The sequence below is a fragment of the Candidatus Palauibacter sp. genome, assembly GCF_965213655.1.
Taxonomy (GTDB): domain Bacteria; phylum Gemmatimonadota; class Gemmatimonadetes; order Palauibacterales; family Palauibacteraceae; genus Palauibacter.
On sequence record NZ_CBDBZT010000003.1, the window covers coordinates 1 to 57,444 of the forward strand.

Consider the following 57,444-nt stretch of genomic DNA (forward strand, 5'->3'; position numbering starts at 1 on the left):
GCGCACGTCGCCTACCCGGGACTCGGCAGCGAGCGGGCGGCCACGGTCGCGCCGAGCATCACCACGGGACTCCTCCGCGGACGGTTGGGTTTCAACGGAGTGGTGACGACGGACGCCATGATCATGGGTGGCGTGGGGCCCGACGATGCGAGCGCTGCGGTCGAGGCTGTCGCCGCGGGGTGCGACCTGATCTGCTACCCGAGCGATGCCCGTGCGACGATCGACGCGCTGGGTCGCGCCACCGGGGACGCGTTCTTCGCGGCCAGACTCGAGGATGCGGCGACCCGTTCAGCCCGCGGCTGCCCGCCTGCCGTGCGTTCCCTGCGGCCCGAGTTCGAACCGGTCGGCTTCGCCCGCGATACGATCGTGGGAGACCCGGGACTGCTGCGGGGTTGGACCCCGGAGGCGCCGACCCGGATCGTCGGGGTATCCGACGACCCCGATGTCGGACCCCCCGCCGGCCGGGCAGGGCCGCTGGGCACGATCGTCGCCGATGAGCTGCGCGCCGCCGGGTGGCGGATCGCGGACAGCGCCGACTCCCCACAGTGCATCGTCGTGCTCGCCGCGACGCCTCGCGGCTGGAAGGGCCGCGGCGCGCCCGCGGCCGACGTTCTCCGTCAGACACGCGCCCTCGTCCGCTCGGCCCGGCGCGGCCTCCTTGTACTGCTTGGCCACCGCCGCTGGCTCGATGTGCTCGGCGTGCCCGGTATCTGCGCGTGGTCCACCGAGACCGTGATGGAACGAGCCGCCGCCGATTGGCTGCGGTCCGCTGCAGCCACGGCTGCCGCGGGCACGCGCCCAGGGACGGGAAGCTCTTGAGTCCGGCCGACTGGTGGGTCGTCGCGACCTACCTCGCGCTCACCTTCGGCGTCGGGCTGTGGCTCTCGCGCCGGGCGCGGGGAAGCATCGTCGACTTTTTCGTCGGGGGACGGGCGCTGCCGTGGTGGCTCGCGGGGACGTCGATGGCCGCGACCACCTTTTCCGTGGACACGCCGCTCTACGTCTCGGCCCTCATCGCACGCCGGGGCATCGCCGGCAACTGGGAATGGTGGTCCTTCGGCCTTTCCCATCTCCTCCTCATCTACCTCTTCGCACGCCTGTGGCGCCGCGCCGGGATCGTCACGGATGTGGAATTGACGGAACTTCGCTACGGCGGCCGCCCCGCCGCGGTCCTGCGCGCCACGCGCGCCTTCCTGTTCGCGGTGCCGATCAACTGCATCTCGATCGGCTTCGTGATGCTGGCCATGCGCAAGGTCGTCGAGGCTCTCGGGCTCATCCCGGACCTGTCCGGCTGGATGCCGGGAGACGAGCGCCTGTGGGCCGTGGTGGCCCTCTCCATCTTCGTGCTCGCCTACGCGGGCATCGCCGGGCTGTGGGGCGTTGTCGCGACGGACTTCTTCCAGTTCTTCCTCGCGCTGTTCGGGGCGATCCTCGTCGCCGCCTTCGCCCTGGCGGACATCGGCGGGATCGCGGAACTCAAGGCCCAGCTCGCGGCGGCCGGGCGGAGTGATGTACTGAGGATGGTCCCCCGGCCCGGGTCCGAAGCCCTGCCGTTCGGGACCTTCCTGGCCTACCTCGGCATCCAGTGGTGGGCGTTCCGCCGCTCCGATGGCGGTGGCGAGTTCGTGCAGCGGCTCCTCGCTTGCCGCTCGGAAGCGGACGCCGAGCGCGCCGCCTGGTGGTTCGTGTGGCTCCACTACGTGGTCCGAGCCTGGCCCTGGGTGCTCGTTGGACTCGTAGCGGTCGTCGTCTTCCCCGATCTGGCCGATCCCGATCTGGGATATCCGATGCTCATGCTGCGCTACCTTCCCGCCGGCCTTCTGGGACTCGTGGTGGCCTCCTTCTTCGCTGCCTTCATGTCGACCGTCTCGACACAGATCAACTGGGGCGCGAGCTATCTTGTGAACGATCTGTACGCCCGCTTCGTCGACCCGGACGCCTCGTCCGCGAAACTCGTGTCGCTGGGCCGCCTCGCCTCGGCCGGCATCGTCGCCATCGCGACGGCGGCGGCGTTCTTCGCCAATGACATCGGGGCGCTCTTTCGCTTCATGATCGCCATTGGCACGGGGCCCGGGGCGGTGCTCATCCTGCGCTGGTTCTGGTGGCGGGTGAACGCCTGGGCGGAACTTGCCTCCATGCTCGCCGGTTTTGCCATCGCGCTCTGCTCCTACCTCCCGGCCTTCGGCGAGATGGAGTTCGGGACGCGGCTCGCGCTGACCGCCTTCGGCTCGGCGGCGGTGTGGCTGCCCGTGATGTGGCTCACGCGGGCGGAGGACGAGGAGACTCTGCTCGCGTTCTACCGACGGGTGCGGCCCGCCGGGCCGGGCTGGGGTGTGATTCGCGAGCGCGCGGGCGTCTCTCCCGACTTCCCCCTCCGCGAGGCGCTCCTGCGGACTGCGGGGGCGACGCTCCTCCTGTTCGGGGCGATGTTCGCCCTCGGCGCGGCGCTGCTGCTCGAGCCCCGTACCGCCGCGCTCTCCGCCGGTGTGGCGGCTCTGGGCGGAGCCGGCCTCTGGATTCTGCGCACCCGGCGGGCGATCTAGCAGGCCGGAACGAGCTCTGGCTCCGGGAGCGGTTCTCCAGCTTGACCACTACATATGGTGTAGTTATGATCTGGAGGCCACCACATATAGCGGTGCGTGTGGAAAAACCACCGGTTTTCGTGTGGAAAAGCTGTGGAGTCGTGGAAAACTCGCGACCCGATCCGCAACGATCGCACGAAACCGCAAAATCGATGGGCGCGGGGTAACGTCGATCCCCGCGCCCGTCGGGCTTCCCGGCCTAGGCCGGCATTCGACTCGCGCGGTCGTCGGGTCCCGGCCGAAGCCGGTTTTTTCCGTGGATTGATCTGACGTGTGGGACGGTTGAGAACAGGAAATGCGAGGACGGCGATGAATCCACCGGAGGTGGCGGTGCGGGAGGGCGCGGCGGCGAGCGCCCCGGTGCGGGGTGAAATGCGGATGGGATCCAATGCCAGGCCGGCCGACCTCGCCGAGCCCGGACTCACCGAGAACGCGCGAACGGTGCTGGCGCGCCGGTATCTGAAGAAGAATGACCGCGGCGAGCCCATCGAAGGGCCGCGCGACCTCTTCTGGCGCGTGGCCGATGTCATCGCGTCGCAGGATGGCCGCTACGGCGCGACGGACGAAGAAGTTCTCGAGCGCACGGAGCGCTTCTATCACCTCATGGCCGACGGCGTTTTCGAGCCGAACAGCCCCACGCTTATGAACGCCGGGCGTCCGCTCGGGCAGCTTTCCGCGTGCTTCGTGCTTCCCGTTCCGGACAGCCTCGACGGCATCTACGAGACGCTGCGGGACATGGCCCTCATCCATCAGAGCGGCGGCGGCACCGGGTTCGGTTTCAGTCGCCTTCGTCCCTCCGGCGACGTCGTCAAGTCGACGATGGGCGTGGCGAGCGGCCCGGTCAGCTTCATGGAGGTCTACGACGCCTCGACCGAGGCCGTGAAGCAGGGCGGCACGCGCCGGGGCGCGAACATGGGCATCCTGCGCGTCGACCATCCGGACATCCGTCACTTCATCAAGTGCAAGGCGGACAAGACCCGAATCACCAACTTCAACATTTCGGTCGGCGTCACCGACGCCTTCATGGCGGCGGTCCGGTCGGGTTCCGACTATGACCTCATCAGCCCGCGGAACGGCGAGGTCGTAGACCAACTGAACGCGGAGGAGGTGTTCACGAGCGTCATCGCCAGCGCGTGGCGGAACGGTGAGCCCGGGGTCTTCTTCATCGACGAGGCGAATCGCTACAACCCGGTCCCGCACCTCGGCGACTACGAGGCCACGAATCCGTGCGGAGAGCAGCCGCTGCTCGCCTACGACGTGTGCAATCTCGGCTCGATCAACGTCGGCCATTTCGTCGACGACCAGGGCGGGATCGACTGGGACGGGCTCGGCGAGGCCGTCCACGAGTCGACCCATTTCCTGGATAACGTCATAGACGCCAACCGATATCCGCTCCCGAAGATCGAGGACCTGTCGCAGCGGATCCGCCGAGTCGGCCTCGGGATCATGGGTTGGGCCGACATGCTCGTGAAGATCGGTGAACCCTATGGCTCCGAGCGGGCCGTCGAACTCGCGCGCGAAGTGATGGAATTCGTCGACGAGCAATGCAAGGTCGAGTCCGAACGGCTGGCCGCCGAGCGCGGCGTGTTCCCCGAGTGGGAGCGGTCCATCTGGGGACCGGACGAAACATGCGCGCGCGACGCCGAGGGCCAGCGGATTCGCCCCGAGCGTCGGCTTCGAAACTGCAATCTGACAACGGTCGCCCCCACAGGGACCATCTCGATCATTGCGGGGTGTTCAAGTGGGATCGAGCCGTTGTTCGCGGTCGCATTCATGAGGAATCAGGCAGGCGTGCTGATGCCGGATGTGAATCCGGACTTCGTGCGCCGTGCGAAGGAAGGGGGTTGGTACTCCGAGGAGCTGATGCAGCGCATCGCCGACGAGGGCCACATCCACTTCGATGAAGTGCCGGGGGACGTTCAGGGGATCTTCGTCACGGCGCACGATGTTCCGCCAGAGCAGCACATCCGCATGCAGGCGGCATTTCAGGCACACTGCGACTCCGCCATCTCGAAGACGTGCAATTTCGCGACATCCGCCACGGAGGAGGATGTGCGCAAGATCTACGAGATGGCGTACGAGTTGCGGTGCAAGGGGGTCACGGTCTACCGCGATGGGTCGCGCGACGAGCAGGTGCTGTCGACCGGCAGGACGGCGAAGGATGTCCAGCGTCAGACCAGCGAGAGCGGGTCGGCAGTGGCGGCGGACGGTGTGCGACTCGAGGCCGTAGAGGTGGACCCCGAACTCGCCGGAGATCTGGCGGGTACGCTGACCCGGCTCGCCGCCGCGGAGGCGCAGAACAGCGAGCTGCAGTCGCACAACCGGAAGCTGGAGAATGCCGTCGAGCAGAAGCAGCGGCGGATCACCGAACTCGAGGGCTCCAGGATGCGCCGCGTGGAGAGGCGGCAACGGCCCGTGGTCCTGCGGGGCCACACGCGGCAGATCGAGTCGCCGCTGGGTACGATGTACGTGACGATCAACGAGGACGACCAGGGTCGCCCTTTCGAGGTCTTTGTCGCCCTCGGCAAGACGGGAGGGGCGGCGATGGCGGACGCGGAAGCGATCGGGCGGCTGTGTTCACTCGCCCTCCGCTCCGGGATCTCTCTCCGTGACGTGCACAAGCAGTTGCGCGGGATCTCCTCCGACCGGGCCGTCGGACTCGGAGCGAGCAAGGTGCTTTCCGGCCCCGACGCGATCGCCCAGGTCATCGAACGCTACCTCGAAGAGAAGGAAGGGATTCAGCAGACGCTTCCCATCGAGGATGTCGAGACCGCTCGGCGGAAGAACACGAACGGGGGTGCCCGCTCGGCGCAGCGCCCCGTGATCGAGCGCTACCAGGAGTCGGCGGCGCGGCTCTTCCTCGGCGCGTGCACGGAGTGCGGCAGCAGCCTCGCCTTTGAGGAAGGCTGCGCGAAGTGCTACGCTTGCGGCTACAGCGAATGCGGCTGACGCCAACGGGTCATCCACAGCAGTAGATCGGGGGTGGACCGAGGTTGGATCGGCGCGCGGCCGCCCGCGGACCCAACCGCCAGGGGAAGCCCTTGAACACTCCCTCTTCTTCACGCCGGTCGACGAGATCCGTCGATATCGGAGGCGTCCGGGTGGGCAGCGCCCACCCCATCGTCGTCCAGTCGATGACGAACACCGATACGGCAGACGTGGCGGCCACGGCGGATCAGGTCCGGGCGCTGTACGAGGCGGGCTCGGAAATTGTTCGCATCACGGTGAACACGCCGCGTGCCGCCGGGGCGGTGCCGCGCATCGCGGAGCGTCTTTCCGATCAGGGCGTCGAAGTCCCGCTCGTCGGCGACTTCCATTTCAACGGGCACATCCTGCTGTCGGGCCATCCCGACTGCGCCGCCGCCCTCTCCAAGTTCCGTATCAACCCCGGTAACGTCGGGCGAAAACGGCGGGATGAGCAGTTCGCGACCATCGTCCGTTGCGCGATAGAGCACGACAAGCCGGTCCGCATCGGGGTCAACTGGGGCTCGCTGGACCAGGTGCTCCTCACCCGGCTCATGGATGAGAACGCACGCCGCGAGGAGCCGCTGGAAGCGCACAGGGTGACCCTCGACGCGATCGTGGAGAGCGCCCTCGCCTCCGCCGAAGCCGCGGAGAACCTGGGTCTCGGGCCCGACCGGATCGTGCTCAGCGCGAAGGTCTCGCGCGTTCCGGATCTCGTGACGGTGTACCGCGAACTCGCGTCCCGCTGCGATTACCCGCTACACCTCGGACTCACGGAAGCGGGCATGGGACGCAAGGGTACGGTCGCGTCCTCGGCCGCCCTCGCCATCCTGCTTTCCGAGGGGATCGGCGATACGATCCGCGTCTCGCTGACCCCGGAACCCGGCGCCGACCGAACCGAGGAGGTGCGGATCGCGCAGCAGCTTCTCCAGTCGCTCGAGTTGAGGAGCTTCAAGCCTCAGGTGACGGCGTGTCCCGGCTGTGGAAGGACGACGAGCACCTACTTCCAGCAACTGGCCCTCGACGTAGAGGGCCATATCGCGGACCGTCTTGCGGCTTGGCGCGAGCACTATCCGGGTGTGGAGGATCTGTCAGTGGCCGTCATGGGGTGCGTCGTGAACGGGCCCGGCGAGTCGAAGCACGCGGATATCGGGATCTCGCTGCCCGGAGTGGCGGAGGCGCCGACCGCGCCCGTCTACGTCGATGGCAAGCACCACTCGACGCTGCGCGGCGATGGAATTGTGGAGGAGTTTCTGCGGATTCTCGACGGATACGTCGAACGCCGCTTTTCCTGAAACTGCGGGGAGAACTGCCGGTTAGCGGCGGGCCTTCTGGCGACGCCGACGCCGACGCCGACGCCGTTCCGCCGCCTTCATCTTGCGGCGGCGCGCCTCGCTCGGCTTCTCGTAGAACCGGTGCTTCTTGATATCCCGGAAGATCCCGGCTCGCTGGACCTTGCGGCGGAACTTCCGCAGCGCGCGGTCGAGTTCTTCGTTATCGCGTAGCGTGTACTGCAAGTTTATGCCTCCTGGCAGGGCAACTCTGGCGGCCCGTAGGCGCAACGGGGCGAAGTTTAGCGGCCCCCTCGGCGGCGCGTCAAATGTTTCACCGTGCGCCGCCAATCCCCGATCCTCTCCCGAACCGCGTCCGGGGGCTGCGTCCGCCGCGGGACGGGCCGCGAAGTTTGCATCGCGGGCATGTTCACGCCTATAGTAGGATCTGGAAGCCCGAGGACCGTGCGGCTGGGATGAAGGGGAATCGAGGAGATTGTCCAACCTTCCGGCGGCACGGTCTTTTGCGTCTCTGGCTGCAACGTAAGGCGTAAGGAGGCTGGACATGGCAGTTGCCATCTCATCGGACGGCACCCTCGAACTCGAAGGCCACGCCTATCTGATCCCCGCAGAATTCTCCGCCCGCGAAGTCTACAGTTACCGCCGCCTCATGGAGCCGATCCCGGACATCCCCGGTGGTACGAGCCTCAACCCCGAACAGCGCCGCCGCCAGCGCGCTTACTTTCTCCGCCGTGCCGCCGCCTGTATCATCCCCGGCTTGCAGGTGAAATCCCTCGAGGGGCTCCCGCTCGGCCAGTTGCAGCACATGCACGAGTGGATCGTAGCCCACCGACCCGATCTCTCGGAGGCTGGCCGGCTGCCCGGATAGGAACCGTGGCCTCCCACGCCACTTGGGCCACGGATGAGCGCAGGTTTCCGCAGAGCGAAAATCGTCAGCACGATCGGACCCGCCTCGTGGGATCGCGACGTGCTGCACGACCTGATTGAGGCCGGCACCGACGCAGCCCGCATCAACTTCACACATACCCCGACGGATCGTGCCGCCCGGCTGGTGCGGACGATCTCCGACGTGGCCCGCGATGTCGGCCGGCCCGTTGCGATCATCGGTGACCTGGGGGGGCCGAAGATCCGGGTCGGAGAGCTGCCGGGCGATCAGCTCGACATCGAGCCTGAAGGCACGTACTGGTTCTTCCCCGAAGGCGAAGACCCTCCCGCGGACAGCACGCCGCGCGGGCGGATTCCGACCACATATCCGGAGTTGGCCGAGGAGGTTGAGCCCGGAACCCGGATCCTTCTGGACGATGGGCACTTCGAGTTCGCGGTCCGGGAAGTCTCCGATGACCCCCCGTGGGTCTCGGCCGTGGCCGTCAGCTCCGGCGTCCTCAAGTCGCAGAAGGGGATCAACCTGCCGGGCGTCCGGGTCGGGGCGCCGGCGCTGACCGAGAAGGACATCGCCGACATCGAGTTCTCCGCTGAACACGTCATGGACTACCTGGCGCTGAGCTTCGTGCGGCAGCCGTCCGACCTCGAGACGACCCGCCAGAAAATGGACCGGGGGTGCCTGCTCATCGCGAAGATCGAAAAGTCGCAGGCGCTGGAGAACCTGACGGAGATCTTGCCGCTGAGCGACGCCGTCATGGTCGCCCGGGGAGACCTCGGGGTGGAGCTGCCGTACGAGGAAGTCCCGATGATCCAGAAGCGGATCATCGGCATCGCGCAGGAAAGGGCGCGGCCCGTGATCACGGCGACGCAGATGCTGGAGTCGATGATCGAGAGCCCGCAGCCCACGCGGGCGGAGGTGTCGGATGTCGCAAATGCCCTCCTCGACGGCACGGACGCGGTGATGCTCTCCGCGGAGACGGCCGCGGGCGGGTACCCGGTACAGGCCGTCCGCACGATGGACCGGATCATCCGCCGCATCGAGCACGAACGGCTCGGACGGACCGGGCGCGCCGGCAAGCAGGTGGAAGGCTTCTCGAAGATCCAGCAGACAACATCGGGAGCGATTGCGGCGTCGTCGCTGATCGCGGTCGAGCGCGTGGGCTCGCCGTTCATCGTGACCTTCACGCAGAGCGGCTATACGGCCCGCATCGTATCGGCGCAGCGGCCCTCGGTCCCCATCCTCGCCATCACGGACCAGTGGAGGACGTACAACCAGCTGGCGCTCGTGTGGGGCGTGCAGCCGATCCTCTTCCACGGCGGCATCAGCTATTCGAGCATGCTCGACAAGGCCCGGGACGTGGCCCTCGAACTCGGCATGGGCGAATCGGGGCAGCGTTTCGTGGTGACGGCCGGCGTCCCGTTCCACGTTCCCGGCACGACGAACATGATGCGCGTCGAAGAGTTGTGATCCGCCTCTTTTGCCGCTGACGCCCGACCCGTGAGAATCCGTTTTCTCGGTACCGGCACTTCCTTCGGGGTTCCGGTGATCGGTTGCGGCTGCGCGACCTGCCGCTCGCCGGACCCCAGGGACCGACGTACGCGCCATGGACTGCTCATCGAAAGCGGCGACATCCGTCTCCTTGTGGACACCCCGCCGGAGCTTCGGCTTCAGTTGCTGCAGGCCGGCGTTGAGCGGCTGGATGCCGTCTTTCTTTCGCACGAGCACGCGGACCATACGCACGGGATCGACGATCTGCGGATCTTCTCGCTGAGGCAGCGCCGGCCCATCCCGCTCTACCTGGCCCGCGAGTTCGAGGCCGGGATCCGGAGCCGCTTCTCGTATATCTGGGGTGACGCCCGTCCCCAGCCCGGATCCGCCGTGCCCCGGCTTGATCTGACGCTGTTCGAGGACCGCGATGTCATCGCGCCCGGCGGGCTCGAGATGCAGGTGGTGGCGCTTCCGCACGGCGTGTACCGCAGCTACGGGTTCCGCCTCGGCGGTCTCGGGGTTCTGATCGACGCGAAGTCCGTGCCCGACGATGCGATGGCCGTGTTCGCCGACGCCGATGTCCTCGTCATGAACGCGCTCTGGTTCGGCGACCCCCACCCGGGACACTTCTCGATGGAGGAGGCCGCGGCGACGGCGCGCCGACTCGGGGCCGGGCGGACGTACCTGACGCACATTGCGCACAGGACGAGGCACATGGAGATCGAGCGGCGCCTCCCCGCCGGCGTGGCGCCCGCCTACGACGGACTGGTGGTGGAGCTGTGACGGCGCCCCGGAGCACGGAGCGCATCCGGAATTTCTGCATCATCGCGCACATCGACCACGGGAAGTCGACGCTGGCCGACCGGTTGCTCGAGCGTACCGGAGCCGTGGACGCGCGCCGGATGCGGAAGCAGGTCCTCGACTCGATGGAACTCGAACAGGAACGCGGGATCACGATCAAACTCAACGCGATCCGCATGGCCTACGGGTACCGGGACGGCGGCGAGTATCAGCTCAACCTGATCGATACGCCGGGGCACGTCGACTTCGCCTACGAAGTGAGCCGCAGTCTCACCGCGTGCGAGGGAGCGCTGCTCGTCGTCGACGCGACGCAGGGGATCGAGGCGCAGACGCTGGCGAACCTGTTCCTCGCGCTCGAGGCGGATCTCGAGGTCGTCCCCGTCATCAACAAGATCGATCTTCCCGCCGCGGACCCGGAACGAGTCACGGCCGAGGTCTCCGAACTCCTGGGCGTCGACCCCGCTTCCACGCTGTGCGTCTCGGCGAAGGAGGGGGAGGGGATCGACGCGGTTCTCGACGCCATCGTCGAGCGCATCCCGGCCCCGCGCGGAGACCCCGAAGCACCGCTTCGGGCGTTGATCTTCGACTCGCAGTACGACCGCTATCGCGGAGCGATGCCCATGCTGCGGGTCGTGGATGGCGAGTTGCGCGAGGGCATGCGCATCGGTTTCGGACGCCACGAGGCGGTTTACGAGGTCGACGAGGTCGGCTTCATGCGGCTCGGTTTCGAGCGCACCGGCGCTCTCCGCTGCGGGGAGGTCGGATATCTCACCGCCCAGATCAAGAACGTGGACCATACGCGCGTCGGCGATACGGTGCTGGACGCCGGAAATCGCGCTGCGGAGGTTCTCCCCGGCTACCGGGAAGCGAAGCCGATGGTCTTCGCCGGCCTCTATCCGACGGACTCCGACCAGTTCGAGGAACTCCGCGAAGCGCTCGAGAAGCTCCAGCTGAACGACGCGAGTCTTCACTACGAGCCGGAGACCTCGGGCGCGCTCGGCTTCGGCTTCCGGTGCGGCTTCCTGGGGCTCCTCCACCTGGAGATCGTGCAGGAGAGGCTGGACCGGGAGTTCGGCGTCGACCTCATCACGACGCTGCCCAGCGTGGAGTACCAGGTGACGCTCACGAACGACGACGAGATCCAGCTCGAAAACCCGTCGAAGATGCCCGATCGCGTCCACATCAGCGAAGTGCGGGAGCCCTTCGTCCGGGTTCGCGTCGTGTCGCCGGCCGAGTACATCGGCGCGATCCAGAAGATCTGCCACGATCGGCGCGGGAAGTACGTCGACCTTCAGTATCTGGATCCCACCCGGGTCGAGATCTCGTATTCGATGCCGCTGGGCGAGATCGTGCTCGACTTCTACGACAAACTGAAGTCCGTCTCTCGCGGATACGCTTCGCTCGACTACGAGGTGACGGGCCACGAGCGCTCGGACCTGGTGAAGCTGGACATCCTCCTCAACGGGGCGTCGGTGGATGCGCTGAGCGTCATCGTGCATCGGAGCCGGGCCTACGACTTCGGGCAGAAGATGGCCCGCAAGCTCAAGGAACTCATCCCCCGGCAGCTCTTCGACGTGGCGATCCAGGCGGCGATCGGGCGGGATGTGATCGCGAGGACGACGGTGAAGGCGCTGCGCAAGAACGTGACCGCCAAGTGCTACGGCGGCGACATCACGCGCAAACGGAAGCTCCTCGAGAAGCAGCGGGAGGGGAAGCGGCGCATGAAACAGGTCGGGAGCGTCGAGATCCCCCAGGAGGCCTTTCTCGCCGTCCTGCAGGTCGAGAGCGACTAGTGTGGCGCGGAACTGGAGCGGTTCGGCCTGCCGGTCTATGATTCTCCTGCGGGTGGTCGGTGGCGGGCCGTCGTCCCGTCGGGAAGAAGCGGATCGGGGGTCGTGAGCGGGATGGATCACATCATTGGCGTCGACCTCGGGGGCACGGCGATCAAGGTCGGAGCCGTGCCGGTGGACGGCGGTACCGTGCTGGGAATGCGCAGCCTGCCGACCGACGCGCATATCGGCGCCAAATTCGTCGTGGATCGGATCGTGTCGATGATCCTCGACGTGAAACGCGATGCGACCCGCGAGGGAGGATTCGGGGAGGACGCGATCTTGGGCGTCGGGATGGGAGCGCCCGGCCCTCTGGACCGCGAGACGGGAACCGTGGTCGAGACGCCGAACCTGGGGTGGCGAAACTTCCCGCTGCGTGACCTGATCGTGAAGGGGACGGGATTCGAGGCGGAACTCGACAACGATGCGAACGCCGCCACGCTCGGAGAATGGTGGCGAGGTGCGGGCCGCGGGGTCGACCACCTGGTGGGCGTCACCTTGGGGACGGGCATCGGGGGCGGCCTCATGCTGGACGGCGAACTCTACCACGGCGCCTCGGACGTGGCGGCGGAGATCGGACACATGACGATCGATTCCACCGGACGGAAGTGCGGGTGCGGGAACTACGGATGCCTGGAGGCCTACGCCTCCGGTCCGGCGATTGCGTCTCGCGCGGTGGATGGACTCAAGGCGGGTGCGGAGAGCATGTTGCCGGCCCTCGTGGAGGGCGACCTGCGCGCGATTACGGCTGAGACGGTGTCCGACGCCATCGTGGCCGGCGACGAGTACGCCGGGGACGTGATGCGGGAGACGGCGCGCTATCTCGGGACCGGTCTGGCGAACCTCATCAACGTTCTCAACCCGGAGATGATCGTCGTGTCCGGCGGCGTGACGCGCGCGGGCAGGCACCTTTTCGATCCCTTGCGCCGCGAGGTGAGGAAGCGGGCGTTCCGGCCGGCCGCCGAGGCGTGCCGGATCGTGCGCACCGAACTCGGCGGCATGGCGGGCGTCATCGGCGCGGCCGCCGTGTTCCGCGTCGCGCGCCTCGGACCTCTCTGAGTTACCGATGCCGCGTCTCGGGGTCGTGGGGACGATGGTGTGGGATACGATCCGCGCACGAGATGTCGGCCGGGAGGGGCCGGTCGAGGAATGGGGCGGCATCGCCTACGCGCTGGCCGCGGCCGACGCCGCTGTGGCGGAGGCCGGGGAGGGCTGGACGCTGTTCCCGATTCTCAAGGTCGGGCAGGACATGCGCGGGGCCGCGGACCTCTTCCTCGGCGGCCTTGAGCGGATCGATTCCCTCGATGGCGTGTGGACCGTGGCGGAGCCGAACAACCGGGTCGAACTCATCTACGTCGACGACGCGCGCCGCAGCGAGAAACTCAGGGGGGGAGTGCCGGGCTGGACCCGGGACGAGTTGTTGCCCCTCGCACGCTCCTGCGACGCGATCTACGTGAATTTCATAGCGGGCTGGGAGGTGGAGCTGGCCGCGGCCGCGGCACTCCGGACGGCGGCGGGGGGGCCGGTATATGCGGATCTGCACTCGCTGCTGCTCGGCGTGGGGGCGGACGGCGTGCGTTCCCCGCGTCCACTCGAAAACTGGCGCGCCTGGCTCTCCTGCTTCGACGTCGTGCAGCTGAACGAAGACGAACTCGACACGCTGACGGCGGGCTGGGAAGATCCTTGGGCGCTCGCCGCGGATGTCGTGGGTCCGGTCACTCGCGGCCTCCTCGTCACGCTTGGGGAGCGCGGCGCTGCCTGGGTTGCGACCCGCAGCTTCTGGAAGGCGCCGACAGCCTCGCCCCCCCCGCCCGATGCCCTGGCGCCCGCGGAAGCGCTCGTGAGCGGGAAGGTGGAGCCCGAAGTCCCCGTGTCGGGAGGCGACCCGACGGGCTGCGGTGATGTGTGGGGGGCGACCTGCTTCGTGACGATGCTGAGCGGCGGCGATCTCGAGTCCTCCGTGAGGGCGGCCACGCAGGCGGCGCAACGCAACGCCCGCTTCCGCGGCGCGTCCGGGCTGGCCGAATTCCTGCGCTCCGAGACCGGCCTCCTCACGGGCCGGGCAGCGAGTCGGCCGCGGAGTCCCGCATGAGCCGTGTCGTCCGCGTGCCCGCGACTCTGGATGAGGCTTCCTTCGAGACACTGGTCCGGCGCGCACGCTCCGGTGGCAACGCGAATGCGCGGCTCCTGCTGGATGCGCGGGCCATTCGGTGGGTTTCGCCGTACGGGCTCATCGGCCTTCTCGCCGTCGGCCAGGAGGCGCGACTGCGTACGGGGCTGGCGCCGCTGATCGAACCTCCGCGAGACGCCGAGGTCCGCTCCTATATCAACCGCATGCGATTCTGGCCCGCGGCCGCGGAGGTGTTCGACTTGAAGCGGCTGCCGAAGCCCGCTCTCGAGATTTCCGACGCCCTGATCGAAATCACCTCGATCCGCTCCCACGAGGACGTCCACTCGGTGGTGGAGGGCGTGCGCGACCGTGCCCAGCGCATCCTGCACGACCGGCTCGGCTACCCCAAGCCTGCTGTGATCCATTTCTCCGTCATGTTGTCGGAGGTGTGCCAGAACATCCTCGAGCACGCCGACTCGATCGGCTGGGTGTGTGCGCAGAGGTACCGGTGGCAGCGGCGTCTGGGCCGCGACGTCGTGGTGCTCGCCGTCATGGATGTGGGGGTGGGCTTCGAGGGCTCGCTGGGAGCCGAACAAGCCCGGCGGTACGGAGAGCGCTGGTCGGCGGCTGCGGCGCTGGAGGCGGCCTTTCTGCACGGCGAATCGCGCTTCGCGGATCCCGGCCGCGGCCAGGGCTTGCAGGCGATCCGAAGTCAGGTCATCAAGTGGAACGGCGCCGTCCGCATCCGGAGCGGCGATGCGAGCATCGCCAGGGTGCCGGACTGGGATGAAGGCGAGCCGCTGAGCAGGAACCTGCCGCGTTTTCCCGGTGCTCAGGTGCTGATCGTCCTCCCCGAGCGGGTCGAGGGGGAAGGGACATGATTTCGTGAGGCCGACCATCGCTCACACGACGCTGTTCAGCTACCTCGTCACGCGTCCTACCGGCCGGACGGTGCGCGCGACCGTCGAACGCCAGATTGCCGAAGCAGGCACCACGGTCCTGGCGGTACTCGACCTGCGTCATGTGCCGCTGATCGACTTTTCCTGCGCGGACGAGATCGTCGCGAAGCTCGTCCTGCTCACGTCCGACGCTTCCACGCGCCTTTCGTTCATCCTCTTCCGCGGGATTGCGGACCACCACTTCGAACCGATCGACTCGGTCCTCCGGCGCCGCGGGCTCGCGGCCGCCGCCGAGAGCGCCGATGGGAAGCCGCTGCTGATGGGCGCCCTCGATCCCGGCGCCACAGCGGTGTGGCGCGAGATCTGGAGTCTCGGCCGCACGGGCGCCTCTCCGCTCGCCGCCCGGCTCGAGCTTCCTCGCGACTGCGTACGCGGGCTACTTGATGACCTTGTCGCCCGGGCGCTCGTGATTCGCGACGGCGAGCGCTATGTGTCGCTCCGCCACGCCCTGCTCGATGCGGCACCGCCATCTCCCGCTCGCACGGACCGTGAGGACCCGTGAGCCTTCGGCGCCGAGGGGGAGTCATCCTGGTGGCCGGCTTCGTGATCGTGGGGGTTCTCACGACGTTTGCGTGGTTCCATCTGCAGCGATCCATGCAGCCGAGGTCAGGCCGGCACATCCTCGCCGGCCTGACAGCGCCCGCCGTGGTGACGTTCGATGAGTGGGCGATTCCCTCGATCTCCGCCGAGACCGAACTCGACGCGCTGCGCATCCAGGGTTTCGTGCACGCGTCCGAGCGGCTGTGGCAGATGGAACTCTTCCAACGGGTCGCGCGGGGGCGTCTGGCGGAACTCTTCGGCCCGGCGGTCCTCGAGGCGGACCGTCTCATGCGCACGCTGGATGTGTGGTCGGCGGCCGGTCGCGAACTCGAAGGGGTGACAGCGGCGGATCGAGCCCTGCTGGAGGCCTACGCGGAGGGTGTCAACGCACGGATCGCGAGCTGGCGCGGGGCGTGGCCCCCGGAATTCGTCATCCTCGGAATCGAGCCCCAGCCCTGGAGTCCTCAGGCGGCCCTCTCGATCGGCAGGATCATGTCGCTGGATCTCTCCGAGTGGCGGGAAGAACTGGACCGAATAAACGCGCTCGCGACGCTCGACGCGGATCACCGGCGGGCGCTGGGGGCCGGATACCCCGCCTGGGGGCCCACCATCCTCCAGGACACGCTCCCCTCCGGCACTCCCCCGCCGCGTCTCGCCTTCACCGAGACCTTGAGTCCTGCGGATGCGAGCGCCGCGGCTTCGTCCCCCGACCCTCTGATCTATCTCTCCCGCTTCGGTTTCCACGCCTCGAACTCATGGGCGCTGGCGGGATCGCGCACCGCGGATGGTGTTCCACTGCTCGCAAACGACATGCACCTCGCCCTCCGGGCACCGTCCACCTGGTACCTCAACTCGATCACGGCCGAAGATTCGGACCTGGCTGTCGCGGGCCTCTCGATCCCGGGAACTCCAGGCGTCATCGTCGGACTCAACCGGAACGTCGCATGGTCGTTCACGAACGCGGAGGTGGACGACGCGGACTTCGTCGTCGAGGGCATCAACCTCGACGGGTCGATGTATCGCCACTCCGATGACTGGCGACCCTTCGAGACGCGGACAGAAGAGATCCGTGTGCGCGGGCGTGACGAGCCGGAGAAGTGGGTCGTACGTTCGACGACCCGCGGCCCCGTGATTACCGATGTCGCACCGGCCGGGGGACTCACACTGTCACTGCTCTGGACCGGACTCGAGCCCGGGGGGCCAGTTGCCGCGCTCCTCGCGATGAACCGGGCCTCCGACGCGGACGCGTTCGTGGAGGCGGTCGCGCACTTTCGTTCGCCCCACCAGAACGTGATCTACGCGGCGTCGAGCGGAGAAATCGGCTACCGCATGGCGGGGTCCGTGCCCCTGCGCCCGGCGGGGGTGGGCGCCTCCCCGATCTCCTTCGAGCGCCTGCCCGCGGGCTGGCCGGGCCTCTGGCCACCGGAGGCGATGCCGGTGCTACGAAACCCGGGAGAGGGATACCTGGTCAGCGCGAACAACCTCCAGGCGTGGTCCCTGTTCGGACAGGTGGGTGCGTACTACCCCGCGCCGTTCCGGGCCCGGCGCCTCGATGACCTCGTGTCTGGCGCGTCGGGCTGGACGGTGGAGGACATGCGCGAGACGCAGCTGGACAGCCACAGCCTCTGGGCCGAGCGCTACCGGCCACGCGCCGTCCGGGCCGCCCGCCGCGCGGGACTCGATTCACTCGCGCTCCTGCTCGAACGCTGGGACCTGCGCACCGAGACCGAAGCTCGGGGCGCCGTTCCTTTCTTTACCTGGCTCTACCGTCTGCGCGAACTCATCGCAGCCGACGAGTTCGAGGACGGAGACGGGTGGTTTCCCGATCTCGCCTTCATGGAGATCGTCGAAACCGGAGACAGCGCCTGGATCGACGATGCGCGCACGCCGGAAGTCGAACGCCTCGAGACGCTTGAGGAGGAGGCGGCCCGTACGGCAGCGATCGTGTCTGGAAGGTCGTGGGGAGAGGTGCATCGCGAGAGGTCGGCCCACCCGCTCGGTACCGTGGCGTTGCTCGACCGCCTGTTTGGTTTCCACGTCGGACCCTATCCATCGCGTGGCGGGCCCCACACCGTTCGCCCCGACGCCCCGTCGCTGAGATCCCGTCTCGACTCAACGGCGTGGAGGTACCCGGTCGTGAGCGAATACGGCCCCAGCGCGAGATTCGTCGCCCGCGCTGTGCCCGCGGACATGGCGGGCTACTTCCTGCTGCCCACGGGGCAGGCCGGGAATCCACTCGATCCACATTATCGAGACATGGGAGCGGTATGGACCGAAAGTCCGCTCATCGAACTCCGCCCGGGCCGTCCGTCCGTAGCGGTGGAAAGCGAGCTCCTCTTTCTTCCCGGCTCTCGTTGACCGCCGGACGGCGGAAACCTACCTTTCTCACACCCTTTGGAACGTCGACTTCGAGGTGTCGGCAGGGCACGGAAGCGCTCCCCGACCCACGTTAGGATCCAAACGATTTGAGCACCGCCACCGTTGAGAGCACGCTCGATGAGATCGAGAGAGTCTTCGACGACATCCGTCCCGCGGTGCGCGCGGATGGCGGGGACATTCAGCTCGTTTCGTTCGACGCGGAGAGTGGGCGCGTGGAGGTCCGGCTCGTCGGCGCCTGCTACGACTGTCCCATGTCGACCGCTACGCTTCGTGCCGGGATCGAACAGCACCTCTGCCATGCCCTCCCAATAGTCCATTCCGTCGAGGCCGTCGCGTAGTCGAGCGCCAACCCGTGTCCGACACACCCACCCGCGGCCCTCGGCCGCTTCCGATCATGGACCCCCCGCCTGGGCGCTCGGGGCCGCCACCGAAGGGGGGCCACCGCGAAGAGGCGAGTAGGCATCCCTCGCAGGCGCCCCCCATGCCGGGCGTCGGGCGCGTCGTCGCGGTGAGCTCGGGGAAGGGCGGCGTCGGAAAATCCACGATTTCGACGAATCTTGCCGCAACCTGGACCCGCCAGGGCCACCGCGTCGGCCTGCTCGACGCAGACATCTACGGCCCGGACATCCCGACGATGTTCGGCATCCAGGAGAAGCCCCGGATCGACCGCGAAGAGGTCGTGCCCCTGGAGGCCCACGGCGTGAAGCTCATGAGCATCGGCTTCCTCATCGAAGAGGACGCTCCGGCGATCTGGCGCGGGCCCATCATCATGGGGGTCATCCGCCAGTTCCTCCAGCAGGTCGCATGGGGGGAACTCGACTACCTCGTGATCGATCTGCCGCCGGGGACGGGCGACGCGCAGCTTTCGTTGTGTCAACTCGTGCGCGTGGATGGCGCGGTGATGGTGACCACGCCGCAGGATGTGGCGGTCGGCGGCGTGCTGCGCGGTATCCGGATGTTCGAGAAACTCGAGGTACCGGTCCTCGGCATCGTCGAGAACATGCGTGGCTTCGCATGTCCCGGGTGTGGGGAGACGCACGACATCTTCGGCGCCGGCGGCGGCGAGCGACTCGCGGGCTCGATCGACGTGCCCTTCCTGGGCGCGGTCCCGCTCGGCGTGGCGGTCCGCGAGGAGAGCGATCGAGGGGTCCCGACGTCGATCGGGAGACCGGATGCACCCGAGGCACGAGCGTTCGAACGCATCACGTCCGCGACCGTCACCGGACTGGAGGCCGTGGAGGCCGCACGAGAGGAGATTGCGGGCGGCTAGCCGTGCTCCACGATCACGGAGCCGAGACCGGCGACCAGCGTGACTTCCAAGCGCACCCGCGCCGTCTCCCAGTTCGGGCTCAACCAGTGGTCTCCCACCTTCTCGAAGTTGGCCGCGCTCAGTGAGGCAAGCCCGCTGCGGCGGACGCGGACGCCGACATGCCCCGGAACCCGCATCACGAGTTCGCCCAGCCCCATCCTGATTTCGGCCTCGGCGCTCGACCGCCACGCTCCCGAAAAGTCCAGAACCACGTCGCCTACGAAGCCGTAAAACTCGAGACGCCGCAGGCGGGCGTTGCCGAGGTTCTCGGCCATGAAGCTGGTGGCGCCGGACTTGATCGACAGCAATTCCATCGCCACGCGGTTCTCGCTGGCGAAGCCGACCTCCACATCGCTGGCGCCGGTGATGAGTTCCAGTGCCGTCACCTGGGCGCCGCCGAGTTGGAGGCGCGCCCTGCCCGCCCCGATCCCCAGCCGCAGGTCCGTAGGCACGGAGGGGTTCAGGGTCAGGTCCAGCACCCCGGCGGCACCCTCGGCGCGGGGGAGATCCTCGAGTTCCAGCTCACCGAACCGCGTCGCCTCGTCCGCGTCGCGCCGCTCCTCGGAAGACGACGAGGTCGTGAGCAGAAGGTGCCCGGTCCGGCCGACACGACGCCATTCACGACGGGGCACATAGTCTTCAGCGTCGTAACGGAGCTGCAGGTCGTACAGCAGGGGCGCCTCCGACGGCGATACCGCGAGGCGCCCGCCCGCATACATGAGGTGGATCTCCAGCGTTTCCACGTCGCCGAGCTGCCGCGCCGTCCGGAAATCCCGCCACTCCTGTGCCGAGGCCGGCCCCAGCGCGCCGCCGAGCAACAGCGAACCGAGCACAGCCGGCAGTGTCCGCGCCGCGGCGCGGGTTACCGGGGCATCAGGCATCGTCGACGGGGGAGGAGGGAGGGTCGGATCCGGCTTCGGACGGCGCGGCGCCGTCCGGGACGCTGTCTCGGGACCAGTCGATCACGACACTCCGTCCGCCCGCCCGGGTGAGCAGGACCCCGCCGAACCCGGCCGTGACAACCACCCATGTGCCAACGACGGCCACAAAGAGGATCAGACCGCGTACGAAATCCGCAGCCCCGCCGAACACCCACAGGGCGGCGCTCGCCGCGAAGGGGAGAATCAGAAGCGCAAGTCCGCTGACGACGTAGTAGTAGGAGTTGGACCGGCGGAGCCGCTCCAGCCATTCGGAGCGGAAGCGGCGTCGGGCGAATATCTCGCCGCCGGCGTGCGCGACCGCGAGATATCCCACGACCTGGGCGATGCCTACCGCAAGAACGAAGAATGGCAGGACCAGCCATGTGATGACCAGCACTCCGAGAACGATGAGGACGGGAAGGAACAGCACCTCACCGGCGAGGCCCATCGCAAACGAGCGGGCAAACTCGAGCCGAACCGCATCCGAGATGGTCTCCAGCCGTCGCCGCCCGAAATATACGAGCAGCAAGCCCAGTACGCCGAAGACGACGAACGCGGACACCGCGCCCGTCACCCCCTCTGCTGCGCGGCCGAAGTTGCGCGCGAGCCGAGACCCGAGGCCCGGCTGTGCGGCCTGCGCGTCTACGGATACTTCGGGCGACACGAAGCGCCGGGCGGAGGGAGCGTCCGGCGCTGCCCCCGCGGACGGCTCCGGAGGCGCCAGACGAATGTTGGCCAGGATCTCCCCTTCGACTCTCGACGCCCCGTCACCGAAGTCGACCTCTCCTCCCACCTGAAGCACGTCGCCTCGCACGAGTGCATCGCCGTCCAGTGCGAGAGTGCCGTCGAGCAGGAGAATGTCGCCCTCGACGCGTCCGCCGAGCGTCAGCGTTCCGTCGAGGATCGCGATGTCTCCGGGGATCGTGCTCGCGGCGAGGACCTCGTAGTCGCCGTGGACGATCATCGCCAAGCCGTCTTCGGTGAATTCGCCGGAGTCGCCGAGGCGGCGGAGCGCGTCGCGCAGACGATCCAGCTCGCCGGTGACGTCGAAGCCCAGTCCGCCGGGGACAATCTGCATGGGTCCGGATCGAGCGGAGAGGTTGGGCGTCGCGTCGCCCGCCGGGGTGTCGGGCGTCGCCGCGACCGGCGATGGCACCGCGAGTCCGAGAATTGCATCGATCCGGCCGGCCAGGGCTCGGGCCGCGTCTCGGTCCACGGCCTCGTCGGAGGACGCCCATTCGTCCACGAACCTCCGAAAATCGACCAGGCCGCCGCGTATTTCGGCCGCATCCTCGCCCGCGTGTTCGCGCAGGAAGTTACGCCACGCGCTCTCCAGTCCGCCGCGCTCCGCGTAGGATCCGATCTCGATTCCGTCCACTTCGATGATCTTGCCCTCGAAGCGAAGTTGATGCTCGGTCCCGCTCTCCAACTGGAACCGCAACTCGGCGCGTCCGCTGGCGGAGAGGGTGATCGCGGCATCGGCGATGCCGACCTCCTGCGCGCTGACGGGCAGCGCGGCCGCGAACCAGGTGAGGAACACCAGTGCCCGGGTCACGAGGCCCTCACAACGCGAACGCGCTGCGGAAGCGGCTGCCGGAACAGCCGGGCCATGAACCAGATCGAGATCAGGCCGACGAGACTCGACACCGCGAGACTGCCGAGTACGGCGGCAGGGCTGATCCGGTCGACGAACGATCCGCCGGGGTCCACGAGGCCGAGCCGGTACCCCAGGCGACCCGCCGCGAGCATGGCGTCGACCAGAACGGCCCGCGCGCCGCTGAAAGCGAGCGCGAGAAGCTGACCCGGCGCCAGCCCCTGAGCGCCGAACAGCCAGGCCGCGGCGCCCCCCGACACGGTGAGCGTGGCCGCACCCGCCGCCGCCAGCGCCGCCCGGCGTCGCCGCGCGTAGCGGAGCAGGCGCTCGGGCCACGGGACGGGCAACCGCACGCGGGCCAGCACCGCCGATGCGAAGGCCGGGGCGGGAGACCAGGTGCGCAGCCTCGAGAGCGCGCGGTCGAGCGCCGGGTGAGGCAGGTCGACCTGCGCCAGGACGTCGCTCGCGAATGAAGGCGCGGGAGACCACTCGGGCAACTGCGCCAACTGATGATCGAGCGCGGCGCCCGCGACATCGATGCGCCGCGTGACACCTTCCGCAAATCCGTCCGCCGGCCGATGCGCGGCGAGACCGTCAAGGTGCGCAATGACGTACCGCAGCGCCTCCACCTCCTCCCGGCAACGGGCGCACCCAGCCATGTGGTCGACCGTCGTCCCGGGCGGGGGCGAAGCCGACGCGCGGATCGCGAGTCGCTCGATTTCCTCCGGCGTAAGATGCGGCAAGTTCACTCCTGTGCTATGGCTCCGTCAGATGTACGAGAGCGGCCTTCAATTCGTTTCTTGCTCGGTGGATGTATGTCTTGACCGTTCCGAGCGGGATCTCCATCACCTGCGCGATTTCGTCATACGCGTAACCCTCGATGTGCCGCAGGAGGATCGCGGTCCGGTATTCGGGCCGCAGCCGCCCGATGGCCGCTTCGATCTCGGAGCCGAGTTCGCGGGCCTCGAGGAGTTCATCCGGCCGTTCGTCGCGGGAGACCAGCGTGATCTCCGTCGCGGCCTGGCGGTCCGGGGTCACGGCGTCCGGCGCCCCGTGCATGGAAACCACATCGAGTTCCTTCTTGCGCAGATGATCTATCGTCAGGTTGTAGCCGATCTTGAAGAGCCAGGAGGAGAACTTGTAGGAGGGATCGTACCGACGGAGATTGTTCAACGTGCGGACGAACGTTTCCTGGGCCAGGTCCTCCGCCAGTTCACGGTCCCGTACCATCCGGAAGATGAGAGAGAAGACGGGGCGTTCGAACCGGAGTACGATCTCGCGTGCGGCCCGTTCATCGCCGCCGAGACACATCTCCACCAGAGTCTGCTCGCTGTGATCCGTGTAGCTCACTCGATCCTGCCCCTCCGGGTCGCGGTACCGAGCCGACGGCGGCCGGGTCGATGCCGCTGGCCCCGTGCGTCGGCGTCCGGCCGACTCTACACGGCTCCGTGACCAATATGCGCACGGGGGGCGGTTGGCGGCATGCGCCGCTCCGGTCGCGGGGCGGACGGAGCTAGCGCTGGCAGTCGGCACAGTAGAATGAACTCCGTCCGGCCAGCACGATCCGGCTGATCGGTCGGGCGCAACGGGGGCAGTCGACTCCTTCGCGCCCGTAGACATCCAGCCGCGTCTGAAAGGAGCCCGAGCGGCCGTTTACGGCACGATAGTCCCGTAGCGTCGTGCCGGCGCTCTCAAGCGCCTCTCGCAGGACCGCCCGCACCGCCCGATGCAGTTGGCGCACCTCCTCGGCATCGAGTGAACCGGCGGGGCGTCGCGGGTCGATCCTCGCGCGGAACAACGCCTCGCTGGCGTAAATGTTCCCCACACCCGCGACGCGCCGCTGGTCCAGCAGCGTGTTCTTGATCGGCGCACGCAGCGGCGCGACGATGCGACCCAGCCGGGCGGCCGTGAACGTCCGGCCAAGGGGCTCCGGTCCGAGAGCGGCCTCGCGGGCCTTCCATGCCTCGGGCGTCAGCAGGTCGAAGCCGCCGAGGCGGCGGACATCGTCGTAGAAGAGCGTCCGGCCATCGTCGAGTTCGAGGTCGAGGCCCGGGTGCCGGAACTCGGGCGAGTCCGGACGTTCCGGGGCGAGCGCGAAACGGCCCGTCATCCGGACCTGGACGCGCATCACCTGCTCCACGGGACCGTCGATCCCGTCCGCCGGGTGGAGCGGGAATAGCAGATACTTGGCCCGGCGCTCCGCATCCCCGAAGGTGCGTCCGAGCACGGCGCGGGAAAACGACCGCACCGAAATCCCTCCCAGGATCAGGTCGTCGTGATAGACCCGGGTGTGGCGGATCCGGCAGCCTCTCAGAAGGGGTGCGAGATCCCGGCGCATCGTCTCGACCTCGGGGAGTTCCGGCACGATGACCCGCTAGCCGTCCGAGGCCGTCCCGGAGGGATGGATCCGCGCTGAATCGTCCGGCCCGAGCTGGACGGGATCCAGTTCGTGCCAGCCGATGTCGGAGCGCGAATGGGCGCCTTCGAATTGGATGCGCGCCGTGGCTTCGCGGCTGCGCCGTGCCGCCTCTTCGAGCGTCGCTCCGAAGCCTGTGACCCCGAGCACCCGCCCTCCGGCGGTGACCAGCCGTCCCTCTGCCATCCCCGTGCCGGCGTGAAATACTCTCACCTCGCCGGAGTCGAAAGCCGGCATCTCGATCGGCCGCCCGGAATCCGAGCTCTCGGGATACCCCGCGCTCGCCATGACGGTGACGAGCGCGTACCCGGGGGCGGCTTCGGGGCGCCAGCCGGCGAGAGAGTCGCCGTGGGCGACGCGCAGCATCGGCTCGAGCAGGTTCGACCTCGTGAGCGGGAGCACGACCTGCGTCTCCGGGTCTCCCATCCGGCAGTTGAACTCCACGACGCGCGGCCCCGTGGCGGTCAGCATGAGCCCCGCATACAGGAAGCCGCGATAGGGGGCGCCGGACTCCGCCATCGCGTCGAGCACCGGTTGCGCGATCTGTCGCCGCACGTCGTCGATGAAATCCGGATCCGCCGGGGCCGCGGGGGAGTACGCTCCCATGCCGCCCGTGTTCAGGCCGCGATCCCCCTCCCCGACCCGCTTGTAGTCCCGGGACGTGAGAAGCGGGACAGCGCGCTCCCCATCTGCGATGAAGAACACAGAGAGCTCAACGCCGCGCATGAACTCTTCGATCACGACCCGTCCGCCCGCGTCGCCGAACCTGCGCTCGACCATCATCCCCTCGATCGCGGTCCGTGCTTCCCGGCGCGTCTCGCAGACGATGGCGCCCTTGCCGGCCGCCAGCCCGGAAGCCTTGACCACCAGGGGTTCCTCGTGGCCCGCGACGTAGTCCAGCGCCGCCGCGGCATCGTCGAAGGTCTCGTGATCCGCCGTCGGTACGCCGCAGTCCCGCATCAGTTGCTTGGCGAACGCCTTGGAAGCTTCGAGGCGTGCTCCCGCCCGGTCGGGCCCGAAAACGGGCAGGCCGGCCTCGGCGAACCGGTCCGCGATCCCCGCCGCGAGAGGGGCTTCGGGGCCGACGACGGTGAGGTCGATGCGCCGCGCCGCCGCGAAGTCGAGCAGGCCTTCGATGTCTCCGGCCTGGAGGTCGACGAGTTCCGCCGCGCCGATCATCCCCGGGTTGCCGGGGGCCGCGTAGATCGTGGCGTCCGGCGCGTCGCGGCGGAGGCAGTCCGCGAAGGCGTGCTCCCGCCCGCCGCTCCCGACGATAAGGAGGTTCATGGCGGCTAGTCTTCCTTGCGTCCCTTGAAGGCGCCGGTGAGCCGGTCCCGAAACCGATCCACCGCCGCGTCGACCTCGTCGAAGATCTCCTTCGCGCCTTCCTGATAGCCTTTCGCCGCCTCCCGAAGATCCTCGCGATACGGACGATCGTCCGTATCGCCCCGGCGCTGATACTCGCCCGACAGGATGCGGTCGTACTCGCCGCTCTCGATCCAGTCCCGCAGTTCCGCCACGCGGATCACCGCGAACGGATGTGTCTGCACGAGCACGTTGAGCACCTTGTAGACGGCGTCCAGGAGGTCGCCGCCGGCCCGGTACTCATCGGACTGCGCGATGAACTCATCGAGGTCGAGCGCGACGCCCCGGCTCCCGCCCGCAAGCTGCATCAGCGCGGACATCGCGATGCGTGGATTCTGTATCGCGAGAAGCCCGGCGCGGTCCGAGGAGAGCTCGCTCTTCCGGTACCACTCCATGAGGGCCATGAGGATCGGCTGCAGGGCGAGCCCCGCGAGCGGGTAGCGCACGATGACCAGGTTGACCACAACGATCAGGAGCGTGCGGTACAGCACATGGCCGGAGAGGATATGCCCGACCTCGTGGCCGAGGACGCTCTCCACCTCATCCTCGGAGAGGATCTCGAGCATGGAGGAGTTGAGGACGATGAACGGCTCTCCGAAGCCGACGGCCCCGGCGTTCACGATCGGCGTCTGCGAGATGTAGCACTCCGGCGGCTTCTCGACGTCGAGCACCTCGCACACGCGGGCCAGACGCGCGTGGACCCACGCGTACTGGTTCTCCGAGGTGCGCACTGCGTTGGCCTTGAAGGCCAGCCGGAGGGCGCGCTCTCCGAACAGCGCGAGAATCTTCCGCAGGGCGAGGTCGAACCCCGGTATCCTGCGAAGCGCGTTCAGGGCCGCCCGGTCCGCCGGGTGTTCCCAGGAGACCGCGGCGATCTGTGTGAGGATCCGCCTCTGGTGTTCGTCACCTGCCGACATCAATCACCCCCTGCGCGCCGGAACGCGCTCATATGCCTGTGGGCCGGCCGACCGGCGGCGGCCGGCTTCCGCGCTCCCGGCTCTACGTCCGCCCGCGAACCCCTGTTTCAACTGCCGAGGCCTCCGCACCCGTTCCAGTCCCCGCTCAGAGACGCGCAAGGGCCTGCCCGATGTCCTCCGCGAGGTCGTGACGGTCCTCCACCCCCACCGACAGTCGCACGAGTCCGGGCCCGAGCCCGATCTCCCGCTTCTTTTCGTCCGGCACCGAGGCGTGGGTCATGGAGGAGGGAACGCACACCAGGCTCTCGACTCCGCCCAGACTCTCGGCCAACTGGAACACCCTTGTGAGTCCCGCGAAACGGTTGGCGCGTTCTTCCGTGCCCAGGTCGAAACTCACCATGGAGCCGAAATCGCGCATCTGACGCTTGGCCAGGGCGTGCTGCGGGTGGTTCTCGAGGCCGGGATAGCGAACGGATGCCACTTCGTCGTGCCCCTGCAGAATCTCGACGACGCGCCGAGCGTTTCGGCAGTGGGCCGGCATGCGCAGGTGCAGCGTCTTCGTGCCCCGGAGGACGAGCCAGCAGTCGAAGGGACCCGGGATGGCCCCGCTCGTCTTCTGCTGAAAGTGAAAGCCCTCGGCGAGTTCCCGGGAGTTCGTGAGGAGCGCGCCGCCGATCATGTCGCTGTGGCCGTTGAGGAACTTCGTCGTCGAGTGCATCACGATGTCCGCGTCCTGATCGAGCGGGCGCTGGAGGAACGGGGTCGCGAACGTGTTGTCGACGGAGAGTACGGCCCCCGCCTCGCGGGCGATCTCGGCGCATCCCGCGATGTCCGTGATCGTCATCGTGGGGTTGCTCGGCGTTTCGACGTGGATGAGGCGCGTCTCGGGACGGATCGCGGCGCGGACCTGATCGAGATCCCCGGTGTTCACGAAATCGAAGCCGACCCCGAACCGCTTCCACACGTGGCGCAGCATGCGGTCGACGCCCCCATAGACGTCCGCGCCGCAGATGAGGTGGTCACCCGCGTTGAGCACCGTCTTGACGATGGCTTCGGTCGCGGCAAGGCCCGAGGAGAACGCCGCGCCGTACCGCCCGTTCTCGAGTGCGGCGAGGTTCGCCTGAAGCGCCTCGCGGGTGGGGTTCCTGACCCGTGCGTAATCGTACCCCTCCCGCGGCGAGCCGACGGCGTCCTGCACGTACGTCGAGGTCTGGAAAATCGGCGGCATGATGGCGCCGGTCACGGGATCGGGGCGCTGCCCGGCGTGGATGGCCCGGGTGCCGAACCGTTGGGCGGCTGAGTCCACGTCTTCATCTCCGGCTCGGGTAGATGGGGGCGACGCGAGGCGCGACGCATCGCGGGTCGAGCGCGCAAGGTATTCCCGCCGTGCAGGGAGGGCGACCGGAGGGGCGGCCGCAAGCCGCGCCGACGCCCAACCATTAACATCCCGCGTCCATCTCACGGTCGGCCTCCCCCGGAGAACGCAAGCGTGTCCGATTCACTCATCGTCTCTGCTTCAGGCATCCGTGGCATCGTCGGCAGAGGACTCACGCCCGACATCGCGGCGCGTTACGGCGCTGCCTTCGCCGCCCACATCGCCGCCGGGGCCGCCGGCCCCGGGCATATCCTCATCGGCCGCGACAGCCGCGTCTCCGGGCCCGTGCTGCTCGACGCCGTCTCGGCGGGGATCCGGGCCGTGGGGCTGGATGTGTGCGACCTCGGGATCGTCGCGACGCCCACGGGTCTTCTCGCCGTGGAGGAGGACGAGGCCGCGATCGGAGGGCTCCTCGTTACGGCTTCCCATAACCCGGCGCCGTGGAACGGGCTCAAACTGGTGGCACGCGAGGGGCGGTTCCTCTCGCCAGCCGCCGGCCGCGACATCCAGCGGAGGTTCGAGGCAGATATCGAGTACGCGGGGTCCGCGAACCTCGGAGCGAGCAGCGCGCGGGAGGGCGCCGGCCGCGCACACGTCGAGCGAATTCTCTCGCTGCCGATCATCGACCGCGACCTCATCGCATCGCGAGCGTACCACGTCGCACTCGACTGCGTGCGCGGCGCCGGCGGGCCGATCATGCTTCCGCTGCTCGGATGCCTGGGCTGCCGGGTGAGCGGGCTCGATCTGGAACCCGACGGCCGTTTCCCACGACCTCCCGAGCCGCTGGTCGAGAACCTCGGGAAGCTCTCTGAGCACGTGGCGGAAGTGGGCGCGGACATCGGCTTCGCCGTGGATCCAGATGTCGACCGCCTGGCCCTGGTCGACGAGAAAGGCCGGCCCGTTGGCGAGGACTGGACGCTCGCCCTGGCCGTCGAACTGGTCGCGGCACGCGAGCCCGCGCCGGTCGTCACGAATCTCTCCGCCAGCCGCCTGATCCAGGATGCGGCCGATCGCGTCGGCGTACCGCTGCTGCGCACGCCGGTGGCGGAGGCCAACGTCGTCGCCCGCATGCTCGAGGTGGGGAGCACGATCGGGGGAGAAGGGAACGGTGGCGTCATCTACGGCGGACTGCACCTCACGCGGGACGCCCCGCTCTCCGCCGCTTTGATCCTGCAGTTCCTGGCGGAGAGCGGTGCCACGCTCGGCGCCATCGTCGCTGATCGGGCCTCGTACCGCATCGTGAAGCGGACGATCCCGCGCAAGGGATTGAGCGTGGACGAGGCGCTGTCCGCGATCGGCGCCGCGGCTCCGTCCGGGACGGAGACGGACCGGCAGGACGGAATCCGGCTCGACTGGCCGGATGGGTCGTGGATCCACGCCAGGCCGTCCGGCACCGAGCCGATCTTCCGCGTCATGGCGGAGGCGTCGCGCGCGGACCTGGCGGGCGAACGCGCGGACTGGATCGAAGACCTGGTACGGCGCGCGAGCTGAGCGGCGAATGTGCGGGATCGTCGGTTACGTCGGGGCAGGGGAGGCCGTTCCCCTTCTTCTGAACGGGCTGGGCCGCCTCGAATACCGCGGATACGACTCGGCCGGCCTCGCCGTCCACAGCGGTTCCGGGCTCGATCTCCGCAAGTGCGCGGGCCGCGTCGAGGATCTGGCGCAACGGCTCGTCGCGAATCCGGTCGCAGGCAAGGTGGGAATCGCGCACACTCGCTGGGCCACGCACGGCGCCCCCACCCGCGCGAACGCCCACCCGCTGACGGACTGCCGCGGCGAGGTGGCACTCGTCCATAACGGCGTGATCGAGAACTGCGACGCGCTGCGGACGAAGCTCTCCAAGCTGGGCCACCGCTTCACGTCCGAGACCGATTCCGAGGTTGTCGCGCACCTGATCGAAGAGGCCTTCGAGGGGAACCTCGAGCGTGCCGTCGCCGCCGCGTTGACCCGGGTGGAGGGCACGCTCGGGCTTGCCGCCATGAGCGTGCACGACCCTGCGCGGATCGTCGTCGCCCGCCGCGGGACCCCTCTGTTGCTCGGGATCGGGGAGAACGAAGAAGCGACTTGGGTGGCGTCGGACGTGGCGGCCGTTCTCGAACACACCCGGAACATCGTGTATCTGGAGGACGACGAAGTTGCGATCCTCACTCCTTCGGGGCACGAGACCATCAATCTCGGGAGAGACCGCGGGCGCGTCGGCTGGGAGCCCGTCCCGAAGGAAATCAGCCGCATCGACTGGGATCTGGCGAAGATCGAAAAGGCGGGCTACCCCCACTTCATGCTCCGCGAGATTCACGAGCAGCCGCACACCGTGCGCGACGCGATGCGGGGCCGGCTGCTGGCGGAGGAAGGCACGGCTCGGCTGGGGGGGCTCGACGAACTCCGTCCGGACATCGACCGGGCGGAGCGCATCGTCCTAACCGGGTGCGGAACGAGTTGGCACGCGGCGCTCGTGGGAGAATACATCCTCGAGGCTCTCGCGCGCCTCCCGGTCGAAGTGGAGTACGCCTCCGAGTTCCGGTACCGGGATCCGATCATCGCTCCGGGGACTCTGGTGGGCGGCATCTCCCAGTCCGGGGAAACCGCGGATACGCTCGCGGCTGTGAGCCAAGCCGCCCGGCTCGGCGCCCCCACCTTCGGAATCGTCAACGTCGTGGGGTCGAGCATCGCGCGGGAGACACGCGCCGGCATCTACACGCACGCCGGTCCGGAGATCGGTGTCGCTTCCACGAAGGCCTTCGTAGCGCAGGTCGCTTCTCTCGCGCTGCTCGGTCTCATGATCGCGAGGCGCCGCGGGTTGGGTCGCGACGAGGGCCGCAGCTTCGTGCGCGCCCTCGACGGGCTCCCCGCCCTCATCGGGGAGGTGCTGGCGACGGAGGACCACATCCGGCGGGTGGCGGAGGAGTTTGCCGATGCGAGCAACTTCCTCTACCTGGGGCGGGGTCCGAACTTCCCGATCGCCCTCGAGGGAGCGCTCAAGCTGAAGGAAATCTCCTACATCCACGCCGAGGGATACCCTGCCGCGGAGATGAAGCACGGCCCGATCGCGCTCATCGACGAGAACATGCCCGTCGTCTTCATGGCTCCGCGCGGTGCGGTCTACTCGAAGGTGCTCCTTAACATCGAGGAGGTGAAGGCGCGCGGCGGCCGGGTGATCGTGCTCGTGACCGGGCGGGAGACGGATCTCGGCCGGAAGGTGGATCATGTGATTCCCGTGCCGGCGACGCTGCCTCTTCTGCAGCCGATCGTGAACGTCGTCCCGCTACAACTGCTCGCGTACCACATTGCGGTCCTGCGGGGCTGCGACGTGGACCGGCCGCGGAACCTCGCGAAGACGGTCACCGTCGAGTGACGCTTCGGCCTTCCGACCCCGCCACCGCGTGAGGTGAAGGGGTTACAGCGGCAAAGGGCCGGTTGTATGTTTTGGGCGTCGCGTCCGCCGCCGGGCCGTGCCCACCAGGCTGGCCGTCCGGGGTTGCATGGTCCACCGGGATCGGGATTGGAAGGGATGCCAAGCGCCTACCTCCAGGGGATGAAGGAGCAGGTCGCGCGATACGCCGGCACGCTGCGTGACGTCGTCATCCTCGCGCCCGTCTACGGTTTGTTGATGTTCACCCTCATGAAGGACCCGCGACTGACGCGAGAGCAGCGGACGCTGGTGGACGCGGCTATCGCCTACCTCGTGAGTCCGGATGACGTGATTCCGGAAGATGAGGTCGGACCGTACGGTTTTCTGGACGATGTCTTTTGCTGCGCGTTTGTGACGCACCGAATCGGAGAGGAGCTTGGCTGGGATGTGGTGGAGGAGCACTGGACCGGCGAGCGCTCGGCGCTCGAGGTCTCGAACAATCTGCTCGCGCGCGAGCGGGAACTGCTCGGTGGCGCCGGTGATGACGTTCTCGAATTCGCGGGGCTCCTCGACCGGCGGTCGGACCCCGACGCGGAACGCCCTCAACTCGTCCTCGCCGCGGATCGCTAGCCCGGACGGCCGGCGGCTCGCTCTGGCCCTCGTGGCGGTCGCCGGGATCGTTGGTGCGGCACCGCTTGACGCCCAGTATCGCCTGACGGCCCCTTCCGGCGGCGTCGTGGAGTTCGAAGCCGACCGCCTCCTCCGTTTCCGGGACCGCACCGACTCCCTCATGACCGATCTCGTGGAAGATCCTTTCGTGCTCTACTTCCCGTCGTTCGGGCGCGATCTGGACGAGTCCGAGGCACGGGACGCGTGGCCCTGGAACGCGGTCGAAGTCGTAACCGATTCGAGCGCGGCGCTCGTGATGCCGGGCAACCTGAGGGAAGCCGGGCGGGCGTACGAGAGCTACGCGGTTCTGCGGATGCACGCCGTGCGTCAGGATCCCGACGTCGCCTGCGAGGTGCTCATCTCCCGGGAAGTCGAGGCGGTCGACGGGTTCATCGACGGGTGGATCGCGGCGCGACTCCTCTTCGGCGGGCCCGCATACGAGCCGCTCGATGAACTCGCGTTCGCGCGCGAGGCGGGGGTTCTGGCGGGACTCATTCTCGACCGGTCCGATCGGCAGCTGGGTGGGTGTCTGGCGGTCGCCCGCGAGAGGGGTTCCGATGAAATAGCCGCCTACCGCGCGTGGCGAACGGACCGGTATCTGCCTCCGGGTGGGCGATGAGTCTCCGCCTCTACGACTCCCTCACGCGGCGGCTGCGTCCGTTCGAACCTGTCGAGCCGGGCCGGGTGAGGATGTACACCTGCGGGCCCACGGTCTACGACCGCGCGCACATAGGGAACTTCCGAGCCTTCACGTGGGAGGACCTGCTCCGCCGCTACCTCCGGTTCAAGGGATACGAGACCTGCCATGTCATGAACCTGACGGATGTCGACGACCGGACGATCGCGGCCGCCTCCGCCCGGGGCGTGCCACTGGCCGAGGTCACCGATCCCGTGATCGAGATGTTCCTGGAGGACTGGGAGACGCTGGGGCTCGAGGAACCCGAGCATCGGCCGCGGGCGACCCGATACGTCGACGGGATGATCCGGCTCATCGAGGCGCTGTCCGAGCGGGGGCTCACCTACGAGAGCGAGGGTTCCGTGTATTTCGCGATCGGGCGTTTCCCCCAATACGGCCGGCTGGCCGGGATCGACGCCAGGGGACTCACGGCGACCGGCAGGGCCGCGGGGGACGAGGAGTACGACAAGGACGACCCCAGAGATTTCGTCCTCTGGAAGGGCGGTGACAGGGGCTCCGGCGAGACCGTAGCGGTGTGGGATTCGCCGTGGGGGCCGGGACGGCCGGGCTGGCACCTCGAGTGCTCGGCGATGGCGATGCACCACCTGGGCGAGACGCTGGACATCCATGCCGGAGGCGTCGACAACCTCTTCCCGCATCACACCAACGAGATCGCACAATCGGAAGGGGCGACGGGGAAGGAATTCTCGCGGTTCTGGCTCCACGCCGAACATCTTCTGGTGGAAGGCCGGAAGATGTCGAAGTCGCTCGGAAACTGCTTCACGATTCCTGAACTCGTCGAGCGCGGACACGCGCCCTCGGCGATCCGCTACCTGCTGCTCAGCGGACATTATCGGACCCAGCTGAACTTCACCTTCGACGGCCTGGAGGCCGCGACGAAAGCTGTGGCCCGCCTGTACGAGTTCAGCCACCGGGTGCGCGAAGCCGTCGAAGGCGAGACCGATGCGTCGACGGACCTCCGAGGGGTCGCGACACGAGCGCGCGCTGCGTTCGAGGCGGCGATGGACGACGACCTGAATGTGAGTGAGGCGCTGTCCGCGGTGTTCGGGCTCGTTCGGGAAGCGAACCACCTCCTCGACCGGGCCCATCCGCGGGCTCCGTCGGGTACCGGGGCCGCCCTCGACGTGATCGATGCGTTCGACCGCGTTTTCGGGGTCCTGGCCCTGCGGGACCGCGAGTCTGCGGGCAGCGACGAAGCACTCGTGGCGTGGGCCACGGCCCAGGTCGGCGAGCGCGAACGCGCCCGGGCGAACCGAGACTTCGCGCGGGCCGATGCGATTCGCGCCGAACTCGAGGCCCGGGGCGTGATCGTCGAGGATCTGGCGCAACTCACGCGTCTTCGGGTGGGGCCCCGCACCATTCAGGTGCCGCGTCCTCTGCGCGCGGCAAAATGAGACGATGGTGGCCGCGAAGGGCGACTGAACGAGGTGTCCGAAAACGCCTTGACGGTCGGCTGCACCCACCCCTATGTTAGAAGACTGTTGTGCGGAAGGGCCGCTGGCGTAGCTCAACCGGTAGAGCGTCGGATTTGTAATCCGGAGGTTGTGGGTTCGAGTCCCACCGCCAGCTCGGTCGAGTCGGACGAACAGCCGCCCCGAAGCGCCGAACCCAGAAACTCATCGATCGGGCGTCGATCGGGCGCCAGGTACCGGCGGTGGGGTACCGAAGCGGCCAAACGGGGCAGACTGTAAATCTGCTGGCTTATGCCTTCGGAGGTTCGAATCCTCCCCCCACCACCTTCACGAGACCACTGACGAAACAAAGGGCGTAAACCGCGCGCGAGCAAGAGGAGCACCCGTCGCGGGGCCGCTCCGCCAAACCCGTAGTCCGGGAGGAGAACGAGGGGCGATGGCGAAGGAAAAGTTCGAGCGAACGAAGCCGCACGTGAACGTGGGAACGATCGGACACGTGGACCACGGTAAGACGACGCTCACGGCTGCGATCACGCAGGTGCAGGCGCAGAAGGGATACGGGGAGTACGTGGCGTTCGATCAGATCGACAAGGCTCCGGAGGAGCGGGAGCGGGGGATCACGATCGCGACGGCACATGTGGAATACGAGTCGGAAGGGCGCCACTACGCGCACGTGGACTGTCCGGGGCACGCGGACTACGTGAAGAACATGATCACGGGCGCGGCGCAGATGGACGGGGCGATCGTGGTGGTGTCGGCGGCGGACGGCCCGATGCCTCAGACGCGGGAGCACATTTTGTTGGCCCGCCAGGTGAACGTGCCGTACATCGTGGTGTTTTTGAACAAGGTGGACCAGGTCGACGACGAGGAGTTGCTGGACCTGGTGGAGCTGGAGGTACGGGAGCTGCTGAGCGAGTACGAGTTTCCGGGCGACGACGTGCCTGTGATCCGCGGTTCTGCGCTACAGGCGTTGGAGAGCGGGGATTCGGAGGCGTCGGAGACGGATTGCATCGGGGAGTTGATGGATGCGCTGGACAGCTACATCCCGGTACCTGAGCGAGCGACGGACAAGCCGTTCCTGATGCCTGTGGAGGACGTGTTCACGATCACGGGCCGCGGGACGGTGGTGACGGGCCGAATCGAGCGTGGCGTGGTGAAGACGGGCGAGGGCGTGGAGTTGGTGGGGCTGGGCTCGGACAAGAAGACGGTGGTGACGGGCGTGGAGATGTTCCGGAAGATCCTGGACGAGGGTCAGGCGGGGGACAACGCGGGCTTGTTGCTGCGTGGGGTGGCGAAGACGGAGGTGGAGCGCGGGATGGTGGTGGCTCACCCTCGGTCGATCACGCCTCACCGGAAGTTTTCGGCGGAGGTGTACGTGCTGACGAAGAACGAGGGGGGGCGGCACACGCCGTTCTTCAACGGATACCGTCCTCAGTTCTACTTCCGGACGACGGACGTGACGGGTTCGGCGGAACTGCCCGAGGGGGTGGAGATGGTGATGCCGGGCGACAATGTGAATATGGCGGTGGAGCTGATCGCGCCGATCGCGATGGAGGAGAACCTCCGGTTCGCGATCCGCGAGGGAGGCCGGACGGTGGGCGCCGGCGTCGTCACCTCCATCCACGACTAGGAAACACAAATGAGGGTTCGGATTACGCTCGAATGCAAGCAGTGCAAAGAGCGCAACTATTCGACGACGAAGAACCGGCGGACCCATCCGCAGCGCGCCGAGCAGAAGAAGTACTGTCGGCGCTGTAACGGACACAAAATGCACAAAGAAACAAGGTAAGGGGTTCGATTGGCAGGCATCGTCAGAAGAACCCAGGAATTCGCGGAACAGGTACAGGTCGAGATGCGTCGGGTCACATGGCCCGACAAGGATCAGTTGCGTGGCGCAACGATCGGCATCCTGATCTTCGTCTTCATCATGGCCATCGTCATCGGAGCCATGGATTCCGTGTTCGCGGCGTCCGTCCGCTTCATCGTCAGGTCGTTCGGTGGTTGAGCCCAGGGGCACGCGAGCCGAGCCGACCGGCCTCCCCGGGGACGCGATGCGCTGGTACGCGCTGCAGACGTACTCGGGTCACGAGAAGAAGGTCAAGACGCTGCTGGAGCAGAAGATCCAGGAATACGGGGATGAACCTCCGATCCGGGAGGTCATCGTGCCCACGCAGGAGGTCGTGGAGATCAAGGGAGGGAAGCGCGTCAAGTCGACGAAGCGGCTCTACCCGGGGTACGTCCTCATTCAGATGCTGCTGGACCAGAACACGATGTACGTCGTCAACAACGTTCCGGGCGTCATCAAGTTCGTGGGGAGCGGGAAAGATCCCCAGCCGCTCAAGACCGAGGAGATGAACAAGATCCTCGGCATCGCGGATGAACTGGAGCAGGCGGGTCCGGAAACGGAGATCCCGTTCCGGCCGGGGCAGGTGGTCGAAGTCATGGAAGGGCCGTTCAGCGATTTCAGCGGAACGGTGGAAGAAGTGTTTGCGGAGAAGGGCAAGGTGCGCGTGCAGGTGAGTCTGTTCGGGCGCCCCACCTCGGTCGAACTGGACTACACGCAGCTGCAGGGGTTCTGATGCCGCCGAAGAAACAGGCTACCGGATTCATCAAACTTCAGATTCCGGGGGGGCAGGCGAATCCGGCCCCGCCGGTGGGTCCCGCGTTGGGCCAGCACGGCCTCAACATCATGGACTTCTGCAAAGCGTTCAACGCGCAGACTCAGCAGGAAGCCGGCACGATCATTCCGGTCGAGATCACGGTCTACAAGGATCGGACGTTCAGCTTCATCACCAAGACGCCGCCGGCGGTGGAGCTGCTCAAGAAGGAGCTGGGTCTCGAGTCGGGTTCCCCGGTCCCCAACCGGGAGAAGGTCGGAAAGGTCACGGACGACCAGCTGCGCAGGATCGCCAGGATCAAGATGAAGGATCTCAACGCGGCCGATGAAGAGGCCGCGATGCGGATGATCGCAGGCACCGCACGATCGATGGGGGTCGAGCGGGCCGACTGATCGGGAGAGATCGGAAGACATGCCGAAACACGGCAAGAAATATCGCTCCGCTGCAGGGGCCACCACGTCGAACGGCGCCCTCGCGCCCCGCGAGGCGCTCAAGCGCGTGAAGGAAGCGGCGTTCGCGAACTTCGACGAGACGGTCGAGGCTGCGGTGCGCCTCGGCGTGGACCCGCGCAAGGCGGACCAGATCGTGCGCGGCACGGTCATCCTGCCGGCCGGCACGGGTCGCAAGGTGCGCGTGCTGGCGCTCGTGAAGGCGGATCGGGCGACCGAGGCGGAGGAAGCCGGCGCGGACTACGTGGGGACCGAATACATCGAGCGGATCCAGGACGGCTGGCTCGAATTCGATGTGGCGATCGCCACGCCGGATCTGATGAAGGATGTCGCTCGGCTGGGCCGGATACTCGGCCCGCGCGGCCTCATGCCCACGCCGAAGGCCGGCACCGTCACCATGGATGTGGGTCGGGCCGTTCGCGAATCGAAGGCGGGCAAGATCGAATTCCGGGTGGACCGGACCGGCAACGTCCACGCACCGATCGGAAAGGTGAGCTTCGAGCTCGACCAGCTGGGCGAGAATTTCGATGCGCTCATGGACGAGATCGTTCGGTTGAAGCCCTCCGCGGCCAAGGGCCGGTACGTGAAGAGCGTGACCGTGACCAGCACCATGGGTCTCGGTGTTCCCGTCGACGAAGACCTGTACTGATAGATACATGAGACTCGAAGAAAAGCAGCGCGTCACGCAGGAACTCACTGCGCAGATCGAAGAGAGCGGGACGATCTACCTGACCGACTTCACCGGGCTGAACGTGAAGGCGATCACGGATTTCCGAACTCGGCTCCGGGACGAGGGTCTGCGCTATCGGGTCGTGAAGAACACCCTCATGAAGCGGGCGCTCGAAGATCTGGATCTGCCGGATCTGAGCGCCCATCTGGAGGGTCCGACAGGGCTGATCCTCAGCGACTCCGATCCGGTCACGCCGGCCCGGGTGCTGAAGGAATTCGCGAGAGCGAACGAGGATCGGCCGGTAGTGAAGGTCGGCGTCATCAATCGGGAGGAGATGTCGCCGGAGGAAGTGGGGCGGATCGCCGACCTTCCGTCGCGCGAGGTGTTGCTCGGCGGCATCGCGGGTGGGCTCACGGCGAGCGTCGGCGGCATCGCCGGCTCGCTGAATGCGCTCATTCGCGACATCGCAGACATAATCGAACAGGTCGGAAGGAAGAACCAGTCCGCCTGAGGCAGGACGCATGCCCGTGACGTGCGGGCCTGCGGTATACGTAAAGGATCCAGGGAACGGAAGAACATGTCCAAAATCGACGATCTTCTGCAGCAGATCGGCTCGCTGACCGTACTCGAAGCCGCCGAACTGAAAGACAAGATGGAGGAGACCTTCGGCGTGTCGGCCTCCGCGCCGGTCGCCGTCGCCGCCGCTCCCGGTGGCGGAGGTGACGCCGCCGAGGAGGAGCAGACGGAATTCGATGTCCTGCTCACGGCGGTGGGCAGCAAGAAGATCCAGGTCATCAAGGTCGTGCGTGAAGTCACGAGCCTGGGTCTCAAGGAGGCGAAGGCCGTCGTCGACAACGCCCCCGGGCCCGTCAAGGAAGGCGTGTCCAAGGAGGAGGCGGAGGAGATCAAGGCGAAGCTCGAGGATCAGGGCGCCACGGCGGATCTCAAGTAGCCACGCTGAAGAGCGTGGCAGGCCCCGGCGTCGAACGTCTGATCGGCACCGGACTGCGGAAGGACCGCAGCCGGGCCGATGGCGCGGGGGTCCAACCTCACACCGTGCACGAAACCGGAGCGACCGCTCACTGGCGGTCCCCGGTATTTGCGCATCTCCCATGTACTCGCGGGGTTCCCGGGGGAGGTACGATTTGACGGTTAACGGCAGACCTGCGGTCTCGTTCGACAAGCTGGACCGCCCGATGCACATGCCGCATTTCCTGGATGTGCAGCGGGAGGCTTTCGAGCGTCTGCTGCAGTCGAAGACGAGCGAAGAGGAGCGCCGAGACCTCGGTCTCGAGCGTGTTTTCAGGGAGATCTTCCCGATTACGGATGTCAACGAGAACTTCTCCCTCGAGTTCGTCAGCTACTCCCTCGGAGAGCCGAAGTACGAGGTCGAGGAGTGCATCGAGCGCGACATGACCTACTCCGCGCCGCTGAAGGCGCGGCTGCGGCTGGTCATCTTCGAGTCGGTCGGCAAGGACGGCGAGAAGCGTCCGGGCGACATCCTGGAGAAGGAAGTCTATCTCGGCGACCTGCCACTCCTGACGGAGCAGGGAACGTTCGTTGTGAACGGAGCGGAGCGGGTCATCGTGAGCCAGCTTCACCGCTCCCCCGGCGTCGTGTTCGAAGAAACGCTGCACCCCAACGGCACACGGCTGTTCTCGTCAAGGATCATCCCGTTCCGTGGGTCATGGGTCGAATTCACGCTGGACATCCACGACGTGATCCACGTCCACATCGACAAGAAGAAGAAATTCCCCGCCACGGCGCTCCTGAGGGCGTTCGGCTACGGGAGGGATGTGGACATCCTCGAGTGCTTCTGTCGGCGCCGGCTCGTCCGGATCGAAACGGGAGACGACGAGGAGTCGTCGGCGCATCGCGAAGTTACGGGCACGCTGGTGGCGCGGAGCATCCCGAACCCCGACTTCGGGGAGGATCCGGAGGGGCTGGAGCTGCAGGGCTACGAGCCCGTTCCGGACGCGCCGCGCTGGCTGGCGGACGACCTCGCGAAGCCGGACGGCGGGGAGCCGGTCGCGTCCCTCGGTGACAGACTCGATGCGGAGTTGATGCAACGCATCGTCGACGTGGATATCGCGAGCGTCGCGGTGTTCGAGGATGAAGACGCCTTCATCGTGCGCCGCGGGGAAGTGCTGACCGAAGAGGCGTTCGAGCGGCTCGTGCGCGCGGGCGTCCCGGAGGTCGAGGTGTACTCGAGTGCGACCTTCGTACCGCTGCGCGGCACCTATGAGGATCTCGCCATGCGGCGCGACTGGAGTTCGAGTCCGCAGCTGGCGGCCGATGTCGTGGCCGAAGACACCGGAGAAGTCCTGGCCGAGGAAGGGGCGCGCTTCGATGCGAGTCTGTTCGCCAGGCTCAAGACGGAGAAGGCCGGCGAGGCTCTGGTGTTCACCGGTGGCCCGCGCGGGGAGTCGCCGCTGCTGCGCAACACCCTCGCGAAAGACCCGACGTCGAGCGAGGCGGCAGCTCTGCACTCCATCTACTCGCTTGTCCGGCCCGGGGGGGCGCCGAATCTGGCCACGGCGCGGGGCGCGCTCGACCGGCTCTTCTTCAACCCCAAGCGATACGACCTGGGGCGGGTGGGCCGACACAAGATCAACCACCGGCTCAAAGACGTGTATCGGCTTCTCGGTCTCGAGATGCCGGAGGGCGATCTCGTCGTGCTGGACCCGTCGGACTTCGTGGCGATCATCCGCTACCTCGTCGAACTGCACGAGGGCCGCGGCTACACCGACGACATCGACCATCTCGGCAACCGCCGCGTGCGGTCGATCGGCGAACTCATCGCCAACCAGTTTTCCGTCGGCCTGTCGCGCATGGCCCGCCTGGTCCGAGAGCGGATGTCGATCAACAGCGATCCCGAGAAGATCTCGATCGACGATCTCGTGAACGCGCGCACCGTGAGCGCGGTCATCCAGGCTTTCTTCGGGAGTTCTCAGCTCAGCCAGTTCATGGATCAGACGAACCCGCTCTCGGAACTCACGCACAAGCGACGCTTGAGTGCGCTGGGACCGGGTGGGCTGACGCGGGAGCGGGCGGGCTTCGAGGTGCGGGACGTGCACTACTCGCACTACGGCCGAATGTGCCCGATCGAGACGCCGGAAGGCCCGAACATCGGGCTCATCACGTCCGTCACGACGTACTCCCGTCTCAACGAACTGGGATTCCTCGAGACGCCGTATCGCCGGGTCGTCAACGAGAAGGTCTCTCAGGACGAGATCGTGTGGCTCTCCGCCAGCGAGGAGGAGGAATACGCGGTTGCGCAGGCGAACGCCGAGTTGAATCCCGATGGGACGTTTGCCCGCTCGCTCGTCCTCTGCCGGCGGCGTGACGACTACCCGCTGCTGCCGCCGGACGAGATCGACTTCATGGATGTCGCGCCGGATCAGCTGGTCGCCGTGTCGCCCTCGCTCATTCCTTTTCTCGAGCACGACGACGCGAACCGGGCGCTCATGGGATCGAACATGCAGCGGCAGGCCGTGCCGCTCCTCTTCCCCGAGCGTCCCTTCGTGGGCACGGGGCTGGAGGGCAAGGTGGCCCGCGACTCCGGTGCGGTCGTGCTCGCGCGCCGGGCCGGGACGGTCACGCGTGTCACGGCGGACGAGGTCGAGGTCGACACCGGCAAGCCCCGACAGTCGGCCGGCAAGATCCCGCTCGCGCGCCTCACGCAGTACGACTGTTATCGGCTCAGGAAGTTCTGGCGCACGAATCAGGACACGGCGATCAACCAGCGGCCGATCGTCCGGGTCGGTGACAAGGTGCAAGCGGGCGACGTGATCGCGGATGGGGCCGGCACGGATGGTGGCTCGCTCGCGCTCGGCCGCAACGCGCTCGTCGCCTTCATGCCCTGGTTCGGACACAATTTCGAGGACGCCATCGTCATCAGCGAGAAGCTGGTCAAGGGTGACGTCTACACGTCGGTCCATATCCAGGAGCTCGAACTGCACGTTCGGGACACGAAGCGCGGGATGGAGGAGATCACGCGCGAGATACCGAACGTGGCCGAGGAAGCACTCGTCGACCTCGACGACCGGGGGATCGTCCGCATCGGTGCGGCGGTCCGCTCGGGAGATATCCTCGTCGGCAAGATCACACCGAAGGGCGAGACGGAGCTGTCGCCCGAAGAGAAGCTGCTGACGGCGATCTTCGGGGAGAAGGCGAAAGACGTGAAGGACAGCTCGCTGCGGGTCCCCCCCGGTGTCGAGGGGACCGTGATCGACGTCAAGATCTTCTCCAGGCGGATCGACGACCCCCTGCTGGAACGGGAGCACGGCGAGCGGATCGCGGAGTTGCGCGAGAGCGAGCGTGAGGAAATCGCACGGGTGATGGAAGCCCGGGACGAGGAGATCCTGGAACTGCTTCAGGGGGAAACCGTGGTCCTCTGCCTCGGCCGGGGCTCGCTCGAACCACTCTTCGCCGAGGGCACGAAGCTGACGAAGACAAAACTCCGAAGCATCGACCTGGGCGAGATCGACCTTTCCACCTTGAAGGTGAAGACCGAGACGTCGAACGAGATGGTCCGCCGTGTGGAAGCAGAGGCTCGCAACCGCGTGGAACGCATCCGCGAGCGTACCGAAGAGGGGATCGACAAGATCTTCCAGCCCGACGAGCTGTCTCCGGGGGTCGTCCAGCTCGTGAAGGTCTACCTCGCCGAAAAGCGAAAGATCTCGGTGGGGGACAAGATGGCCGGCCGGCACGGGAACAAGGGCATTATTGCCCGGGTCGTCCCCGAGGAGGATATGCCGATTCTGCCCGACGGACAGTCGGTCGAGATCGTGCTGAATCCGCTCGGCGTGCCCAGCCGCATGAACGTGGGGCAGATTCTCGAGACGACGCTGGGGTGGGCAGCCCGAGCCCTGGGCTTCGAGGCGAACACGCCCGTCTTCCAGGGAGCGACCGAGCATGAGATCGGCGCCCTCCTCAAGATCGGTGGTGCTTACTGGGCCGCTCGAACGCTCGGATCGGACGTGGAGCCGCCCGAACTGCCGTACTGGACAATTCAGACGCTCGTCAACGAGATCCAGGCCTGGGAGGGTGACGACCCGGTTTCGGACGACCCGACCAGCCTCGGGCGCACGCTCGACACCTATCTCGAGGGAGGAGGTGAGCTTGCCCCGTACCTGCGGAGTCTGGCCTCCTTCGTCCTCCAGGTTGTGCGTGACGTCTCGGGCGCGACCACGGCGGCGAAGCTGGCGTCGGAGGGCTGGCCGAAGACCGCGGCGCTCTCGGGGCGGCGCAGGATCACCTCGGGTGTGGACGCGGCGGTCGTTGAGCTCATGGAACGCGCGGGCCTGCGTGCCAACGGCAAGATGAGGCTGCGCGATGGCCGCACGGGCGATGAGTTCGTGGCGGATATCGCCGTCGGTGAGATCTACATGATGAAGCTCTCGCACCTTGTCGACGACAAGATCCACGCGCGCTCGATCGGTCCGTACAGCCTTGTCACGCAGCAGCCGCTGGCGGGCAAGGCGCAGTTCGGAGGACAGCGTTTCGGCGAGATGGAAGTGTGGGCGCTGGAAGCCTACGGCGCGGCCCACACACTCCAGGAGATGCTGACCGTCAAGTCGGATGACGTGACGGGACGAAGCCGGGTGTACGAGGCGATCGTCAAGGGCGACAACCTGCCCAAGCCTGGGGTGCCCGAGAGCTTCAACGTACTCGTCAAGGAGTTGCAGGCACTGGGGTTGAGCGTATCGCTCGGCGGCGAGGAGTCGGAGCCGCTGTTCTAGCGGCGGTCAGCCAGCAGCCGAGGGCCGCCGGTGGGTGGCGGTGGGCGGGCCTGACCGGGAACGCGGTCGAGTCCGGAACGAAACAAGAGGGTGACAGATGATCGATTTTCCGCGAAATCGCAGTGCCGGGTCGTCCGAGTTCGACTGGATTCAGATCAAGCTCGCCTCGCCCGAGGAGATCCGTTCCTGGAGTCACGGAGAGGTCACGAAGCCGGAGACGATCAACTACCGGTCGTTCAAGCCGGAGCGCGATGGCCTCTTCTGCGAACGCATCTTCGGGCCGGTCAAGGACTGGGAGTGCCACTGCGGCAAGTTCAAGCGGATCCGATACCGCGGCCACATCTGTGACAAGTGCGGGGTCGAGGTCACGCTCTCCAAGGTTCGCCGCGAGCGGATGGGTCACATCGAACTCGCGGTGCCCGTGGCCCACATCTGGTTCTTCAAGACCCTTCCGTCGCAGATGGGCTACCTGCTCGGGATGAAGCTGCGGGATCTCGAGAAGGTCATCTACTATGCCGCCCATGTCGTCACCGAACCCGGCCGGCAGGAAATCGAGTTCAAGCAGGTACTGGAAGAGGATGAGTACTGGGAGCTGACGGACAAGGCCCGTGAGGAGGGCGACACCGACTTCCGCGCCGAAATCGGGGCGGAAGGGATCCGGACGCTGCTCGGGCAACTGGACGTGGACGAACTCGCGGAGCAGCTGCGCTACGAAGTCGTGCATGAGACCTCGAAGCACCGGAAGAAGAAGAAGCTCAAGCGGCTCAAGGTGATCGACGCGATCCGCAACAGCGACGACGAAGTCTCGAAGCGTAACAGCCCCGAGCACATGATCATGGATGTGATTCCGGTCATTCCGCCGGATTTGCGTCCACTCGTCCCGCTGGACGGCGGCCGGTTCGCGACATCGGACCTCAACGATCTCTACCGTCGCGTGATCAATCGGAACAACCGGCTCAAGAAGCTGCTGGAAATGCGCGCGCCGGAGGTGATCCTGCGCAACGAGAAGCGCATGCTGCAGGAGGCGGTGGACGCGCTGTTCGACAACGGGCGCCGCGGCAAGGCGATTCGCGGAAGGGGCAAGCGGCCGCTCAAGTCGCTGTCCGACATGCTCAAGGGCAAGCAGGGGCGGTTCCGCCAGAATCTGCTCGGGAAGCGCGTCGACTACTCGGGTCGGTCGGTCATCGTCGTGGGTCCGGAACTCCAGCTGCACCAGTGCGGGCTGCCGAAGAAGATGGCGGTCGAACTGTTCAAGCCGTTCATCATCCACGAACTCGAACGGCGGATGCACGCCGAGACCGTGAAGCGGGCCAAGAAGCTCGTCGAACTCGACGACCCGACGGTCTACGAGGTGCTCGAGGACATCATCAAGGATCACCCGGTACTCCTGAACCGGGCCCCGACGCTTCACCGGCTGGGCATCCAGGCCTTCGAGCCGGTGCTCGTGGAGGGGAAGGCCATCCGCATTCATCCGCTCGTATGCGCGGCCTTCAACGCGGACTTCGACGGCGACCAGATGGCGGTTCACGTACCGCTGTCGTTCGAGTCGCAGCTCGAGGCGCGGATCCTCATGCTGTCGAGCAACAACATCCTGAAGCCCGCGAACGGTCGGCCGATCGCGTCGCCGTCCCAGGACATGGTCCTCGGCTGCTACTACATGACGAAGGTTCGGCCGGATTTCGACGAGTTCGGGGACGGCCGGGATCTCCCGCACTTCGCGGACGCGGGTCAGGTCGAGTTGGCGCTGGAAGCGGGGTACCTGCGTTCGCCGGCGGGGCCGCCGGACTACCACATGCCGATCCGGCTGCTCGTGGAGGAAGAGGCGGACGACGGCCAGGTCGAGCCGAGGTGGGTCGTGACCAGTGTCGGACGGGCCCTCTTTAACGCGATCCTGCCCTCTCGGGTCCCCTACGTGAACGAGACGCTGGGCAAGGCGGCGCTAGGGGATCTCGTCTTCCGGTCGTTCCGGCTCGCCGGACTTGAGGACACGACGGCGTTCCTCGATGAACTCAAGGATTTCGGGTTCCGCAACGCGACGAAAGCGGGCGTTTCGATCGGGCTCGACGACATGGAAATTCCGTCCGAGAAGCATGAAATCCTCGGCGAGGCCCAAGAGGATGTGAACCGGTTTACGAAGGCGTATCACCGCGGCGTGATCTCCTTCGGGGAACGGTATAACAAGGTCATCGACGCCTGGACCCACGCGAACAACGATGTCGCCGACGCGATGGTCCGGGGACTCCAGCAATCGCGTCAGGGCTTCAATCCGATCTTCATGATGTTCGATTCGGGCGCCCGGGGTTCCCGCGACCAGATCCGTCAGCTCGCGGGGATGCGAGGTCTGATGGCCAAACCCCAGAAGAAGTTGACCGGTGGCATCGGAGAGATCATCGAGAGCCCGATCCGCTCCAACTTCAGGGAGGGTCTCAGCGTCCTCGAGTACTTCATCTCGACACACGGCGCGCGGAAGGGACTCGCGGACACGGCACTCAAGACCGCGGACGCCGGCTACCTTACGCGCCGGCTCGTCGATGTGGCGCAGGATGTCACGATCATCGAGGAGGACTGCAACACGATCCTCGGGCTCGACGTCACGGCGCTCAAGGAGGGCGAGGACATCATCGAGCCGCTGTCGGATCGTGTCGCGGGCAACATCGCGGCGGAAGCCGTGATCGACCCCATCGACGACGAAGTCATCGTCGAGGCCGGGGGCATGATCACGGAGGCGCGGGCTCGAGCTATCGATGAGAGCGGTGTCCAGCAGGTCCGGATCCGGTCGGTCCTCACGTGCGAGTCGCGACGGGGCATCTGTCAGCAGTGCTACGGCCGCAATTTGGCGACGATGGAACTCGTCGATCTGGGTGAGGCGGTGGGGATTCTCGCCGCTCAGTCGATCGGTGAGCCGGGGACGCAACTCACGCTCAGAACCTTCCATATCGGAGGGACGGCGGCCCGTATCGCGGCACAGACGCAGCGGCGTTCCAAGCTCGAGGGCCGGATCGCGTTCGAGCGCGTGACGACCGTCACGAGTCCGTCGGGCGACACGATCGTCACGAGCCGCGAGGGCGAACTCCTCATGAAGACGCCGGACGACCGCATCCTGTCGCGGCTCGCGGTTCCGTACGGGGCGACGCTCTTCGTGGAGGACGACACCCACGTCGGGCACGGGGACCTGCTCTTCGGCTGGGATCCGTACTCCGAACCCATCGTCGCGGACAAGAAGGGGAAGATCCGGTTCACGGACATCGTGCCGGAAGAGACGGTTCGCGAAGAACTCGACGAGGCAACGGGCCGGCGTCAGCAGGTCATCATCGACGACCGCGAGAAGAAGCTGCATCCGGTCATCAACATCGTGAGCGGGAAGGGCGCGAAACTGCGCGAGTTCATCGTGCCGGTGGGGACGCAGCTGCTCGTGCAGGACAAACAGGCCGTCAACGCGGGCGAGACGCTCGCGAAGATCAGCCGCGAGGCCTACAAGACCCGCGATATCACGGGTGGCCTGCCGCGCGTCGCCGAGCTGTTCGAGGCGCGGAGGCCGAAGGACCCGGCGACGATCACCGAAGTCGATGGGCGCGTCTCGTTCGGCGGGATCAAGCGGGGGAAGCGCGAGATCATCGTATCCATGGACGACGGCGAGGAGATGGTGTACCAGATCCCCGTCGGCAAGCACCTTCGTGTGCACGAGGGAGATCTCGTGCGCGCGGGCGACCGGCTCTCCGAGGGGCCGGTAAATCCGCACGACATCCTGCGTGTCCGGGGACCCCGAGCCGTGCAGGAGTACCTGCTCAACGAGATCCAGGAGGTCTACCGCCTCCAGGGCGTGCGGATCAACGACAAGCACATCGCCGTGATCGTGCGGCAGATGCTGCAGAAGGTCCGCATCACGGATCCGGGCGGGACGGAGTTCCTCGAGGGTGAGCACGTGGACCGGATGGAGTTCCGCGATGCGACGCGCGAGGTTCTCGAGAGCGGAGGCAAGCCGCCGCGGGCCGAGCCGATACTGCTCGGGATCACGAAGTCGAGCCTCACCACGGAGTCCTTCATCAGCGCGGCCTCTTTCCAGGAGACGACGCGGGTGCTTACGGACGCCGCCGTGCGCGGAGCGAAGGACCGCCTGCGGGGGCTCAAGGAGAACATCATCATCGGACACCTGGTACCGGCGGGTACAGGGACGCACCGATTCTCCGATATCGAATTCCTCGTGGACGATGCGCTCAAGGCGCAGATCGACTCCATGCGGCGCAGGGTCGTGCCGGAGGAGATGCCCCGGAGCCTTTTCTCGGACCTCCGGGACCAGGCCGAGGAGGACGAGGCCTCCGTGGCGGAGGAGGGCGCGGTCATGACGACCTGACGTCCGCCCGACGCCGGAGCGGGGGGGTGTGGTTACGGATTCTCCACCCCCCTCCGCACGGCGGAAGTTCCTTGACACGGAGAGACCTCAGGACTACTCTCTCTCGTCTGTCGACCGACCGGTCGGCAGTTGCCGCGGGGGCGGTTCGGATCCGTCCCCGATTTTTTTACCCCCAACGGCCGGACCCCAGTTCGGTGATCGGCGCACCGGTGCGGCCGAAGGGAGCGATGGAGCGGGAATGCCGACCATCAATCAGCTGGTCCGCAAGGGCCGCAAGAAGGTCCGGAAGAAGAGCAAGGCGCCGGCGCTGGAGGGGAATCCCCAGAAGCGCGGGGTGTGCACACGCGTGTACACCACGACGCCGAAGAAGCCGAACTCGGCCCTGCGAAAAGTCGCCCGTGTTCGACTCACGAACGGGTACGAAGTCACCGCGTATATCGGCGGCGAAGGACATAACCTGCAGGAGCACAGCATCGTGCTGATCCGGGGCGGACGGGTGAAGGATCTACCGGGTGTGCGATATCACATCATCCGGGGAACGCTCGACGCGTCGGGTGTGGACGACAGGAACCAGGGCCGGTCGAAGTACGGTTCGAAGAAGAGAAAATAGCTCCGGATTTTTCGGAAATTCGAGCGGGCCCAACACTGTTGGGCCCGGCCTCGGAACCCGTGGCCGGGCTTTATTTGCGAAGTCTCCGGATGAAACCGGAGCCGGATATGGCGAAACGAGATGCCACGACGAAACCGTGCCGAACAGCGTGAGGTGATTCCGGACTCCCGATACGGGAGCACGGAAGTCACGAAATTCATCAACATGCTGATGCGGGATGGAAAGAAGTCCCTCGCCGAGCAGATCTTCTACGAGGCGATGCAATCCATCGAAATGAAGACGGGACAGCCGGCGATGAACGTATTCCGGCAGGCGCTGCAGAACGCGAAGCCCATCCTCGAGGTTCGCAGTCGACGCGTGGGTGGCGCGACGTACCAGGTGCCGATGGAAGTGTCGTACAGACGGCGCGACTCACTCGCGCGCCGGTGGCTTGTTCAGCACTCGCGATCCCGCTCCGGAAAGACAATGGCGCAACGCCTCGCCGGTGAACTGCTCGACGCCGCCCGCGGCGACGGGGGTGCGGTGAGGAAGAAGGAGGACGTGCACCGGATGGCCGACGCGAACAAGGCGTTCGCGCACTATCGCTGGTGATGGGCCCTTCCGGCACCCGAGGTCCGACAGATAGAGACCAATAGACCGACCAATGGAGAGACGGACGCCGCTGGAGCGGCTGCGGAATATCGGCATCATGGCGCACATCGATGCCGGCAAGACGACGACGACCGAACGGGTGCTGTTCTACACCGGCCGGACGCATCGCCTGGGCGAAGTGCATCATGGCGACGCGACGATGGACTGGATGGAGCAGGAGCAGGAACGCGGCATCACGATTACGTCGGCTGCCACGACCTGTAACTGGACGCACGAGGGCGAACCCTACCGCATCAACATCATCGACACCCCGGGGCACGTCGACTTCACGGTGGAAGTCGAGCGCAGCCTCCGCGTGCTCGACGGCGCGGTGGCCCTGTTCTGCGCCGTGGGCGGCGTGGAACCGCAGTCCGAGACCGTATGGCGGCAGGCCGACAAGTACGGCGTCCCGCGCATCGCCTTCGTCAACAAGATGGATCGGGTCGGCGCCGACTTCATGAATGTCGTCCGGATGATGCGCGACCGCCTGGGCGCGAACGCACACCCGCTTCAGATCCCCCTCGGCGAAGGCGAGCTCTATACGGGCATGGTCGACCTCGTTCGTGAGATCAAGGTGGTCTACGACGATGAGTCGCTGGGCGCGCGCTGGACCGAAGGCCCTGTGCCGGACGCCCTCGTTGAGCAGGTCGCGGAGTTGCGGAACGCCCTCATCGAGGCCGCCGTCGAGTACGACGAACCGATGCTCGAGAAGTATCTCGAAGGGGAAGAGCTCACCGAGGAGGAGATCCGCGGTGCGGTACGGAAGGCGACGCTGGCCAACGGGATCACGCCGATCCTCTGCGGCTCCGCCTTCAAGAACAAGGGCGTGCAGCGCCTGCTCGACGCCGTGATCGACTTCCTCCCCTCGCCCCTCGATGTCCCCCCCGTTACCGGTCGCCTCCCCCAGCAGGATGAGACGGAGGTCGAGCGTGCGGCCGACGAAGACGCGCCGTTCGCGGCCCTCGCGTTCAAGATCGCGACGGATCCGTACGTGGGGCGCCTGACATACTTCAGGGTCTATTCGGGCACGGCGCAGGCCGGCTCGAAGGCGCTGAATTCGTCCCGGGGACGGAAGGAGCGTTTCGGCCGGCTGCTCCAGATGCACGCGAACAAGCGCGAGGAGCGCGACGAAGTGTTCGCGGGCGATATCGCGGCCGCGATCGGACTCAAGCATACGCGGACGGGAGATACGCTCTCGTCAGCGACCGATCCGATCGTGCTCGAGTCGATGAGCTTCCCCGAACCCGTGATCCGGGTAGCGATCGAGCCCCGGACGAAGGCGGATCAGGAGAAGCTGTCGGGGGCTCTGGCAAAGCTGGCGGAGGAAGATCCGACGTTCCGCGTCTACACCGACGAGGAGACGGGCCAGACGATCATCAGCGGGATGGGCGAACTCCATCTCGAAATCATCGTCGACCGGCTCCAGCGCGAATTCAGGGTCAACGCGAACGTCGGCCGCCCGCAGGTGGCCTACCGCGAGACGATCCGCAAGGCCGTCCGCAAGGTGGAAGGGCGCTTCGTGCGGCAGTCCGGCGGACGTGGGCAGTTCGGGCACGTGATCATCAACCTCGAGCCCACGGATCCCGGCGGCGGCTTCATCTTCGATTCCGAAATCCGGGGCGGCAACGTGCCCCGTGAGTATGTGCGATCGGTCGAACAGGGGATTCGCGAGGCGCTCGATTCCGGGATCGTCGCGGGTTATCCGATCATCGACATCAAGGCGACGCTGATCGACGGCTCGTACCACGAGGTCGATTCGAGCGAGATGGCCTTCAAGATCGCCGGTTCGATCGCGCTCAAGGAAGGCGCGCGCAAGGCGCAGCCGGTCCTGCTCGAGCCTGTGATGAACGTGGAAGTCGTCACGCCCGACGATTATCTCGGGGATGTGATGGGGGATCTTTCCAGTCGACGGGGCAAGATCGGCGGCATGACGCAGCGATCGTCGGCCCAGGTCGTCGGGGCGTCCGTCCCGCTGTCGGAGATGTTCGGCTACGCGACCTCGCTGCGCTCCATCAGTCAGGGTCGCGCGGTCTACACCATGCAGTTTTCACACTACGAGGAAGTTCCGGGCTCCAAGAGGGCGGAGATCGTCTCCGCCAACGGTTCGTAGGCGGCGAAACAGCCGCCCGCGACCGGGCCGGAGTCGAGAACAGAGGAGAACGAGGGGCGATGGCGAAGGAAAAGTTCGAGCGAACGAAGCCGCACGTGAACGTGGGAACGATCGGACACGTGGACCACGGTAAGACGACGCTCACGGCTGCGATCACGCAGGTGCAGGCGCAGAAGGGATACGGGGAGTACGTGGCGTTCGATCAGATCGACAAGGCTCCGGAGGAGCGGGAGCGGGGGATCACGATCGCGACGGCACATGTGGAATACGAGTCGGAAGGGCGCCACTACGCGCACGTGGACTGTCCGGGGCACGCGGACTACGTGAAGAACATGATCACGGGCGCGGCGCAGATGGACGGGGCGATCGTGGTGGTGTCGGCGGCGGACGGCCCGATGCCTCAGACGCGGGAGCACATTTTGTTGGCCCGCCAGGTGAACGTGCCGTACATCGTGGTGTTTTTGAACAAGGTGGACCAGGTCGACGACGAGGAGTTGCTGGACCTGGTGGAGCTGGAGGTACGGGAGCTGCTGAGCGAGTACGAGTTTCCGGGCGACGACGTGCCTGTGATCCGCGGTTCTGCGCTACAGGCGTTGGAGAGCGGGGATTCGGAGGCGTCGGAGACGGATTGCATCGGGGAGTTGATGGATGCGCTGGACAGCTACATCCCGGTACCTGAGCGAGCGACGGACAAGCCGTTCCTGATGCCTGTGGAGGACGTGTTCACGATCACGGGCCGCGGGACGGTGGTGACGGGCCGAATCGAGCGTGGCGTGGTGAAGACGGGCGAGGGCGTGGAGTTGGTGGGGCTGGGCTCGGACAAGAAGACGGTGGTGACGGGCGTGGAGATGTTCCGGAAGATCCTGGACGAGGGTCAGGCGGGGGACAACGCGGGCTTGTTGCTGCGTGGGGTGGCGAAGACGGAGGTGGAGCGCGGGATGGTGGTGGCTCACCCTCGGTCGATCACGCCTCACCGGAAGTTTTCGGCGGAGGTGTACGTGCTGACGAAGAACGAGGGGGGGCGGCACACGCCGTTCTTCAACGGATACCGTCCTCAGTTCTACTTCCGGACGACGGACGTGACGGGTTCGGCGGAACTGCCCGAGGGGGTGGAGATGGTGATGCCGGGCGACAATGTGAATATGGCGGTGGAGCTGATCGCGCCGATCGCGATGGAGGAGAACCTCCGGTTCGCGATCCGCGAGGGAGGCCGGACGGTGGGCGCCGGCGTCGTCACCTCCATCCACGACTAGCGGACACCCCCGGAAAACGAGACGGCGCACAGATATGGCGCAAAAGATTCGGATTCGGCTGAAGGCCTTCGATCCAGCCGTGATCGACCAGACGGCGGCGGACATCGTTCGCACCGCGCAGAAGACCGGTGCGTCCGTCAGCGGGCCGATCCCGCTTCCGACGCGCCGTCAGTTGTTCACGGTCCTGCGGAGTCCGCATGTGGACAAGAAGTCGCGGGAACAGTTCGAACTGAAGACGCACAAGCGGCTCATCGATATCCATGACTCCCGTCCGCAGACGATCGACGCGCTGACGAAGCTGGATCTTGCCGCCGGCGTCGATGTGGAAATCAAAGTCGAGTAGCGAGATGCCCGGGTTGATTGGCCGCAAGATCGGCATGACGCAGATCTTCGACGACGACGGGAAGGCCGTCGGTGTCACGGTACTGCAAGTCGGACCCTGTCCGGTAGTCCAGATCAAGACCGCCGAGCGCGACGGCTATGACGCCGTGCAGCTGGGCTTCGGCCGCGTGAAGGCAGGGCGCGTGCGGAAGCCGGCCGCGGGCCACGCGGCACGCGCCGGCCTCGACTACGTGCCGCGCGTCCTCGCGGAGTTCGACTTCGAGGGCGAGGAGGTCGAGCTGGGCCAGGAACTCACGGTCGGCATGTTCGATGTCGGATCGCGGGTGAACGTGTCGGGAACGACGAAGGGCCGCGGGTTCCAGGGCGTCGTGAAGCGGCACGGCTTCGGCGGCGGTCGCGGCTCCCACGGCGGAACGTCCGTTCTCAGGGCTCCCGGGTCCATCGGGGCCGGCACGGACCCGTCCCGCGTCATCAAGGGGCGCAAGATGGCGGGCCGCATGGGGGGGACGCAGCGCATGGCGATGAGCCGGAAGATCATTGGTGTCGACGCCGACAAGAACCTCCTGATCATCCAGGGTTCCGTCCCGGGAGGGAGAAACAACCTCGTCATGGTGAGGCCGGGCCGATGAAGGTCGCGACGTACAGTTCCGACGGCACGGCAGGAGCCGAGAGGGCCCTCCCCGAGAGGCCGTTCGATGGCATGGTCAACGAAGACGTGCTCCATCAGGTCGTCACGGCCGTGCTGGCGAACCGTCGGCAGGGGACCGCGTCGACGAAGACTCGCTCGATGGTGCGCGGCGGCTCGCGGAAGCCCTGGCGGCAGAAGGGGACGGGACGCGCGCGGGCGGGCTCGATCCGCTCGGCGCTGTGGCGCGGCGGCTCGGTCGTCTTCGGTCCCCAGCCGCGCTCGTATCGGGTTCGCGTGCCGAAGCAGATCCGCCGCCTGGCGATCCGCTCCGCGCTCAACACGAGAGCCATGAACGGCGATCTCGCGCTCATCGAGCCTCTGGACTTCGACCCGCCCAAGACGCGGCGCGTCGTCGCCCTGCTGGCCAGCATCGGCCGCGAGTCGGAAAACGTCCTGCTCCTGACGGCGGGCCACAAAGCCGATGTCTACCTGTCGGCAAGAAATCTGCCCGGGGTGCGCGTGCTGCCCTGGGGAGAGGCGTCGGCGTACGACATCCTCTGGTCCGACCTGGTGCTCGTCGAGTCGTCGGCCTTCGATGCGGCGGAAGAACCCGCCGGGGAAGGTGAAGCATGAGGCGCGCGCCGAACGAGATCATCCTGCGTCCGCTCTTCACGGAGAAGACGTCGACGAGCCTGCAATCCGAGGGGACCGACGGAGTGGGACGGCGTCTCCAGGCTCGTATCGACCGCGGGGAGGTGGAACCGCGTCCCAAGTACACCTTCGAGGTGGCGCCGGACGCGAACAAGATCGAGATCCGCCGCGCCTTCGAGGCGATCTTCGAGGGAAGGCGAGTCACGTCCGTGCGTACGATGAACGTGCGCGGCAAGAAGAAGCGCATGGGGCGCACGATGGGCCGGCGGCCGCACTGGAAGAAGGCGATTATCGAAGTCGCCGACGGTCCCGTCGATGTGCTGGAGGGAGCCTGATCGATGCCGATTCGTAAATTCAAGCCGGTCACGGCGGCTTCCCGATACCGGAGCGTATCGACGTTCGAGGAGATTACGCGCAGCGAGCCGGAGAAGTCGCTGACGGAGGGTCTGCCGAAGAAGTCCGGCCGCAACCATCACGGGCATATCACGAGCCGGAGGCGCGGCGGCGGCCACAAGCGGCGCTACCGGCGCATCGACTTCAAGCGCAGGAAGGATGGCGTCCCTGGCGTCATCGCGGAGATCGAGTACGACCCGAATCGTTCGGCCCGCATCGCCCTCATCCACTACGCGGACGGCGAGAAGCGCTACATCCTTCACCCGAGAGGTCTCGGTGTCGGTGACACCATCCTTTCCGGGTCGGGGATCGATCCGAACGTCGGGAACTGTCTGCCGCTGCGTGAGGTCCCCCTCGGGACGGTCGTACACGGCGTGGAGCTCGTGCCCGAAAAGGGGGCGCAGCTCGCCCGCTCGGCCGGCGCGTCCGTCCAGGTCGTCGCGAAAGAGCGGGGCACGGTCACGCTGCGGCTCCCGAGCACCGAGATGCGCATGGTGCCGGAATCGTGCCGGGCTACGGTCGGGCAGGTGGGCAACGTCGACCACGAACTCATTCGAGCCGGGAAGGCGGGGCGCGCGAGATGGAAGGGCCGTCGGCCCAAGGTGCGCGGGGTGGCGATGAACCCGGTGGACCATCCCCTCGGTGGCGGTGAGGGGCGCAGTTCCGGCGGTCGTCCGCCCGTCTCGCCGTGGGGCAAGCCGGAGGGCCGCAAGACGAGGAAGAAGCACAAGTCGAGCGACAAGCTGATCGTGCGCGGCCGCAAGCGCGGCAAGGCCACGAAGTAGAGCGGGAGATCCGATGCCGAGAAGCGTGAGGAAGGGACCGTACATCGATGAGAAGCTGCTCATGAAGGTGCAGCGGATGAACGATTCCGGAGACAAATCCGTGATCAAGACGTGGGCCAGGGCTTCGACCATCAGCCCGGATTTCGTCGGACACACGCTCGCGGTGCACAACGGCAACAAGTTCATCCCGGTCTACGTGACGGAGAACATGGTGGGGCACAAGCTCGGAGAGTTCGCGACGACGCGGACCTTCCGGGGGCACGCCGGTTCCGCGCGGGACCGGAGGGGCAGAGTCTGATGCAGGCGACCGCCAAGGCGAAGAACCAGGGCATGTCCGCCCGGAAGATGCGTCTCGTCATCGACCAGATTCGCGGGCGAGACGTCAACGAGGCCTACGCCATCCTGCAGTTCTCGAAGAAGAAGGCGGCCCGCTCGATCGGGAAGGTGCTCCGCTCGGCCGTCGCCAACGCGGTCTATCGGGCGGACGAGGGCGGTGAATCGCTGGATGTGGACGAACTATACGTGCGCGAGGCCTATGTGGACGAAGGCAGAACGCTTCGGCGCTGGAAGGCCCGCGCCTACGGGAGAGCGACCCCCCGACTCAAGCGGAGCAGTCATGTGACGGTCGTCGTGGAGACGAGAGACTAATGGGCCAGAAGACACACCCGTACGGATTCAGGCTCGGCTCGGTGAAGCCGTGGCGGTCGCGCTGGTACGCGCAGGGCAAGGAGTTCCCGAAGCTCCTCGCTGAAGACGAAAAGCTGCGGAAATACCTGCAGGCGCGGCTCGGGCACGCGGCGATCGCCCAGGTGGAGATCGAGCGCAAGCCGTCGAAGATCGTCGTTACGATTCACACGGGGCGGCCCGGCGTCGTGATCGGAAAGCGCGGGGCCGAAGTCGACAAGCTGCGTGACGAACTCGCCCTGCTCACGGAGGCGGAAGTTTCCGTCAACGTCGAGGAGATTCGCCGCCCGGAGACCCAGGCTCAGCTTGTGGCGGACAACGTGGCCCATCAGTTGACGCAGCGGATCAGCTTCCGCCGGGCGATGAAGCGTGCCGTGCAGGCGGCGATGCGGGCGGGCGCCGGCGGTATCCGCATCCAGTGCGGCGGGCGGCTCGGCGGGGCCGAGATCGCGCGCTCGGAGGGCTATCACGAAGGTCGCGTGCCGCTGCACACGCTGCGCGCCGACATCGACTACGCGGAGCGCCAGGCCCGGACCACATTCGGCACCATCGGCGTGAAGGTCTGGATCTTCCACGGCGAGATCGTAGAGGACCGCCGTGGTCAGACCTACACCGCGGGCGGACGCCGTCGTCCCGGCCGCGGCGGCCGCGGACGAGGACGAGGATAGAGGCACATGCTGCAGCCGAAGCGGATCAAGTACCGGAAACAGCAGAAGGGACGCCTGCGCGGCGCCGCGCGTCGCGGGAACAAGGTCTCGTTCGGCGACTATGCGCTCCAGGCCGTGGAACCGGGCTGGATCACGAACCGTCAGATCGAGGCCGCGCGAGTCGCCATGACGCGGCACATCAAGCGGGGCGGCAAGGTCTGGATCCGGATCTTTCCCGACAAACCACTTACGCAGAAGCCCGCGGAAACCCGAATGGGGAAGGGTAAGGGGAACCCCGAGTACTGGGTCGCCCCGGTGAAGCCCGGCAGGGTGATGTTCGAACTCGAGGGAGTCGACATCGAGCTCGCGCAGCGGGCGATGCAGCTGGCCGCGGCGAAGCTTCCAATCAAGACGCGCTTTCTGGAGCGGGAGGACTAGGTGCCGCTGCACGCGATGGAGATTCGCGAACTCACCGACGAGGAACTTGCGGAGGAACTCACGCGCGCGAAGGACGAGATCGCTCGCCTGCGCTACAGGGCCGCGTTCGAGGAACTCGAGAACCCGTCGCTACTGAGGACGTTGCGTCGCGACATCGCGCGGCTGAAGACCGTGCAGGTCGAGCGGGCGCGTAGCGAGGAGAGTCAGGTTGGCTGATCAATCGGCGACGAAGGGCCGGCGCAAGATTCGGCTCGGGACGGTCGTGAGCGACCGTATGGAAAAGACCGTCGTGGTGTCCGTCGAGCGGCGGCTTGCGCACCCCTTGTACGGCAAGCAGGTGAGCCGGGGCAAGCGGTATCAGGCACACGACGAGGAGAACGAATACCGGGTCGGTGACGTGGTCCGGATCGAGGAAACGCGTCCGCTTTCCAAACTCAAGCGCTGGCGCGTCCTCGAACTGGTCCAGCGTCCGGACTAACAGGGGCACGACGAGATGATTCAGCAGGAATCGATAGTCCGCATCGCCGATAATTCCGGCGCCCGCCGGGCCCTCTGCATTCGGGTCCTCGGGGGGTCGCGCCGCCGGTACGC

Annotated in this window: 55 protein-coding genes and 2 tRNA genes (1 of these 57 only partly in view); 48 read left to right on the top strand and 9 right to left on the bottom strand. The window is 66.9% G+C overall.

Annotation, left to right across the window (positions count from 1 at the left end):
• From ACOOGH_RS02125 to ispG, 4 genes are all read left to right on the top strand, one after another.
• Positions 1-819 (top strand): glycoside hydrolase family 3 N-terminal domain-containing protein (locus tag ACOOGH_RS02125; RefSeq protein ID WP_420447353.1); only part of this gene is annotated, 819 nt, incomplete at its 5' end.
• Positions 816-2,543 carry a sodium:solute symporter family protein gene (locus ACOOGH_RS02130; RefSeq protein WP_420447354.1) on the top strand — a complete coding sequence of 576 codons (1,728 nt, stop codon included), beginning with the start codon at positions 816-818 and terminating at the stop codon, positions 2,541-2,543. The genes ACOOGH_RS02125 and ACOOGH_RS02130, both read left to right, overlap by 4 nt.
• A 348-nt stretch (positions 2,544-2,891) precedes the next feature.
• The gene (locus ACOOGH_RS02135) at positions 2,892-5,531 is read left to right on the top strand and encodes a vitamin B12-dependent ribonucleotide reductase (RefSeq protein ID WP_420450042.1); all 2,640 of its coding nucleotides are present in this window, start codon (positions 2,892-2,894) and stop codon (positions 5,529-5,531) included.
• A 152-nt stretch (positions 5,532-5,683) separates the two neighbouring features.
• Entirely contained in the window at positions 5,684-6,841 is a 1,158-nt protein-coding gene (gene ispG / locus ACOOGH_RS02140; protein ID WP_420447355.1) for a flavodoxin-dependent (E)-4-hydroxy-3-methylbut-2-enyl-diphosphate synthase, read from the top strand.
• Positions 6,842-6,862: 21 nt separating this feature from the next.
• Here ispG and rpsU read toward each other — a convergent pair whose 3' ends face one another.
• The gene (gene rpsU, locus ACOOGH_RS02145; RefSeq protein WP_310756486.1) at positions 6,863-7,063 is read right to left on the bottom strand and encodes a 30S ribosomal protein S21; all 201 of its coding nucleotides are present in this window, start codon (positions 7,061-7,063) and stop codon (positions 6,863-6,865) included.
• Between the two features lie 319 nt (positions 7,064-7,382).
• Here rpsU and ACOOGH_RS02150 point away from each other — a divergent pair, with 319 nt between their 5' ends.
• The 11 genes from ACOOGH_RS02150 to ACOOGH_RS02200 all read left to right on the top strand — a co-directional run bounded on the left by ACOOGH_RS02150 (position 7,383) and on the right by ACOOGH_RS02200 (position 19,097).
• A complete protein-coding gene (locus ACOOGH_RS02150; RefSeq protein WP_420447356.1) occupies positions 7,383-7,706 on the top strand; it encodes a hypothetical protein in 324 nt (107 codons plus the stop codon).
• A gap of 33 nt (positions 7,707-7,739) precedes the next feature.
• Entirely contained in the window at positions 7,740-9,188 is a 1,449-nt protein-coding gene (gene pyk / locus ACOOGH_RS02155) for a pyruvate kinase (protein WP_420447357.1), read from the top strand.
• A gap of 30 nt (positions 9,189-9,218) precedes the next feature.
• Positions 9,219-9,992, top strand: coding sequence for an MBL fold metallo-hydrolase (locus ACOOGH_RS02160; RefSeq protein WP_420447358.1), 774 nt, complete (start codon positions 9,219-9,221; stop codon positions 9,990-9,992).
• Positions 9,989-11,803 carry a translation elongation factor 4 gene (lepA, locus tag ACOOGH_RS02165; RefSeq protein WP_420447359.1) on the top strand — a complete coding sequence of 605 codons (1,815 nt, stop codon included), beginning with the start codon at positions 9,989-9,991 and terminating at the stop codon, positions 11,801-11,803. Before ACOOGH_RS02160 ends, lepA begins: the two co-directional genes overlap by 4 nt.
• 111 nt (positions 11,804-11,914) lie before the next feature.
• Positions 11,915-12,898 carry an ROK family protein gene (locus tag ACOOGH_RS02170; RefSeq protein WP_420450043.1) on the top strand — a complete coding sequence of 328 codons (984 nt, stop codon included), beginning with the start codon at positions 11,915-11,917 and terminating at the stop codon, positions 12,896-12,898.
• Between the two features lie 7 nt (positions 12,899-12,905).
• Positions 12,906-13,931: a hypothetical protein gene (locus ACOOGH_RS02175; protein WP_420447360.1), complete on the top strand. Its 1,026-nt coding sequence runs from the start codon at positions 12,906-12,908 to the stop codon at positions 13,929-13,931.
• Complete coding sequence (locus tag ACOOGH_RS02180) at positions 13,928-14,830, top strand: hypothetical protein (RefSeq protein WP_420447361.1); 903 nt, start codon at positions 13,928-13,930, stop codon at positions 14,828-14,830. Before ACOOGH_RS02175 ends, ACOOGH_RS02180 begins: the two co-directional genes overlap by 4 nt.
• A gap of 4 nt (positions 14,831-14,834) precedes the next feature.
• Complete coding sequence (locus ACOOGH_RS02185; protein ID WP_420447362.1) at positions 14,835-15,410, top strand: hypothetical protein; 576 nt, start codon at positions 14,835-14,837, stop codon at positions 15,408-15,410.
• The gene (locus ACOOGH_RS02190) at positions 15,407-17,806 is read left to right on the top strand and encodes a penicillin acylase family protein (protein WP_420447363.1); all 2,400 of its coding nucleotides are present in this window, start codon (positions 15,407-15,409) and stop codon (positions 17,804-17,806) included. Before ACOOGH_RS02185 ends, ACOOGH_RS02190 begins: the two co-directional genes overlap by 4 nt.
• A 107-nt stretch (positions 17,807-17,913) precedes the next feature.
• Positions 17,914-18,165, top strand: a complete 252-nt coding sequence (locus ACOOGH_RS02195) for a NifU family protein (RefSeq protein ID WP_420447364.1) — start codon at positions 17,914-17,916, stop codon at positions 18,163-18,165.
• A gap of 143 nt (positions 18,166-18,308) precedes the next feature.
• Positions 18,309-19,097, top strand: coding sequence for an Mrp/NBP35 family ATP-binding protein (locus tag ACOOGH_RS02200; RefSeq protein ID WP_420447365.1), 789 nt, complete (start codon positions 18,309-18,311; stop codon positions 19,095-19,097).
• On the opposite strand, the gene ACOOGH_RS02205 is transcribed toward ACOOGH_RS02200, so the two are convergent.
• The 8 genes from ACOOGH_RS02205 to ACOOGH_RS02240 all read right to left on the bottom strand — a co-directional run bounded on the left by ACOOGH_RS02205 (position 19,094) and on the right by ACOOGH_RS02240 (position 27,654).
• Complete coding sequence (locus ACOOGH_RS02205; RefSeq protein WP_420447366.1) at positions 19,094-19,969, bottom strand: hypothetical protein; 876 nt, start codon at positions 19,967-19,969, stop codon at positions 19,094-19,096. The two genes, ACOOGH_RS02200 and ACOOGH_RS02205, sit on opposite strands and share 4 nt — an antisense overlap.
• A gap of 40 nt (positions 19,970-20,009) precedes the next feature.
• Positions 20,010-21,611: a hypothetical protein gene (locus ACOOGH_RS02210; protein ID WP_420447367.1), complete on the bottom strand. Its 1,602-nt coding sequence runs from the start codon at positions 21,609-21,611 to the stop codon at positions 20,010-20,012.
• Positions 21,608-22,399 (bottom strand): hypothetical protein, encoded by a 792-nt coding sequence (locus ACOOGH_RS02215; protein ID WP_420447368.1) that lies wholly within the window; start codon positions 22,397-22,399, stop codon positions 21,608-21,610. Before ACOOGH_RS02215 ends, ACOOGH_RS02210 begins: the two co-directional genes overlap by 4 nt.
• Before the next feature lie 7 nt (positions 22,400-22,406).
• Positions 22,407-23,000, bottom strand: coding sequence for a sigma-70 family RNA polymerase sigma factor (locus ACOOGH_RS02220; RefSeq protein ID WP_420447369.1), 594 nt, complete (start codon positions 22,998-23,000; stop codon positions 22,407-22,409).
• Between the two features lie 163 nt (positions 23,001-23,163).
• The gene (gene mutM / locus ACOOGH_RS02225; protein ID WP_420447370.1) at positions 23,164-24,015 is read right to left on the bottom strand and encodes a bifunctional DNA-formamidopyrimidine glycosylase/DNA-(apurinic or apyrimidinic site) lyase; all 852 of its coding nucleotides are present in this window, start codon (positions 24,013-24,015) and stop codon (positions 23,164-23,166) included.
• Positions 24,016-24,024: 9 nt separating this feature from the next.
• On the bottom strand, positions 24,025-25,353 hold the full coding sequence (gene purD / locus ACOOGH_RS02230) for a phosphoribosylamine--glycine ligase (RefSeq protein WP_420447371.1): 1,329 nt from the start codon (positions 25,351-25,353) through the stop codon (positions 24,025-24,027).
• Positions 25,354-25,358: 5 nt separating this feature from the next.
• The gene (locus ACOOGH_RS02235; RefSeq protein WP_420447372.1) at positions 25,359-26,348 is read right to left on the bottom strand and encodes a M48 family metallopeptidase; all 990 of its coding nucleotides are present in this window, start codon (positions 26,346-26,348) and stop codon (positions 25,359-25,361) included.
• 145 nt (positions 26,349-26,493) lie between these two features.
• Entirely contained in the window at positions 26,494-27,654 is a 1,161-nt protein-coding gene (locus ACOOGH_RS02240) for a cystathionine gamma-synthase (RefSeq protein WP_420447373.1), read from the bottom strand.
• 183 nt (positions 27,655-27,837) lie between these two features.
• Here ACOOGH_RS02240 and ACOOGH_RS02245 point away from each other — a divergent pair, with 183 nt between their 5' ends.
• The 33 genes from ACOOGH_RS02245 to rplN form a co-directional block, all read left to right on the top strand.
• Positions 27,838-29,214, top strand: coding sequence for a phosphoglucosamine mutase (locus tag ACOOGH_RS02245; RefSeq protein ID WP_420447374.1), 1,377 nt, complete (start codon positions 27,838-27,840; stop codon positions 29,212-29,214).
• Between the two features lie 7 nt (positions 29,215-29,221).
• Positions 29,222-31,075, top strand: a complete 1,854-nt coding sequence (gene glmS / locus ACOOGH_RS02250) for a glutamine--fructose-6-phosphate transaminase (isomerizing) (protein ID WP_420447375.1) — start codon at positions 29,222-29,224, stop codon at positions 31,073-31,075.
• 156 nt (positions 31,076-31,231) lie between these two features.
• Entirely contained in the window at positions 31,232-31,702 is a 471-nt protein-coding gene (locus tag ACOOGH_RS02255) for a YkvA family protein (protein WP_420447376.1), read from the top strand.
• Positions 31,614-32,360 (top strand): hypothetical protein, encoded by a 747-nt coding sequence (locus tag ACOOGH_RS02260; RefSeq protein ID WP_420447377.1) that lies wholly within the window; start codon positions 31,614-31,616, stop codon positions 32,358-32,360. Before ACOOGH_RS02255 ends, ACOOGH_RS02260 begins: the two co-directional genes overlap by 89 nt.
• Positions 32,357-33,832, top strand: a complete 1,476-nt coding sequence (gene cysS / locus ACOOGH_RS02265) for a cysteine--tRNA ligase (RefSeq protein ID WP_420447378.1) — start codon at positions 32,357-32,359, stop codon at positions 33,830-33,832. Before ACOOGH_RS02260 ends, cysS begins: the two co-directional genes overlap by 4 nt.
• Positions 33,833-33,934: 102 nt before the next feature.
• A tRNA-Thr gene (locus tag ACOOGH_RS02270) sits at positions 33,935-34,007 on the top strand.
• An 84-nt stretch (positions 34,008-34,091) separates the two neighbouring features.
• Positions 34,092-34,174 (top strand) — tRNA-Tyr (locus ACOOGH_RS02275).
• Between the two features lie 112 nt (positions 34,175-34,286).
• Entirely contained in the window at positions 34,287-35,480 is a 1,194-nt protein-coding gene (tuf, locus tag ACOOGH_RS02280; protein ID WP_420447379.1) for an elongation factor Tu, read from the top strand.
• Positions 35,481-35,489: 9 nt separating this feature from the next.
• Positions 35,490-35,639: a 50S ribosomal protein L33 gene (gene rpmG / locus ACOOGH_RS02285; RefSeq protein WP_420447380.1), complete on the top strand. Its 150-nt coding sequence runs from the start codon at positions 35,490-35,492 to the stop codon at positions 35,637-35,639.
• Positions 35,640-35,648: 9 nt separating this feature from the next.
• Positions 35,649-35,855 carry a preprotein translocase subunit SecE gene (gene secE, locus ACOOGH_RS02290; protein ID WP_420447381.1) on the top strand — a complete coding sequence of 69 codons (207 nt, stop codon included), beginning with the start codon at positions 35,649-35,651 and terminating at the stop codon, positions 35,853-35,855.
• Positions 35,848-36,429, top strand: coding sequence for a transcription termination/antitermination protein NusG (gene nusG / locus ACOOGH_RS02295; RefSeq protein ID WP_420447382.1), 582 nt, complete (start codon positions 35,848-35,850; stop codon positions 36,427-36,429). Before secE ends, nusG begins: the two co-directional genes overlap by 8 nt.
• Entirely contained in the window at positions 36,429-36,860 is a 432-nt protein-coding gene (gene rplK / locus ACOOGH_RS02300; protein ID WP_420447383.1) for a 50S ribosomal protein L11, read from the top strand. Before nusG ends, rplK begins: the two co-directional genes overlap by 1 nt.
• Before the next feature lie 19 nt (positions 36,861-36,879).
• Positions 36,880-37,566, top strand: a complete 687-nt coding sequence (gene rplA / locus ACOOGH_RS02305; protein ID WP_420447384.1) for a 50S ribosomal protein L1 — start codon at positions 36,880-36,882, stop codon at positions 37,564-37,566.
• A 7-nt stretch (positions 37,567-37,573) separates the two neighbouring features.
• Positions 37,574-38,098 (top strand): 50S ribosomal protein L10, encoded by a 525-nt coding sequence (gene rplJ, locus ACOOGH_RS02310; RefSeq protein ID WP_420447385.1) that lies wholly within the window; start codon positions 37,574-37,576, stop codon positions 38,096-38,098.
• 66 nt (positions 38,099-38,164) lie between these two features.
• Positions 38,165-38,539 (top strand): 50S ribosomal protein L7/L12, encoded by a 375-nt coding sequence (gene rplL / locus ACOOGH_RS02315; protein ID WP_420447386.1) that lies wholly within the window; start codon positions 38,165-38,167, stop codon positions 38,537-38,539.
• 250 nt (positions 38,540-38,789) lie between these two features.
• Entirely contained in the window at positions 38,790-43,331 is a 4,542-nt protein-coding gene (rpoB, locus tag ACOOGH_RS02320) for a DNA-directed RNA polymerase subunit beta (RefSeq protein ID WP_420450044.1), read from the top strand.
• Positions 43,332-43,428: 97 nt separating this feature from the next.
• Positions 43,429-47,682 carry a DNA-directed RNA polymerase subunit beta' gene (rpoC, locus tag ACOOGH_RS02325; RefSeq protein ID WP_420447387.1) on the top strand — a complete coding sequence of 1,418 codons (4,254 nt, stop codon included), beginning with the start codon at positions 43,429-43,431 and terminating at the stop codon, positions 47,680-47,682.
• A 238-nt stretch (positions 47,683-47,920) separates the two neighbouring features.
• The gene (gene rpsL, locus ACOOGH_RS02330) at positions 47,921-48,292 is read left to right on the top strand and encodes a 30S ribosomal protein S12 (protein ID WP_420447388.1); all 372 of its coding nucleotides are present in this window, start codon (positions 47,921-47,923) and stop codon (positions 48,290-48,292) included.
• A 120-nt stretch (positions 48,293-48,412) separates the two neighbouring features.
• Positions 48,413-48,883 (top strand): 30S ribosomal protein S7, encoded by a 471-nt coding sequence (rpsG, locus tag ACOOGH_RS02335; protein WP_420447389.1) that lies wholly within the window; start codon positions 48,413-48,415, stop codon positions 48,881-48,883.
• 52 nt (positions 48,884-48,935) lie between these two features.
• Complete coding sequence (gene fusA / locus ACOOGH_RS02340) at positions 48,936-51,032, top strand: elongation factor G (protein WP_420447390.1); 2,097 nt, start codon at positions 48,936-48,938, stop codon at positions 51,030-51,032.
• 59 nt (positions 51,033-51,091) lie between these two features.
• Positions 51,092-52,285 carry an elongation factor Tu gene (gene tuf, locus ACOOGH_RS02345; protein WP_420447379.1) on the top strand — a complete coding sequence of 398 codons (1,194 nt, stop codon included), beginning with the start codon at positions 51,092-51,094 and terminating at the stop codon, positions 52,283-52,285.
• 34 nt (positions 52,286-52,319) lie between these two features.
• The gene (gene rpsJ / locus ACOOGH_RS02350; protein WP_310756558.1) at positions 52,320-52,628 is read left to right on the top strand and encodes a 30S ribosomal protein S10; all 309 of its coding nucleotides are present in this window, start codon (positions 52,320-52,322) and stop codon (positions 52,626-52,628) included.
• Between the two features lie 4 nt (positions 52,629-52,632).
• Complete coding sequence (gene rplC, locus ACOOGH_RS02355) at positions 52,633-53,256, top strand: 50S ribosomal protein L3 (RefSeq protein WP_420447391.1); 624 nt, start codon at positions 52,633-52,635, stop codon at positions 53,254-53,256.
• Positions 53,253-53,888: a 50S ribosomal protein L4 gene (gene rplD / locus ACOOGH_RS02360; protein ID WP_420447392.1), complete on the top strand. Its 636-nt coding sequence runs from the start codon at positions 53,253-53,255 to the stop codon at positions 53,886-53,888. The genes rplC and rplD overlap by 4 nt, the downstream gene beginning before the upstream one ends.
• A complete protein-coding gene (gene rplW, locus ACOOGH_RS02365) occupies positions 53,885-54,241 on the top strand; it encodes a 50S ribosomal protein L23 (RefSeq protein WP_420447393.1) in 357 nt (118 codons plus the stop codon). The genes rplD and rplW overlap by 4 nt, the downstream gene beginning before the upstream one ends.
• 3 nt (positions 54,242-54,244) lie before the next feature.
• Positions 54,245-55,084, top strand: a complete 840-nt coding sequence (gene rplB, locus ACOOGH_RS02370) for a 50S ribosomal protein L2 (RefSeq protein ID WP_420447394.1) — start codon at positions 54,245-54,247, stop codon at positions 55,082-55,084.
• A gap of 13 nt (positions 55,085-55,097) precedes the next feature.
• Positions 55,098-55,382, top strand: a complete 285-nt coding sequence (gene rpsS, locus ACOOGH_RS02375; protein ID WP_310756568.1) for a 30S ribosomal protein S19 — start codon at positions 55,098-55,100, stop codon at positions 55,380-55,382.
• Complete coding sequence (rplV, locus tag ACOOGH_RS02380; RefSeq protein ID WP_420447395.1) at positions 55,382-55,732, top strand: 50S ribosomal protein L22; 351 nt, start codon at positions 55,382-55,384, stop codon at positions 55,730-55,732. The genes rpsS and rplV overlap by 1 nt, the downstream gene beginning before the upstream one ends.
• Positions 55,732-56,436 (top strand): 30S ribosomal protein S3, encoded by a 705-nt coding sequence (rpsC, locus tag ACOOGH_RS02385; RefSeq protein ID WP_420447396.1) that lies wholly within the window; start codon positions 55,732-55,734, stop codon positions 56,434-56,436. The genes rplV and rpsC overlap by 1 nt, the downstream gene beginning before the upstream one ends.
• Positions 56,437-56,442: 6 nt before the next feature.
• The gene (gene rplP / locus ACOOGH_RS02390; RefSeq protein ID WP_420447397.1) at positions 56,443-56,853 is read left to right on the top strand and encodes a 50S ribosomal protein L16; all 411 of its coding nucleotides are present in this window, start codon (positions 56,443-56,445) and stop codon (positions 56,851-56,853) included.
• Positions 56,854-57,069 (top strand): 50S ribosomal protein L29, encoded by a 216-nt coding sequence (rpmC, locus tag ACOOGH_RS02395; protein WP_420447398.1) that lies wholly within the window; start codon positions 56,854-56,856, stop codon positions 57,067-57,069. It abuts the gene before it with no gap.
• Entirely contained in the window at positions 57,062-57,331 is a 270-nt protein-coding gene (rpsQ, locus tag ACOOGH_RS02400; protein WP_420447399.1) for a 30S ribosomal protein S17, read from the top strand. The genes rpmC and rpsQ overlap by 8 nt, the downstream gene beginning before the upstream one ends.
• Positions 57,332-57,346: 15 nt before the next feature.
• Positions 57,347-57,444, top strand: partial view of a 50S ribosomal protein L14 gene (rplN, locus tag ACOOGH_RS02405; RefSeq protein WP_420447400.1) — the 5' end (the start) only. 271 nt of this gene lie beyond the right edge of the window; the window shows 98 of its 369 coding nt (coding positions 1-98); it begins with the start codon at positions 57,347-57,349; the stop codon falls past the right edge of the window.

What these genes read in the sequence shown, in the direction of transcription:
- rplP (WP_420447397.1), top strand. Translation starts at nt 56,443, where the DNA reads ATGCTGCAGCCGAAGCGGATCAAGTACCGGAAACAGCAGAAGGGACGC.
- ACOOGH_RS02235 (WP_420447372.1), bottom strand. Translation starts at nt 26,348, where the DNA reads ATGTCGGCAGGTGACGAACACCAGAGGCGGATCCTCACACAGATCGCC.
- rplL (WP_420447386.1), top strand. Translation starts at nt 38,165, where the DNA reads ATGTCCAAAATCGACGATCTTCTGCAGCAGATCGGCTCGCTGACCGTA.
- ACOOGH_RS02180 (WP_420447361.1), top strand. Translation starts at nt 13,928, where the DNA reads ATGAGCCGTGTCGTCCGCGTGCCCGCGACTCTGGATGAGGCTTCCTTC.
- ACOOGH_RS02170 (WP_420450043.1), top strand. Translation starts at nt 11,915, where the DNA reads ATGGATCACATCATTGGCGTCGACCTCGGGGGCACGGCGATCAAGGTC.
- ACOOGH_RS02150 (WP_420447356.1), top strand. Translation starts at nt 7,383, where the DNA reads ATGGCAGTTGCCATCTCATCGGACGGCACCCTCGAACTCGAAGGCCAC.
- rpoB (WP_420450044.1), top strand. Translation starts at nt 38,790, where the DNA reads ATGCCGCATTTCCTGGATGTGCAGCGGGAGGCTTTCGAGCGTCTGCTG.
- rplA (WP_420447384.1), top strand. Translation starts at nt 36,880, where the DNA reads ATGCCGAAACACGGCAAGAAATATCGCTCCGCTGCAGGGGCCACCACG.
- tuf (WP_420447379.1), top strand. Translation starts at nt 51,092, where the DNA reads ATGGCGAAGGAAAAGTTCGAGCGAACGAAGCCGCACGTGAACGTGGGA.
- rplW (WP_420447393.1), top strand. Translation starts at nt 53,885, where the DNA reads ATGAGGCGCGCGCCGAACGAGATCATCCTGCGTCCGCTCTTCACGGAG.
- rplB (WP_420447394.1), top strand. Translation starts at nt 54,245, where the DNA reads ATGCCGATTCGTAAATTCAAGCCGGTCACGGCGGCTTCCCGATACCGG.
- ACOOGH_RS02175 (WP_420447360.1), top strand. Translation starts at nt 12,906, where the DNA reads ATGCCGCGTCTCGGGGTCGTGGGGACGATGGTGTGGGATACGATCCGC.
- purD (WP_420447371.1), bottom strand. Translation starts at nt 25,353, where the DNA reads ATGAACCTCCTTATCGTCGGGAGCGGCGGGCGGGAGCACGCCTTCGCG.
- pyk (WP_420447357.1), top strand. Translation starts at nt 7,740, where the DNA reads ATGAGCGCAGGTTTCCGCAGAGCGAAAATCGTCAGCACGATCGGACCC.
- rpsS (WP_310756568.1), top strand. Translation starts at nt 55,098, where the DNA reads ATGCCGAGAAGCGTGAGGAAGGGACCGTACATCGATGAGAAGCTGCTC.
- rpsC (WP_420447396.1), top strand. Translation starts at nt 55,732, where the DNA reads ATGGGCCAGAAGACACACCCGTACGGATTCAGGCTCGGCTCGGTGAAG.
- rpoC (WP_420447387.1), top strand. Translation starts at nt 43,429, where the DNA reads ATGATCGATTTTCCGCGAAATCGCAGTGCCGGGTCGTCCGAGTTCGAC.
- ACOOGH_RS02260 (WP_420447377.1), top strand. Translation starts at nt 31,614, where the DNA reads ATGACGTTCTCGAATTCGCGGGGCTCCTCGACCGGCGGTCGGACCCCG.
- ACOOGH_RS02135 (WP_420450042.1), top strand. Translation starts at nt 2,892, where the DNA reads ATGAATCCACCGGAGGTGGCGGTGCGGGAGGGCGCGGCGGCGAGCGCC.
- ACOOGH_RS02255 (WP_420447376.1), top strand. Translation starts at nt 31,232, where the DNA reads ATGCCAAGCGCCTACCTCCAGGGGATGAAGGAGCAGGTCGCGCGATAC.
- rpsG (WP_420447389.1), top strand. Translation starts at nt 48,413, where the DNA reads ATGCCACGACGAAACCGTGCCGAACAGCGTGAGGTGATTCCGGACTCC.
- rplC (WP_420447391.1), top strand. Translation starts at nt 52,633, where the DNA reads ATGCCCGGGTTGATTGGCCGCAAGATCGGCATGACGCAGATCTTCGAC.
- cysS (WP_420447378.1), top strand. Translation starts at nt 32,357, where the DNA reads ATGAGTCTCCGCCTCTACGACTCCCTCACGCGGCGGCTGCGTCCGTTC.
- fusA (WP_420447390.1), top strand. Translation starts at nt 48,936, where the DNA reads ATGGAGAGACGGACGCCGCTGGAGCGGCTGCGGAATATCGGCATCATG.
- rplK (WP_420447383.1), top strand. Translation starts at nt 36,429, where the DNA reads ATGCCGCCGAAGAAACAGGCTACCGGATTCATCAAACTTCAGATTCCG.
- rplD (WP_420447392.1), top strand. Translation starts at nt 53,253, where the DNA reads ATGAAGGTCGCGACGTACAGTTCCGACGGCACGGCAGGAGCCGAGAGG.
- rpmG (WP_420447380.1), top strand. Translation starts at nt 35,490, where the DNA reads ATGAGGGTTCGGATTACGCTCGAATGCAAGCAGTGCAAAGAGCGCAAC.
- ACOOGH_RS02200 (WP_420447365.1), top strand. Translation starts at nt 18,309, where the DNA reads ATGCCGGGCGTCGGGCGCGTCGTCGCGGTGAGCTCGGGGAAGGGCGGC.
- tuf (WP_420447379.1), top strand. Translation starts at nt 34,287, where the DNA reads ATGGCGAAGGAAAAGTTCGAGCGAACGAAGCCGCACGTGAACGTGGGA.
- rpsJ (WP_310756558.1), top strand. Translation starts at nt 52,320, where the DNA reads ATGGCGCAAAAGATTCGGATTCGGCTGAAGGCCTTCGATCCAGCCGTG.
- rplV (WP_420447395.1), top strand. Translation starts at nt 55,382, where the DNA reads ATGCAGGCGACCGCCAAGGCGAAGAACCAGGGCATGTCCGCCCGGAAG.
- glmS (WP_420447375.1), top strand. Translation starts at nt 29,222, where the DNA reads ATGTGCGGGATCGTCGGTTACGTCGGGGCAGGGGAGGCCGTTCCCCTT.
- rplJ (WP_420447385.1), top strand. Translation starts at nt 37,574, where the DNA reads ATGAGACTCGAAGAAAAGCAGCGCGTCACGCAGGAACTCACTGCGCAG.
- rpsL (WP_420447388.1), top strand. Translation starts at nt 47,921, where the DNA reads ATGCCGACCATCAATCAGCTGGTCCGCAAGGGCCGCAAGAAGGTCCGG.